This window comes from uncultured Aquabacterium sp., from assembly GCF_947366995.1.
Classification (GTDB): domain Bacteria; phylum Pseudomonadota; class Gammaproteobacteria; order Burkholderiales; family Burkholderiaceae_C; genus Aquabacterium.
In genome coordinates, this window is record NZ_CANBCC010000002.1 from 114,017 (window position 1) to 159,235 (window position 45,219).

Here is a 45,219-nt window from a genome sequence, read left to right on the forward strand (position 1 = left end):
CCTGATCACCGCGCAGCTGGCGCGGCAGCAGGCCCACATCGCCGTCTACCGTTCACTGGGCGGCGGCTGGGAAACCACCGCCAGCCAGCAGGCGGCCGCCACGGCCCGCTGACCACGTCGCACACTCGCCCAAGCAGGGCCGGCCACCGGGATCACCGGGGCCGGCCCTTTATCATGGCGGGGTGAGCACAAGCCCCGTCCTGACGCTGCGCGACCGCTGGTCGCTGTACCTCGATCTCATCCGCTGGAACCGGCCGCAGGGCTGGTTGCTGTGCCTGTGGCCGGTGCTGGCCGCGCTGTGGCTGGCCTCGGGCCGCCTGCCTGCGCTCGACCTGCTGCTGATCTTCACGCTGGGTACCTTTTTGATGCGCAGCGCCGGCTGTGCCGTCAACGACATCGCCGACCGCGAGTTCGACCGGCACGTCAAGCGCACCGCGCAGCGCCCGATCACCAGCGGCCGCCTGTCGGTACAGGAAGCGATCGCCGTGGGCTTGGTGCTGGCGCTGATCTCGTTCGTGCTGGTGCTGTTCACCAACCCGCTCACGATCGGACTGTCCTTTGGTGCGCTGGGCGTGGCCATCCTCTACCCCTTCACCAAACGCTTCTTTGCGATGCCGCAGGCCGTGCTTGGCATCGCGTTCAGCTTTGGCATCCCGATGGCCTATGCGGCTGTGCAGGATCAGGTGCCTGCGCAGGCGTGGTGGCTGGTGGTGGGCAACATTGCCTGGGTGCTGGCCTACGACACCGAGTACGCCATGGTCGACCGCGACGACGACCTGCGCATCGGCATGCGCACCTCGGCCATCACGCTCGGGCGTTTCGATGTGGTCGGCATCGCGGTGTTCTACGCGCTGTGCCTGGCCTGCTGGTGGTGGGTCGGGCAGCAGGCGGGGCGCGGACTGTTCTACCAGCTTGGCCTGCTTGCTGCAGCGGCCCAGGCAGTGTGGCACTTGGTGCTCATTCGCCACCGGGACCGTGACGGCTGTTTCCGTGCCTTCCGCGCCAACCACTGGCTCGGCATGAGCGTGTGGCTGGGCGTGGTGCTCGACGTCGCCTTGCAGGGCTGACGCGTCAGCGGCCGAACTCGTCTCCCAGTTCGCCGGCGCGGTGCTGCGCCGCACGCATGGCCGCCACGAAGGCCGCCTTCACCCCCGCGGTTTCGAGGTGCGTCAGGGCCGCATAGGTGGTGCCGCCCTTGGACGTGACCCGCTCGCGCAGCACGGCCGGGCTGTCCGGCGACTGGCTGGCCAGGGCGGTGGCGCCAGCAAACGTGGCCTGGGCCAGCAGACGACCCTGCTCGGCGGTCAGGCCCATGTCCTGCGCGGCCTGCATCATCGCTTCGATGAAATAAAACACATACGCCGGGCCCGAGCCCGACAGTGCCGTCACGGCGTCCAGGTCGGCCTCGCGGTCCACCCACAGGTGCTGGCCGGTCGGCTCGACCATGGCCTGCACGGCAGCGCGTTCCTCGGCGCTGACCTCGGGGCGGGCGAACAGGCCCGTCATGCCCTGGCCGACCAGGGCCGGCGTGTTCGGCATGGCCCGCACGATGCGCGGCGTACCCAGCAAGCGCGCCATGTCGTCCGTGCGCAGCCCGGCCATCACGCTGTAGTGCAGTGCGCCGTGCGTCAGGGCGGCGTAGACGCTGGCAGCGTCCTTGAACTGCTGCGGCTTGACCGCCCACACCACCGTGGTTGCCTGGCTCAGGGTGATGTCCGCGGTGGCGGCCGTCTGCACGCCGAGGGCGTCCTGCAGTCGCTGGCGCTGCTCGGCGACGGGGTCGATCACGAGGATGCGCTGCGCGTCGCGGCCCTGACGCAGCAGGCCGCCGATGATGGCGGTGGCCATGTTGCCGCCGCCGATGAAGGCAATGTCGATGGTGGAGGTGCTCATGGGCGAGATCATGCCGCATCCGGCCGCTCGGGCGCGCCGGTGGCCTCGGCCAGCAGGCGCACCAGGCGGTCGGCCTGCAGCGGCTTGTGCAGCAGGTGTACGTGCGCGGCGCGTGCCGCGTCGGCCAGCCCGGGCGTGGCTTCCCCGGTGAGCAGAAAGGCCGGCAGGGCCTCGCCGAACTTGTAGCGCAGCTGGGCAATGGCCTGCAGGCCGTTGATCGACAGGCCCAGGCGATGGTCACTCACCACCGCCGACGGCATGCCGCCTTCGGGCATGCGCCCTTCGGTCTGCAGGGCCACCAGCGCCGCGATGGCGCCGTCCGGTGTCGAGCCGGCCGCGGTGCGCCAGCCGTGTTGGTGCAGCAGCATGGCCGTGCCTTCGCGCACATCGGGGTCGTCCTCGATCAGCAGGATCACGCCGGGTGGGGTAAGCGGTGACGCATTCGGGGCAGCGGGCTTGCCGCCGCGTGTGCCTGGCCGGCGGGCCACACGGGCCTGGGCCTCTGGCTGCAGGGCCGCGGGCACCAGCCGCGGCAGGCGCACACTGAAGCACGAGCCCTGGCCGGGGCGCGAGCGCAGGCTGACCGGCGTGGGCCCGAGCAGGCTCAGGCGGCGCACCACGGCCAGGCCCAGGCCCAGGCCTTCGCTGCTGCGCCGGCCATCGTTGTGCGCCTGAAAATAGTCCTCGAAGATGCGGTGCCGGTGCTCCCGGGCGATGCCGGTGCCGGTGTCCCACACCTGACAGACAATCCACGGCCCGCGCGCCCGGGCCCGCAGGCGCACGGTGCCCCGTTCGGTGTAGCGCACCGCGTTGTTCAACAGGTTGCGCAGGATGCGCTCCAGCACGTGCGGGTCGGCCTGCACCCAGGCCTCGGTGGGGTCGAGTTGCCACTGCAGACCCTGATGGGCGCACACCACCGCAAACTCGCTGTCCAGCCGTCGCCACAGGGCGGGCAGGGCGCAGGCCTGTGCGCGGTAGTCGATGCGCTGCGCATCGATGCGGGCCACGTCGAACATGCGCTCGAACATCGTGCTCAGCGAGCCCAGCGCCGTCTGCATTCGGTCGAGCAGGCCATGCCCTTCGGCCGCGGGCACGTGGGGACGCAGCGCGCTGCTCAGCAGCATCAGCACGTGCAGCGGCTGGCGCAGGTCGTGGCTGGCCGAGGCAAAGAACTCGCCCTTCTGCCGGTCGGCAATCTCGGCGCGGGCCTTCTCCCGGGTCACGTTGTTGACCTCCTCGCGCAGTTGCAGCACCAGGTCGGCGTTCTCGTTGCGCAGCAGCGTGCCCTCGCGCAGCCGGCGGCTGATCTGCCGCGTCACGGCCAGGCTGGTCACCATCGAGACGCCCATCACCAGCGCGAGGAACGACGAACTGGGCTGGCCGTCCACCATCAGCCGCATTCCGGCCAGCGTCAGCAGGGGGGTGCTGCCCGCCACGGCCACACCCCAGTCGTGCACGCTCACCAGCATTACCGTGTAGGCGTACACCAGCGAGGCGGCCACGAGCGCGAGCTGCCAGTCGTTGTCGGCCACCCCCAGCAGCGCCACCGCGAACAGCCCCCACAGCGTGCCCTGTGACAGATGCCATCCGAGCAGGCTGCGGCGCCAGCGTTGGTAGCCCGAGGCCGGGATGCCGAAGCGGCGGAAATGCCGCGTCATCGCGATGACGATGCCCCACACGCCCAGTAGTCCGAGCGTGGGCAGCACCCATTGCCACGCCGGCAGCGGCCAGCCGCGGATCAGCCACAGCAGCGCCATCAGCGACAGCGCCTGGCCGAGGATGGTGTGCGGGGTGGTGCGCCACGCGTCCTGCAGCATCTGCAGGTCGACGCGGGTCTGCATGGGGCTGATGCCGCGCATGCCGCGGTCTGCGGGGTTCACGCCAGGCTTTCCCGGCGTCCTTCCTGGCTCGCTTCTTCTGGCGATCGCGGCGCCCAGGCCGCGGGGGCCTGCCGCGAGCACAGCAACACGAGTTGCGTGCGGCTGTGCACCCCATAGGCCCGGAAGATGGCGCTCACGTGCAGCTTCACGGTTTCGGCGCTGATGCCCAGTGCATCGGCAATGGCCTGGTTGGTGCAGCCCTTGAGGATCCAGGTCAGCACGTCCTTCTGGCGCGGGGTCAGGCGAACGCTCTGGGCTGGGGTCGCCTCATCCGTGGCGTCGGGCTGGTCGGCAGGCGACAACAGCTCCGATGGGAAGTGCAGGCGCCCCTCGACCAGCGCCCGCAGGGCCATGGTGAAGCCGTCGATCTCGGCCAGCTTGGGAATGAAGCACGACGCGCCGTGGTGGATGCACTCCAGCGCCACCTGCACGTCGTTCTGTCCGGTGATGATGCCGATGCGCTGCGTCGGCGCCGCCTGGCGCACGGCCTGCAAGGTGGCGGTGCCGCGGCTGTCAGGCAGGCCCAGGTCGAGCAACACGACGTCGATCGGGTCGGCGTCGGGCCCATGGGCCAGCCGCTCGAGCGTGGCCTGCAGCGAGTTGGCCTGAGAGAAGCGCGCTTTCGGTTCGAGGGCGCGGATGGCCTGCATCATCCCTTCTCGGATCAGGCTGTGGTCATCGACCAGCAGGTAGTGGGGCGGACGCAGAACTTCCATACCGTTTACGTAAGCGATCCCGCATGGTAGCGGGCGCTCAGCGTCGGCCGAATAGGGCTGTGCCCACCCTGACCAGGGTCGAGCCCTCGGCGATGGCGGCCGCCAGGTCGCCGCTCATTCCCATCGACAGCGTGTCCACGGGAAGACCCTGAGCCTTCAGGTGCTCGAACACGCTACGCACGCGGGCCAGTTCCGCGTGCTGCACGGCCGGGTCCTCGCTGGGGGCGGGCAGCGCCATCACGCCCCGCAGCGTCAGGCGGGGCAGGGCGGCCACCGCGCGGGCCAGGCTTTCAGCTTCTTCGGGCGCGATGCCGCTCTTGCTCGCCTCGCCACTGGTGTTGACCTGCACGCACACCTGCAGCGGCGGCAGCCCTTCAGGACGTTGCTCCGACAGGCGCTGCGCGACCTTCAGTCGGTCCACGGTGTGCACCCAGTCGAACGACTCGGCCACCACGCGGGTCTTGTTGCTCTGCAGCGGCCCGATCATGTGCCACTCGATCTGACTGCGCAGGTCTGCCAGTTCCGCGATCTTCGCCACGGCCTCCTGCACGTAGTTTTCGCCAAACCGACGCTGTCCTGCGTCAAATGCTTCTCGCACCGTTACAGATGGAAACGTCTTGCTGACAGCCAGCAAGGTGACACTCTCGGGTGGGCGCCCAGCGAGAGAACAGGCCTGTTGTATCCGGTCTCTCACGCTTTGCAGGTTGTTTGCGATCGTCGACATAATGGGTCTGTAACCAAAAGCCAGGCCCACATCATCCATGGATATCACCCAGCTCCTTGCGTTCTCCGTCAAGAACAAGGCATCCGATCTTCACCTGTCGGCAGGGCTGCCCCCCATGATCCGGGTCCACGGCGATGTGCGCCGCATCAACGTCGACGCGCTGGACCACAAGCAGGTCCACGACATGGTGTACGACATCATGAACGACGCGCAGCGCAAGACCTATGAAGAAACGCTGGAGTGCGACTTCTCGTTCGAGATCCAGGGCCTGGCGCGTTTCCGCGTCAACGCGTTCAACCAGAACCGAGGTGCCGGCGCCGTGTTCCGGACGATTCCGTCCAAGATCCTGACGCTAGAGCAACTCAACGCGCCCAAGGTGTTTGCCGACCTGGCGCTGCGGCCGCGCGGGCTGGTGCTGGTGACCGGCCCGACGGGTTCGGGCAAGTCGACCACGCTGGCGGCCATGATCAACCACCTCAACGAGACCGAGTACGGCCACATCCTGACGGTCGAAGACCCGATCGAATTCGTGCACGACTCCAAGAAGTGCCTGATCAACCAGCGCGAGGTGGGCCCGCACACGATGAGCTTTGCCAACGCGCTGCGCTCCGCGCTGCGTGAAGACCCGGACGCCATCCTCGTGGGCGAAATGCGCGACCTGGAGACCATCCGCCTGGCGTTGACCGCCGCGGAAACCGGGCACCTGGTGTTCGGCACGCTGCACACCTCGTCGGCCGCCAAGACCATCGACCGCGTGGTCGACGTCTTCCCCGCGGCCGAGAAGGAAATGGTGCGCGCCATGCTGTCCGAGTCGCTGCAGGCCGTGATCTCGCAGACGCTGTGCAAGACCAAGGACGGCTCGGGCCGGGTGGCCGCGCACGAAATCATGATCGGCACCCCTGCGATCCGGAACCTGATCCGCGAGAACAAGATCGCCCAGATGTACTCGTCGATCCAGACCGGCAACAGCATGGGCATGCAGACGCTGGATCAGAACCTGACCGAGTTGGTGCGACGCAACGTCATCTCGCCTGCCGAGGCCCGCGCAAAGGCCAAGATTCCTGAAAACTTCCCCGGCTGAGGCAGTTCATGAAACGCCTGCTGGACCGTTTTGTCAGTGGCGCAACCGGGGGCGCACGCACCAGCTCCGCCGATGCGGCCGAGGCCGATGACGAGGGATTCTTCGCCACCCAGTTCATGGAACGGCCCGAGTCCGTGCGAGGCAGTTCGGCCTGGTCGGCGCGCGCGCTGGCCGTGGGCGCGCAGCCGCTGGACCCGGAAGTCGGACTGGCGCTGCTGATGCGGGCCTGGGGCCAGGACGCCCTGATGGCCGCGCTCGGCGAGGACGTGCAGCGCAAGCTGTTGCCCCATCTTCAGTTCGTGAAGGTGCCCGCGGGCCGGGAACTCATCGTGCAGGGAGAGCGGGGCGACTACGCGCTCGTCGTGCTCGACGGCGTGGTTGCCGTGGACCGCGTGCCGCCAGCGGGTGGCCGCGTGCGCCTGGCTGAAGCCCGCGAAGGCGAAGTGATCGGCGAGATGTCGCTGCTCGACGCCAGTGCCCGCTTTGCCTCCTGCCTCACGCTCAGCGCCTGTGCGCTGGCCGTGCTCACCAGCGAGGCACTGGATGAACTGGCCATCGAGGAGCCCCGCCTCGGCATGGCCCTGATGACCTGCACGGCGCGTCGCTTGTCGCTGCGCATGCGGCAGCTCGGCGCCCGGCTGGGCGCGCTGCTGGACGCCAGCCGCGCCGGCCCCCACCCCGTTTGAAGACCCCGACAGGACCGCACCATGGAACGCGACCAGGCCTCCAAATTCATCAACGACCTGCTAAAGCTCATGGTCGCCCGCGGGGGCTCCGACCTGTTCCTGACGTCGGACTTCCCGCCCGCCATCAAAGTCGACGGCAAGGTCACCAAGGTCTCGCCACAGGCGCTCACCTCGCAGCACACCGTGTCGCTGGCGCGCGCCATCATGAACGACAAGCAGGCGGCCGAGTTCGAGCGCACCAAGGAGTGCAACTTCGCGATCTCGCCCGGCGGCATCGGCCGCTTTCGCGTCAATGCGTTCATCCAGCAGGGCAATGTCGGCCTGGTGTTGCGGACCATCCCGCAGAACCTTCCCACGGTCGACGGCATGGGTTTGCCCCAGATCCTCAAGGAGGTCGTGCTGACCAAGCGTGGCCTGGTGATCCTGGTGGGAGGCACCGGCTCCGGCAAATCGACCACGCTGGCGGCCATGGTCGACCACCGCAACGAGAACACGCACGGCCACATCATCACGCTGGAAGACCCGGTCGAGTTCGTGCACCCGCACAAGAACTGCATCATCACCCAGCGTGAGATCGGCATCGACACCGACGGCTGGGAGATGGCGCTGAAGAACACCCTGCGCCAGGCGCCCGATGTGATCCTGATGGGCGAAATCCGCGACCGCGAGACCATGGAGCACGCCGTGCAGTTCGCCGAGACCGGCCACCTCTGCATGGCCACGCTGCACGCCAACAGCGCCAACCAGGCGCTGGATCGCATCATCAACTTCTTCCCCGAAGAGCGCCGGCCGCAGCTGCTGATGGACCTGTCGCTCAACCTGAAGGCGCTGGTCTCGCAACGCCTGCTGCCGCGCCAGGAAGGCAAGGGCCGCGTGGCCGCCGTCGAGATCCTGCTCAACACGCCGCTGATCGGCGACCTCATCTTCAAGGGCGAGGTGGGCGAGATCAAGGAGATCATGAAGAAGTCGCGGGAGCTGGGCATGCAGACCTTCGACCAGGCGCTGTACGACCTCTACGAGAGCAACTACGTGACCTACGAAGACGCGCTGCGCAACGCCGATTCGGTCAACGACCTGCGTCTGCAGATCAAGCTGAACAGCACCCGCGCACGCACCAGCGACCTGGCCGCGGGCACCGAACACCTGAAGATCGTCTGAACCCCGTCACTCCATGACCGCTGCTGCCCCCAAGAACTACGACCCCACCCCGAGCCGCCGCGTGGCCTTTCTGGGCCTGGGCACCATGGGGGCGCCCATGGCCGCCCATCTGGCTGCTGCCGGCCACTCGGTGACGGTCTACAACCGCACCGCCGCCAAGGCCGAGGCCTGGGTGGCCGAACATGGCGGCCGCGCGGCCGCCGTGCCGCGTGAAGCCGCCCAGGGTGCCGACATCGTATTCAGCTGTGTCGGCAACGACGACGACCTGCGTCAGGTCACCGTGGGGCCCGATGGGGCCTTCCACGGCATGGCATCTGGCGCCCTGTTCGTCGATCACACCACCACCTCGGCCGAGGTCGCACGCGAGCTGGCTGCGGCGGCATCCGCCCGCGAACTCGCCTTCATCGATGCGCCGGTGTCGGGCGGCAACCTGGGGGCCATCGACGGGGTACTGACCGTCATGTGTGGCGGCACGCCGGAAGCCTTCGCCCGTGCCGAGCCCATCATCCGGGCCTTCGCCCGTGCCGTCACCCTGATGGGCGACAGCGGCGCGGGCCAGCTGACCAAGATGGTCAACCAGATCTGCATCGGCGGGCTGCTGCAGGGGCTGTCGGAGGCGTTGGCCTTCGGCCAGAAAGCCGGGCTCGACATGGGCCAGGTCATCGGCGTGATCTCGCAAGGCGCAGCCGGCAGCTGGCAGCTCGCCAACCGCGGGCCCACCATGGTGCAGGACCAGTTCGATTTCGGCTTTGCCGTCGACTGGATGCGCAAGGATTTCGGCCTGGTGCTCGACGAGGCACGCCGGTTGGGAGCCCGCCTGCCCGTCACGGCCCTGGTCGACCAGTTCTATGCCGACCTGCAGGCCCAGGGCGGCGGGCGGCTCGACACGTCCAGCCTCATCCGGCGCCTGCGCTGAGCGGCGTGGCCGGCGCATGAGCCGGCCACGCGCTTCACTGCGGTTGCGCGGCGCCGGCGTTGCTGCCGGGGTTGGTGTTGGCCGCCGGTGAGGGCAGGCGGCGCGCCAGTTCATCTTCACTGATGACCTGGAAGGCCTTCACGACCTTGCGCACGCCGCTGATCGTGGCGGTCAGCTCGGCCGCGCGGTTGGCCTCGCGCTCCGTCACCACCCCCATCAGGTAGACCTCGCCACGTTCGACCACCACCTTGAAGGCATTGGCCATGAGGTCGCGGGCGTCGATCAGCGTGGCCTTCACCTTGCCTTGTATCAGCACGTCGTTCGAGCGTGCCGACAGGCTGCTGTTCGGCGCCACCACCAGCTCGTTCATCACGTTCACCACGTTCTCGACCTGGCTGGCCGCTCGGGCGGCCGATTCGCGCGCTTGGTCGTCCTGCACTTCGCCGGTCAGCAGCACGTGCCGGTTGTACGAGGTGACGTTCACGTGGGCCTGGTTGCCGATCGTGTCGCGGATGCGGTTGGCCGCCTTCAACTCGATCGACTGGTCTTCGAGCAGTGCCCCCGACGTGCGGCGGTCCGCCGCGACAAAGGCGCCGCCCACGGCCGTGCCCACCAGCAGCGGGGCACAGGCGCTCAGCGAGGCCGCGGCCAGCAGGGCGAGCGCGGTCGCGCGCAACGAGCGGGTGATGGGGGGGCGGTTCATGGGTTTTCCTCTCCAAGCAGGTGGTTGTCGACCGCGGCACACAGGCCGCTCAGGGCCAGCCAGGCGGTCGCGAACATGGTGTCGGCGCGCGTGCCGGGCAGCGGCACCCACACATCGGTGTCGCGCAGCATCGGTCCCAGCGTGCGGGCGGTTTCGCCCGTGAAGGCCACCAGCGTCATGTCCAGCTCGCGGGCGGCGTCGGTGGCGGCCAGCAGGTCGGGCTCGTCGCGCTCCAGCGAGAAGGCCAGCCACACGTCACCCGGGTGACCCAGCGCGCGCACCTGCTGGGCCAGCGTCGGCTGCTGCGGCGAGCCCGACGGCGTCAGCGCCACCGCGGCCAGCGGCGGGCGTTCGCGGCCCTGGCCCTGCACCAGCAGGGTGGCAGCGCGGCGGGCCAGATGGGCCCCTTCGTCTTCACCTGCACACAGCACCGTGCCGCCCGAGGTGAGCGTGTGCATCAGGGCCTGCGCGGCGTAGTTCAGTTGTTGAGCCAGTCGTTCGGAAGACTGGTACAGCCAGTCGGCGGTCTCCAGCAGCGGCTGCTGCAGATAGGCGGGCTGAAAATGGGAATCCGGCATGGCGCGGATCATAAGTCAGGGGCATTCCCCCTTGTGTCAAGGCGTCAGGATGCGTCGAAGGCCGCCGGGATCCACGTCAGTTCATCGCCGTCGATGGCCACCACATCGAAGCGGCAGGGCGGCCAGTCCCGCAGGGCCATCAGGTAGGTCTGCGCGCCGCGGATGCAGCGCCGCTGCTTGCCCCGGCCGATCGAAGCGGCCGCTCCGCCATGGTCGCGCCCGGTGCGCTGCCGCACCTCCACGAACACGAGCGTGCCGTCGCGGTCCCGCAGAATCAGGTCCACCTCGGCGCCGGGCGCGCCCGGTCCGCGCGCCACCCGATAATTGCGCTCCACCAGCGTCAGCCCCTGCGCCAGCAGATGCTGCAGCGCGCGCTCCTCCGCCTCGTCTCCCCGGGATTTCGTCGTGACCTTCGATGCCAACATGCTGCTCCAGGCAGCCCGCCACGTGGCCGCCGGCCAGCAGTATCCCAAAGGCGCGCTCTACCTGGTGCCCACGCCCATCGGCAACCTGGCCGACATCAGTCTGCGTGCCGTGCACGTGCTCGATCTGGTCGACGCCGTGGCCTGCGAAGACACCCGCGTCTCGGGTCAGTTGCTGCGCCACCTGGGTCTCGACAAGCCGCTGATGGCAGTGCACCAGCACAACGAGGTCGGCGCGGCCCAGCGCGTGGTGGCCCTGCTGCAGGAGGGCCAGCGGGTGGCCTACGTCAGCGACGCCGGCACGCCCGCCGTTTCCGACCCCGGAGCGCACCTCGTGGCCGCCGTGCAGGCCGCCGGGCTGCCGGTCGTGCCACTGGCCGGGCCCAGCGCCGTCACCACGGCACTCAGTGCCTCGGGCGATGTCCATGCCCAGGGCTTCCGCTTCCTCGGCTTCCTGCCTGCCAAAGGCGCGGCCCGCCAGACCGCGCTGCGCGAGGCGCTCTCGTCACAAGCCAGCCTCGTGCTGTTCGAGGCACCGCACCGCATCGCCGACCTGGCCACAGACCTTGCTGCCGTGTGCCCGGCGGGCACCATCACGCTGTGCCGCGAACTGAGCAAGCAGTTCGAAGAGATCGCGACCCTGCCCGTCGGGGGGCTGGCCGCCTGGCTGGATGCCGGCCCGCACCGACAGCGTGGCGAGTTCGTGCTGGTCGTCCACGCCTCGGTTGCGGCGCCCGACGAGGCAGAACTGTCCCTGGCGGCGCGGGCGCTGCTGGCCGAACTGGTCTGCCACATGCCGGTAAAGAAGGCCGCCGGCCTGGTGGCCGACGTGACGGGCCTGCCCCGCAAGGCGCTGTACGACGCGGCCCAGCGTTGCCGGGACGAGGCCGACGCGCAGCCCGACTGAGGGCGATTGTGCCCACCCGCGCGGGTTAGAACACGGCCCGTTTGACGGCTTATAGCTTGTCTGCGGGGGCGGGCAAACCCGGGTTCTGCGGAGTTACCCTCAAACGACCGTTTTATTGCCCTTCAACAATGGGTTCCAACGGCAGCACTCGCTGCGCCACCAAGGAGACCCAGATGATCCAGGCACTCACCCGCCGCCCCCTGTTGACCGCCTGCGCCCTGGCCGCGGCCGTCATGGCCATCGCCCCGGCAGCCCATGCCACCACCACCGCCTCGAAGACGAAGCACCCCATCGTGCTGGTGCACGGCTTCATCGGGTTCGACAACATCCTGGGCATCCAGTACTTCTACGACATCCCCAAGCAGCTGCGCGCCGATGGCGCCACGGTCTACATTGCGTCCGTCAACCCGTCGCAGACCACCGAATTCCGAGGTGAAGAGCTGATCCAGCAGATGAAGCAATGGGCGGCCAAGGACGGGGTCACCAAGTTCAACCTGATCGGCCACAGCCACGGCGGCCCGACCGTGCGGTACGCTGCCGGCACCGTGCCCACCATGGTCGCCAGCGTCACCACCATCGCAGCCACCCACTTCGGCAGCAAGGTGGCCGACGACATCCTGGCCAACACCACGCCGGAAGGCGGCTTCGACAAGCTGGCCACAGCCGGCCTGCAACTGATCGGCTGGCTGAGCGGCAACAGCACTGCCAAGCAGGCCGACCTGCTCACGGCCCTCAACGCCCTTTCCTCGGAAGGCTCGGCCGCTTTCAACGCCAAGTTCCCGGTGGGCGCGCCCACCACGCCGTGCGGCAACGGCCCCGAGGTGGCGAGCGTCGCGGGCAACCCGATCCGCTGGTACTCCGTTTCCGGCACCGCCGTGAAGACGAATGGCTGGGATATCTCCGACGCCATCCTCGGCGCCACGGCCAAGTACTTCGGCGACGAGCCGAACGATGGGCTGGTCTCGAAGTGTTCCAGCCACTGGGGCAAGGTCCTCAAGGACGACTACGCCTGGAACCACCTCGACGAGGTCAACCAGGTCCTGGGCATCGTGGGGCGCACCGCCCCCGATCCCGTCGCCTTCTACAAGGCACAGGCGAGCCGCCTGAAGCTGGCCGGCCTCTGATCCCCCAAGCCCCTGGCAACAGGGGCTTTGCCGCGGCGTCGGTTCGCCGCACCCCCCCGGCCTCAACCGTGTTGCAGGCCGAGGTCTCTCACGCCTGCATCTATAACGACATTCATTTAACGAATCCATCAATCCTGAAGGAGCTCACATGATCCGCTCAACCGTCTGGCGCGCCGTTTCCCTGGCCGCCGCCGTGGCCGTGACCACCCTGGCCGCCGTTCCCGCCGCCCACGCCGGCACCTATGCCAAGACCAAACACCCGATCGTGCTCGTGCATGGCTTCATCGGGTTCGACAACATCCTGGGCATTCAGTACTTCTACGACATCCCCAATAAGCTGCGCGACGAGGGCGCGACCGTCTACATCGCCTCCGTCAACCCTTCTCAGACCACCGAGTTCCGCGGTGAAGAGCTCGTCCAGCAGATGAAACAATGGGCGGCCAAGGACGGGGTCACCAAGTTCAACCTGATCGGCCACAGCCACGGCGGACCGACCGTGCGTTACGCCGCCGGCACCGTCCCCGCCATGGTGGCCAGTGTGTCGACGGTCGCCGGCACCCACTTCGGCAGCAAGGTGGCCGACGACATCCTGGCCGGCACCACCCCGGGCGGCGGCTTCGACCAGACGGCCACGGCCGGACTGAAGCTCATTGCCTGGCTCAGTGGCAACAAGACGACCAGCGATGCCGACCTGCTGACCGCACTCAAGGCCCTCAGCACCCCGGGCGCTGCCGCATTCAATGCCAAGTTCCCGGTCGGTGCGCCCACCACGACGTGCGGCACCGGCCCCGAGAGGGCCAGCATCAATGGCAACAGCATGCGCTGGTATTCGTTCTCCGGCACCTCGGTCAAGACCAACGGCTGGGACATCTCCGATGCCATCCTCGCCGAGACCGCCAAGTACTTCGGCACCGAGCCCAACGACGGGCTGGTCTCCAGGTGCTCGAGCCACTGGGGCCGCGTCGTGAAGGACAACTACACCTGGAACCACCTCGACGAGATCAACCAGGTGCTCGGCACCATCGGCACGAACTCGCCCGACCCGGTGTCCTTCTACAAGCAGCACGCCAACCGCCTGAAGTGGGCGGGCCTCTGATGAGGGTCTGACCGGAGGCGCCGCGCGGCGTCTTCCGGTCAGCATGCCGAACTCAACCTCTGGACAGGAGCGCGCGGATGGACATGCGCCTCAAACTCACCGCTGGCGTGGTCGCTGTGGCCGCGCTGGCTGCGGCGGCTTTCTCCCTGCGCCCTGCGGCACTGGGTGCGGGCCCCGACGGGCGCCCCGCGTCGTCATCAGACGGCTGGGCCATGATCAAGCCCGGGGCCGAGGAGGGCGCTCGGCCCGCCCCGGCTGCCGCCGTGATGACCCCCGAGCAGGTGCGCCAGCGCCTCTTCAGACACGGCTCGTTCGCCGGCACCGAGCCTTCGGGCGACTGGTGCGTGGCCCAGGGCAAGCTCGGCGCCTGTGCGGCACTGCGGCACCGCTTCGAGTACTACATCCTGGGCCTCGGTGAGGTCACCGTCGACGACCTGCGGGTGCTCGTGCTCGACGAGGCCAACCGCGCGCACGGCCACGCCCTGGCGCAACAGATCATCGCCGTGTGGGACAAGTACTGGCAGCTGCGTGGCCACGCCTGGCGCAACCGATTCGACCAGAGTGACCGCCGCACCTGGCTCCCCGTCTTTGAAGAGCAGCGCATGGTGCGCCGCCAGATCCTCGGTGCCGACTGGGCCCAGGCCTTCTACGCCGACGACGAAGCCAGGTTCCAGGCGCACTACGCCCAGCTGGAATCCGGCCTGCCGCCGCCACCCGACCCCGGCGAGCCCGTGCCCCAGATGGCGCCCGGCAAGGATCCGGCCGCCGTTCACGCCGAGCGCGTCGCCCGCTACGGCGAGGCTGCGGCCACCCGCCTGGCCAAGGCCGACGACGAATGGGCCGACTGGCAGCGTCGACTCGCTGCGGCCCGCCAGGAATGGCAGCGCCTTCAGGGCGCTACCAACCTGTCGGACAGGCAACGCCGGCAGGACATGGCCGACTACGTCAGCGCGCATTTCAAGCCAGACGAACACCTTCGCGTCCAGGCCTTGCTCAGGCTCTGACACGCGCATCGGGACATACGCCCATCCCCGCGCGGCGTCATCCTGCCGTGCCTACAATGGCCCCATGATCGCTGTCGACGCCACCATTGCCCGCCTCCAGACCGCCCGCGAGTTGCTGCTCGCTCCCTTCGGGCTGGACGAATCCACGCTGCTCAAGGCCCTGAAGGTCATCACCGAGCACCGGGTCGACGACGCGGACCTCTACTTCCAGTACACCCGCAGCGAAGGCTGGAGCCTGGAAGAGGGCATCGTCAAATCGGGCAGCTTCGGCATCGACCAGGGCGTCGGCGTGCGTGCCATCGCCGGCGAGAAGACCGCCTTTGCCTACTCCGACGACATCTCCGAAGCCGCGCTGCTCGACGCCGCCCGCACCGTGCGCACCATCGCCTCGGCCGGCCAGAGCCGCCGCGTCAAGGTCGGCGGCCACACCATCGCGCCCAGCCGCACGCTCTACGGCGGCTTCGACCCCATTGCCTCGCTCGACAGCGCCGCCAAGGTGGCCCTGCTCGAAGACGTCGAACAGCGCGCCCGCGCCAAGGACCCGCGCGTGGTGCAGGTCATGGCCGGCCTGGGCTGCGAGTACGACGTGGTCCTGATCGCCCGTGCCGACGGCACCCTGGCCGCCGACGTCCGCCCGCTGATTCGCCTCTCGCTGACCGTGATCGCCGAGCAGGCCGGTCGCCGCGAGGTCGGCTCCTCGGGCGGCGGCGGTCGCTACGATCTCAGCTACTTCACGCCGGCCGTCACGCAAACCTACGTCGACCAGGCCGTGCACGCGGCGCTGGTCAACCTGGAAGCCCGCCCGGCGCCCGCCGGCGAGATGACCGTCGTCCTCGGCAACGGCTGGCCCGGCATCCTGCTGCACGAAGCCGTGGGCCATGGTCTCGAGGGCGATTTCAACCGCAAGGGCTCCAGCGTCTTTTCCGGTCGCGTCGGCCAGCGGGTGGCCGCCAAAGGCGTCACCGTGCTCGATGACGGCACACTGCCCGACCGCCGTGGCTCGCTCAACATCGACGACGAGGGCCAGCCCACGCAGCGCACAGTCCTCATCGAAGACGGCATCCTGCGCGGCTACATGCAGGACGCCACCAACGCCCGACTCATGAAGACGGCCCCCACGGGCAACGGCCGCCGTGAAAGCTACGCCCACCTGCCCATGCCGCGCATGACGAACACCTACATGCTGGCCGGTGACAAGGACCCGAAGGAAATCGTCGCCTCCATCGACCGTGGCCTGTACGCCGTCAACTTCGGCGGTGGTCAGGTCGACATCACCTCCGGCAAGTTCGTGTTCTCGGCCTCGGAGGCCTACTGGGTCGAGAAGGGCCAGATCCAGTACCCCGTCAAGGGCGCCACGCTGATCGGCAACGGCCCGGACGCCATGACGCGCGTCAGCATGATCGGCAACGACCTGGCGCTGGATTCCGGCGTCGGCACCTGCGGCAAGGAAGGGCAGTCCGTGCCCGTGGGCGTCGGCCAGCCGACCCTGCGCATCGACGGCCTTACTGTGGGCGGCACCGCCTGACGCCCTCGCCACCCAATCACTTGCAAACAGCGCTTGACCGCGTTTCGCGTTCTCGTGCATAATGCAAGGCTTCGCTGAACAAGCGGCAATGGCTTTGGCCTGGCATCCCTCGCGGGTGCTTCGAGTTCCCGGAACGAATTCGAAGCACACGTGCTGCGGCAGGTGATCTACGAAGTCTGTTGCTTGTTCAGATCCGCCCGTTCTACGGGCCCAAGACTGACCGTCCGTCGTTGCGCAAGTGGTTTGCGCAGCCGGCCGGGCCAAGTTGGGGTACACCATGATCCAAATGCAATCGCGACTGGACGTCGCTGACAACACGGGTGCTAAGAGCGTCATGTGCATCAAGGTGCTCGGTGGCTCTAAGCGTCGTTACGCCGGTATCGGCGACATCATCAAGGTGAGCATCAAGGAAGCTGCACCGCGTGGCCGCGTCAAGAAGGGCGAGGTTTACAGCGCTGTGGTCGTGCGCACCGCCAAGGGCGTTCGTCGTCAGGACGGCTCCCTGGTCAAGTTCGATGGCAACGCCGCTGTGCTGCTCAACGCCAAGCTGGAGCCGATCGGCACCCGCATCTTCGGCCCGGTCACGCGTGAACTGCGTACCGAGCGCTTCATGAAGATCGTGTCGCTCGCCCCCGAGGTTCTGTAATCCCTCGGTGCAACGCAAAGGACCGCTCACATGAACAAGATTCGCAAAGGCGACCAGGTCATCGTTCTGACCGGTCGTGACAAAGGCAAGCGTGGCACCGTGGCCGCCCGCGTCGACGCCGACCACCTGTTGGTCGACGGCGTGAACGTGGCCAAGAAGCACGTCAAGCCGAACCCCCTGAAGGGCACCACCGGCGGCATCGTCGACAAGACCATGCCCATCCACCAGTCCAACGTGGCGATCTTCAACCCTGCCTCTGGCAAGGCTGACCGCGTCGGCATCAAGCTCCTGGAAGACGGCAAGAAAGTGCGCGTCTACAAGTCCAGCGGCGAAGAAATCAAGGCTTGACGAGGTTCCACATGGCTCAACAACAAGCTCGCCTGCAGAAGCTGTATCGCGAAAAGATCGTCCCCGAACTGATGACCAAGTTCGGCTACAAGTCGATCATGGAAGTGCCGCGCCTGACCAAGATCACCCTGAACATGGGTGTCTCGGAAGCCGTGTCGGACAAGAAGGTCATGGAACACGCCGTTGGCGATCTGACCAAGATCGCTGGCCAGAAGCCGGTCGTCACGATGTCGCGCAAGCCCATCGCCGGTTTCAAGATCCGCGAGAACATGCCCATCGGTTGCATGGTCACGCTGCGTGGCGCCACGATGTTCGAATTCCTGGACCGCTTCGTCACCATCTCGCTGCCCCGCGTGCGTGACTTCCGTGGTATCTCGGGTCGTTCGTTCGACGGTCGCGGCAACTACAACGTCGGCGTCAAGGAACAGATCATCTTCCCGGAAATCGAGTACGACAAGATCGATGCCATCCGTGGTCTGAACATCAGCATCACGACGACGGCCAAGACCGACGACGAAGCCAAGGCGCTGCTGCAGGCTTTCAAGTTCCCGTTCAAGAACTGAGGTTCACCGTGGCAAAAGTTTCCCTGAAGCAACGCGAAGAAAAGCGCGAAAAGCTGGTTGCCAAGTACGCGCAGAAGTACGCCGAACTGAAGGCCATCATCGATGACGCCAAGAAGTCGGAAGAAGAGCGCTACGCCGCCCGTCTTGAACTGCAAAAGCTGCCCCGCAACGCGAACCCGACCCGTCTGCGCGCTCGCTGCAATCTGACCGGTCGCCCCCGTGGCACGTTCCGTCAGTTCGGTCTGGGTCGTACCAAGATCCGTGAATTGGCATTCGCTGGCGACATCCCCGGTGTCACCAAGGCGAGCTGGTAATCCCAGCAGGGCACGAACAGGAGTTATCCCATGAGCATGAGTGATCCCATCGCCGACATGCTGACCCGTATCCGTAACGCACAAATGGTCGACAAGACCAGCGTTTCGGTGCCGTCGTCGAAGCTGAAAGTCGCGATCGCCCAGGTCCTGAAGGACGAAGGCTACATTGACGGGTTTGCCGTCACCGGTGAGGCTGCCAAGCCTGTGCTGGAAATTGCATTGAAGTACTACGCAGGTCGCCCGGTCATCGAGCGCATCGAGCGTGTGTCCCGCCCCGGTCTCCGCATCTACAAGGGCCGCCACAGCATTCCTCAGGTCATGAACGGCCTGGGCGTTGCCATCGTGACGACCCCGCAAGGTGTGATGACCGACCGCAAGGCTCGCGCTGCCGGCATCGGCGGCGAAGTGCTCTGCTACGTCGCCTGATACTTGAGGAGCAATCGCAATGTCCCGCGTTGGAAAAATGCCGATCGCCGTCCCTCAAGGTGTGGACGTGAAGATCACAGCCGAAGGCGTCACCATCAAAGGTGGCCTCGGTACCCTGACCCTGCCGGCCAATGGCCTGGTCACCGTGTCGCAAGACGGTGCCACGCTGAAGGTCGCGCCGGCCAATGATTCCGCTGAAGCCAATGCCATGTCCGGCACCTTCCGCGCTCTGCTCAACAACACCGTCAACGGTGTGAGCAAGGGCTTCGAGAAGAAGCTGACCCTGGTTGGCGTGGGCTTCCGCGCCCAGGCTCAAGGCCAGAAGCTGAACCTGCAGATCGGGTTCTCTCACCCCGTGGTGAAGGACATGCCGGCTGGCATCAAGGTCGAGACCCCGTCTCAGACCGAGATCGTGATCAAGGGCGCCGACCGCCAGGTCGTCGGCCAGATCGCAGCCGAAGTGCGTGCGTTCCGTCCGCCCGAGCCCTACAAGGGCAAGGGCATCCGCTATGCGGAAGAGCGCGTGGTCCTGAAAGAGACGAAGAAGAAGTAAGGAGCTGATTCATCATGGCAATGAGCAAGAAGGAACAGCGCCTGCGTCGTGCACGTCAAACCCGTGCCCGTATCGCTCTCCAAGGCGCCGTGCGTCTGACGGTCACCCGTTCGAACCTGCACATCTACGCTTCCGTGATTTCTGGCGACGGCACCAAGGTCATCGCGACCGCGTCCACCGCCGAAAAGGAAGTGCGCGAGCAGGTCAAGAACGGTGGCAACACTGTCGCTGCAGCCCTGATCGGCAAGCGCATCGCCGAGAAGGCGAAGGCCGCTGGCGTCGAGAAGGTCGCATTCGACCGCGCTGGCTTCCAATACCACGGTCGCATCAAGGCCCTGGCTGAAGCCGCGCGTGAAGCCGGCCTGCAGTTCTAAGCCGCGTCGGCAACCGGAAGGAATTTCAAATGGCTAAGTTTCAACCCAAGGTGGCAGACGAAGGTCGCGACGACGGTCTGCGCGAAAAGATGATCCAGGTGAACCGCGTGACCAAAGTGGTCAAGGGCGGTCGGATCATGGGTTTCGCAGCCCTGACCGTGGTCGGTGATGGCGATGGCCGCATCGGCATGGGCAAGGGCAAGGCGCGTGAAGTGCCGCTGGCCGTGCAGAAGGCGATGGACCAAGCCCGTCGCAACATGCTGAAGGTCTCGCTGAAGAACGGCACCGTTCACCACAACGTGACCGGCGAACACGGCGCAGCCAAGGTGCTGCTGGCTCCGGCTCCCGCCGGTACCGGCATCATCGCTGGTGGCCCGATGCGCGCTGTCTTCGAAGTGATGGGCATCACCGACATCGTCGCCAAGAGCCTGGGTTCTTCGAACCCCTACAACATGGTTCGCGCCACGTTCGACGCTCTGGCCAAGGCCACGACCCCGTCGGAAGTCGCTGCCAAGCGCGGTCTGACCGTTGAACAAGTGTTCAACTGATCGCTGGAGAGCTGACATGAGCGAAAAGAAAACCGTCACCGTCAAGCTGGTGCGCAGCGTGATCGGCACCAAGGCCGACCACCGCGCCACCGTGAAGGGCCTGGGTCTGCGTCGGATGAACAGCACCGCTGTCCTGGAAGACACGCCCGCCGTGCGCGGCATGATCAACAAGGTCCGCTACATGGTCGTGGTGCTCTAAGCACCTGACCTTTCGGGGAATACCATGGAACTCAATAGCATCAAGCCCGCCTCGGGTGCCAAGCATGCCAAGCGCCGTGTCGGCCGCGGCATCGGCTCCGGCCTGGGCAAGACCGCAGGTCGCGGTCACAAGGGTCAGAAGTCGCGTTCGGGTGGCTACCACAAGGTCGGTTTCGAAGGCGGTCAGATGCCGCTGCAGCGCCGCCTGCCGAAGCGCGGTTTCAAGTCGCACCTGCTGAAGTACAACGCCGAAGTCACCCTGGGTGAACTGCAGGCTCTGGGCGCCGCCGAAGTCGATGTCCTGGTGCTGAAGCAAGCCGGCCTGATCCCTCAACTGGCCAAGGTGGTCAAGGTGATCAAGTCGGGCGAACTGACCAGCAAGGTCGTGCTCAAGGGCATCGGTGCCACCGCTGGCGCCAAGGCCGTGATCGAAGCAGCCGGCGGTTCGCTGGCTGAATAAGCCGACACCGATCGGCATTGCGCAAGCATTGAACGTCAAAGCCTGAACAGGACTCAGCGTGGCAACCTCTCCCACTCAACTGGCACAAAGCGGCAAGTTCGGCGACCTGCAGCGTCGTCTGGTCTTTCTGCTGCTGGCGCTGGTCGTCTACCGCATCGGCGCGCACATTCCCGTGCCCGGTATCGACCCGAACCAGCTGCAACAGTTGTTCAAGGGGCAGCAGGGCGGCATCCTGAGCCTGTTCAACATGTTCTCGGGCGGGGCGCTGTCGCGCTTCACCGTGTTTGCGCTGGGCATCATGCCCTACATTTCCGCGTCCATCATCATGCAGATGATGGGCTACGTGGTGCCCACCCTCGAGTCCTTGAAGAAGGAAGGCGAGGCAGGGCGTCGCAAGATCACGCAGTACACCCGTTACGCGACCTTGGGCCTGGCACTGTTTCAGTCCTTCGGCATCGCGGTGGCCCTCGAAGGCACGGCGGGGCTGGTGGTCAACCCGGGTTTCGGCTTCCGCATGACCACGATGGTCAGCCTGACCGCCGGCACCATGTTCCTGATGTGGCTGGGTGAGCAGATCACCGAGCGCGGTCTGGGCAACGGCATCTCGATCCTCATCTTCGGCGGCATCGCTGCGGGTCTGCCTGGTGCGCTGGCAGGTCTGTTCGAGCTGATTCGCACGGGTTCGATGAGCATCCCGGCCGCCATCTTCATCGTGGCCCTGGTGTTCGCCGTGACCTATCTGGTCGTGTTCGTCGAGCGGGGTCAGCGCAAGATTCTGGTGAACTACGCCAAGCGTCAGGTCGGCAACCGTGTGTACGGTGGTCAGTCGTCGCACCTGCCGCTGAAGATCAACATGGCCGGTGTGATCCCGCCGATCTTTGCGTCTTCGATCATCCTGCTGCCGACCACGGCTGTGGGCTGGTTTGCCACGGGTGACAGCATGCGCTGGCTCAAGGACATCGCCTCGATGCTCTCGCCCGGCCAGCCGATCTACGTGATTCTGTATTCGGTTGCCATCGTCTTCTTCTGCTTCTTCTACACCGCGCTGGTGTTCAACAGCCGCGAGACGTCGGACAACCTCAAGAAGAGCGGCGCGTTCATTCCGGGCATCCGTCCCGGTGACCAGACCGCACGCTACATCGACAAGATCCTGGCCCGCCTGACTCTGGTCGGCGCGGTCTACATCACGGCCGTGTGCCTGCTGCCCGAGTTTCTCGTGCTCAAGTACAACGTGCCTTTCTATTTCGGCGGTACCTCGCTGCTGATCATCGTGGTCGTCACGATGGACTTCTGGGCGCAGGTGCAGTCTTACGTCATGTCTCAGCAGTACGACTCGCTGCTGAAGAAGGCGAACTTCAAGGCGAATTGAGGCGGCTTCGGCCCCTCGACTTGCCAAGAGCCCCTTCACAGACGGGCTGGTTTTGCGGCACAATGCTAGGTTTCGCATTCGCCGCGGCCAGGTTGTCGTGTCAGGCGTCCTGATCGAGCGGTGATGAACCGGTCGGCCGGGCCGCCAGGCGGGGCTGTACAAGCGTCGTGCTCGCCTCGTGTTCCGGGCGAAGTGAGCTGGAGTTTGGTGACCCCGGAAACGTGGGCGAATTTCCGCTGAGCATTCAGCGGTTCAGGAGAAGACCATGAAAGTCTCGGCATCCGTCAAGAAGATGTGCCGTAATTGCAAAATCATCCGCCGCAAGGGCGTGGTTCGTGTGATCTGCACCGACCCGCGTCACAAGCAGCGTCAAGGCTGATCGCCTGACCGGGCGACACACGCGTTCAGAGGACAGTTATGGCACGTATTGCTGGCATCAACATTCCGCCGCACAAGCACACCGAAATCGGTCTGACTTCGATCTACGGCATTGGTCGCACCACCGCGCAGAAAATCTGCTCGGCTGCAGGCATTCCCTTCGACAAGAAGATCAAGGAACTGACCGACGGCGACCTCGAGAAGATTCGTGAAGAAGTGGGCAAGCTCACCATTGAAGGTGACCTGCGCCGCGAGCTCTCGATGAACATCAAGCGCCTGATGGACCTGGGTTGCTACCGTGGCTTCCGCCATCGTCGTGGCCTGCCCTGCCGTGGCCAGCGCACTCGCACCAATGCCCGCACCCGCAAGGGTCCGCGCAAGGCGATCGCCGGTAAGAAGTAATCGGGCTTCGATTTCGAAAGAAAGTATCTATGGCTAAAGCACCTGCGAACAGCGCTGCCCGTCGTGTGAGCAAGAAGGTCCGCAAGAACATTGCGGACGGCATCGCCCACGTGCACGCTTCGTTCAACAACACCATCATCACCATCACCGACCGTCAGGGCAACGCGCTGTCCTGGGCTTCGTCGGGTGGTCAGGGTTTCAAGGGCTCCCGCAAGTCCACGCCGTTCGCTGCCCAGGTGGCCGCTGAAGTGGCTGGCCGCGCTGCTCAAGAACAAGGCATCAAGAACCTGGACGTCGAGATCAAGGGCCCCGGCCCGGGTCGCGAGTCGTCGGTGCGCGCCCTGGCTTCGCTGGGCATCCGCATCAACTCGATCTCTGACGTGACGCCCGTGCCGCACAACGGCTGCCGTCCGCAGAAGCGTCGCCGCATCTGATCCGGTTCTGACTGGCTCGGGCTTCTCCGCCGAGCCGAGTTCGCCCACCTCGCTCGGCCTGCTCGCAGGCTGCGCGAGGTTTATGCGTTGCGCGATGCTGACAAAGTCTATCGACTGTGTCGGTCGTGCGTAGCGCTGCTTGCTATAATGGCAAGTTCTCTGCAGCGGTGGTTGGCCATGTGCCGGCTGCCTCTGATCTGAAGCCCACCGTCTTCTGGCCATGATCGCCGGGAGACTCGCGCCGGTCAACGCCCTCGCTGCAGCAGGGGCGAGGCTGGCGTCAGATACATCACAAGGACACGACAAGTGGCACGTTACCTCGGACCCAAGGCCAAGCTGGCCCGCCGCGAAGGCACCGACCTTTTCCTCAAGAGCGCCCGCCGCCCCATCAGCGACAAGGCCAAGTTTGACACCAAGCCCGGTCAGCACGGCCGCACCTCCGGCTCGCGCACCTCGGACTTCGGTCTGCAGCTCCGCGAGAAGCAGAAGGTCAAGCGCATGTACGGCGTGCTGGAAAAGCAATTCCGCCGCTACTTCGCTGAAGCCGAGCGCCGCAAGGGCAACACCGGCGGCAACCTGCTGTCGCTGCTGGAATCGCGCCTGGACAACGTCGTCTACCGCATGGGCTTTGCCTCGACGCGCGCCGAAGCCCGTCAGCTGGTGGGTCACAAGGGCGTGGTCGTGAACGGCCAGGTCGTGAACATCCCGTCGTACATGGTGAAGGCCGGTGACGTGGTCGCCGTTCGCGAAAAGGCCAAGAAGCAGGTCCGCGTGCAGGAAGCCTTCAAGCTGGCCGAGTCGATCGGCATGCCGGGCTGGGTCCAGGTGGACGGCGCCAAGCTGGAAGGCGTGTTCAAGAAGACCCCGGATCGCGACGAGTTCGGCTCCGACATCAACGAATCGCTGATCGTCGAACTGTACTCGCGTTGATGCGTCGCAGGGCTGCGCCGCACGGTCGTCCGATCGTGTCGCGTGGCCTTGTGCATTTGTATTTCAGGGCCGGGGCATGTGCTCCGGTTGGTCCAGCAGCCTTATCGGTGTAACGAGCCGAGGGTATTGACAGGAAGACCTCATGCAAACGAATTTGCTGAAACCCAAAGCCATCCAGGTGGAACCGCTCGGCGGTCACCGTGCCAAGGTCACGCTCGAACCGTTCGAGCGCGGCTATGGCCACACCCTCGGCAACGCGCTGCGTCGCGTGCTGCTGTCGTCGATGGTCGGTTTCGCACCCACGGAAGTCACGATCGCTGGCGTGCTCCACGAGTACTCGGCCATCGATGGCGTGCAGGAAGACGTGGTCCACATCATGCTGAACCTCAAGGGCGTGGTGTTCCGTCTGCACAACCGTGACGAAGTCACCCTGGTGCTGCGCAAGGACGGCGAGGGCCCCGTGACGGCGGCCGACATTCAGACCCCGCATGATGTCGAGATCGTCAACCCGGGTCATGTGATCGCCCATCTGTCGGCTGGCGGCAAGCTGGACATGCAGATCAAGGTGGAGAAGGGCCGCGGCTACGTGCCGGGCAACGTCCGCCGCTATGGCGAAGAGTCGAGCAAGGCCATCGGCCGTATCGTGCTGGACGCTTCGTTCTCGCCGGTTCGCCGCGTGAGCTACACGGTCGAAAGCGCCCGTGTGGAGCAGCGCACCGACCTGGACAAGCTGGTGATGGAGATCGAGACCAACGGCGCCATTTCGCCGGAAGACGCGATCCGTGCCTCGGCCAAGATCCTGGTGGAGCAGCTGGCGGTCTTCGCCCAGTTGGAAGGCCCGGATGCCGCCGGCATTTTCGAAGCCCCGGGCAAGCCTGGCGCGACGTTCGACCCGATCCTGCTGCGTCCGGTCGACGAGCTGGAGCTGACCGTGCGTTCGGCCAACTGCCTGAAGGCCGAAAACATCTACTACATCGGCGACCTGATCCAGCGCACCGAGACCGAGCTGCTCAAGACCCCGAACCTGGGTCGCAAGTCGCTCAACGAGATCAAGGAAGTGCTGGCTTCCCGTGGTCTGGCCCTGGGCTCGCGCCTGGAAGCCTGGCCGCCCCAAGGTCTGGACAAGCGTTGATTTTTGAAAGTGGGCGGCTCTGAAGGGCCGCCCGGTGCACCCGGCGGTACCTTGAAACGGCCGTCGGTTTTGATAAGGAAAGGAAAGCACCATGCGTCACGGAAATGGACTCCGTAAACTGAACCGCACTTCGTCGCACCGCGCTGCGATGCTGCGCAACATGGCCAACTCGCTGATCGAGCACGAAGCCATCAAGACCACCGTGCCGAAGGCCAAGGAACTGCGCCGCGTTGTCGAGCCGCTGATCACCCTGGCCAAGGAGCCCACGCTGGCCAACAAGCGCCTGGCGTTCGACCGCCTGCGCAACCGCGACAACGTGGTCAAGCTGTTCAACGTGCTGGGTCCGCGTTTCGCCAAGCGCCCCGGCGGCTACACCCGCATCCTGAAGATGGGCTTCCGCGTGGGCGACAACGCCCCGATGGCCTACATGGAGCTGGTTGAGCGCACTGAAGAAGCGGCTGCTCCGGAAGCTGCGGCCGAGTAAAACGGCGCTTCAGAGCCTGTTCTGGGCTCTGGACAAAGCAAAAACCCGCGTGGTTCGCTCCCCGCGGGTTTTTTATTGGGCCGATGCGGCCCACACATGAAAAACAGCGCGAGGCTTGCAGCGCCGGATGTTTTCATGTCATAATCACTTTCTCAGTCGCGGGGTGGAGCAGTCTGGTAGCTCGTTGGGCTCATAACCCAAAGGTCGTTGGTTCAAATCCAGCCCCCGCAACCACATTCAGGGCTCAAGCCCTCGCATCAAAGCCACCCTCGGGTGGCTTTTTTGTTGGTCCCTTTGCTTCGGGGCTTGGCAATCAGAGCAATGCGCGCAGTTCGCGCTGAGCCTGCCGTAGCAGCGGGAGGCCACGGGCGACGAGGTCGTCCAGGGAGCGCCGGGCGGCGCTGGCGCCGAGGTTGACGGCCGCCACGAGCTGCCCACGGTTGTTGTGCAGCGGCACGGCGAGGGTGCGGAGGTCGATGTCGAGTTCCTGGTCCACCAGCGCGTAGCCTTGCTGGCGTGTGCGCTCCAGTTCACGGAGCAGCTGACCTGGGTCCGTGATGGTTTGGCTGGTTCGCGGAAGCAGCCGCTGCCGCTCGATCCACTGGCCCCACTCGGATTCCGGCCTGAACGCCATCAGCACCCGGCCGTTGGCGCTGCAGTACGCGGGCACCCTCGTCGCAGGCTGCAATCGCGCAGAGGGCGGCAAACCGCCGCCGCAGGCGGCAATCGACAGGACATCGTCGCCGTCGAGGACGCCGGCGGCGCTGGCATCCCCCGTGTGCGCGACGATCTGGTTCAACCGGGGCTGGATCATGCGGGGCAGGCGTGCGGAGTGCAGGTAGCTCTGGCCGAGGCGCAGCACCCGGGGCGTGAGCGAGAAGCAGCGGCCATCGTGGTGCGCGTAGCCGATCTGTGTCAGGGTCAGGAGGTAGCGGCGGGCGGCCGCGCGACTCAGGCCGGCCCGGTTCGCCACTTCGGTGATGGTCAGTCTGGGCTTGTCGAGGTCGAAGGCGGAGATGACCGCGAGGCCCTTCTCGAGGCCGCCGACCAGGTCGCGGGGGTTGAATACCGCTGGCATGCGGGCGGGGGCGACGAGGAGGGAGGACGGGAGTGACATGTCGAGGAGCACCGGTGAGCGAAATGGCGTGGCCACTTGCGTTGTTTGCATATCGAACAAGCGTACGTAGTGCGTACGGCGTGATTGTGACGCGTGAACGGCGGCGCGGTATAGGAATAGCCCGAATACTGGTGAACCTCTGTGCGCACAATTTCCTTTCATCCCGGTAGACGTGCTACAATTGCATTCTTCAGTCGCGGGGTGGAGCAGTCTGGTAGCTCGTTGGGCTCATAACCCAAAGGTCGTTGGTTCAAATCCGGCCCCCGCAACCAAATCAAAAAAGGCCTTCACGTTCGTGAAGGCCTTTTGCGTTGGGGAATCGCTTTTCAGCTGCGGTGATCCGGTTCACCCCGGCGGGCTGCGCGGGGTGAATGCAGGCAGGATCAAGCGTCGGGAACCGGCGCGTGCCGGAGCGGTTGCGGAGGGGCAGGGGGCATCGGGCGGTAGCCGCTCATCCCATACCAGCCGATGTACAGGTAGCACACCAGCGGCACGGTAAACGACAGCAGGAGGCCGATGCCATCGGCCAGCACGGCCTGGAGCAGGGGCACGATGGCGCCACCGACGATGGCCATGCACAGCAGCCCGGAGCCCCGACTCGTGAGTTCACCGAGTCCTTCAAGGGCCAGCGAAAAGATCGTCGGGAACATGATGGAATTGAACACCCCGACGGCGAGCAGCAGCCACATTGCGGCCGGGCCGCCCAGCGCCATTGCGGAGCCGATCAGGATGACGTTGGCCAGCCCGGCCGTCATCAGCACCCGGCTGGCGCGAACCCGCTGCATCAGGGCGCTGCCGGCCAGACGGCCCACCATGGCCGCGCCCCAGTAGAGCGCAAGGTACTGGCCGGCGGTTTCGTGGCTGAGCCCGGCGATCTCCGGCTCGCTCATGAGGCTGACCAGCAGGCTGCCGATGCCCACCTCGGCACCTACGTAGGCAAAGATGCCGACGGCCCCGAGTACGAGGTGCCGATGTGCCCACAAGCCGTTGCGGCCCGCATGAACGTGCGTGTCGCGGCGGTGGCCGCTGCGCTCGATGACCCGGGCGTCGGGGAGCCGGAAGCAAGCCACGATGCCGGCCAGGATGAACAGGGCGGTCGCCAGCAGCAGATAGGGTCCCTGCACGGTCTCGGCCTGGCCTTGCGCTGCGACATGGTCTGCCGAGGCGAGGATGGTGGCGGCCCCGACCAGCGGCCCGAGTGTGGCGCCCAGCGAGTTGAAGGCCTGTGTCAGGTTCAGTCGCGAAGAAGCCGTCTGGGGCGCGCCCAGCAAGGTCACATAGGGATTGGCGGCGACCTGAAGCAGGGTGATGCCGCTGGCGAGAACAAACAGCGCACCCAGAAAGAGCGGATAGGCATGCAGCTCGGCTGCGGGGTAGAACAACAGGCAGCCAATGCCGACCGTGCACAGGCCGACGATAAGGCCGCGCTGGTAGCCGATGCGCTGCAGCAGGCGGCCGGCGGGCAACGACACGATGAAGTACGCGACGAAGAAGCAGAACTGCACCAGCATCGCCTGCACGTAGTTGAGCGAGAACAGGGCCTTGAGGTGGGGGATGAGGATGTCGTTCAGCGAGGTGATGAGGCCCCACATGAAGAACAGCGAGGTGAGCACCGCAAGCGGGCCCGTATGGCGGGTGTTCATGGCAGACGAGGCGGGCCCGGCCCGCAAGACAAAACGCCGAGTTTAACGATTCGTTAATTAAAGGGCGAGGGCGGCACTTAACCCCTGCTGGGTGTGCGTCTGGCGTGCCGCGGCATGATGGGCGCATGTCTTCTTTGTCTGTTCTGGATCTTTCGCCCATCACGCAAGGCAGCGATGCGGCCACCTCGTTTGCGCGCTCGCTCGACTTGGCCCGGCACGCCGAGCAACTGGGTTACCAGCGCTACTGGCTGGCCGAACACCACGGCATGCCGGGCATTGCCAGTGCGGCCACGGCCGTGCTGATCGGGCACATTGCGGGCGGCACGCGCCACATCCGGGTGGGGGCCGGCGGCATCATGCTGCCCAACCATGCGCCGCTGCAGGTGGCCGAGCAGTTCGGGACGCTGGCGGCGTTGCATCCGGGGCGCATCGACCTGGGCCTCGGGCGTGCGCCCGGCTCCGACCCCGCGACAGCCCGCGCGCTGAGGCGGCATCTGCAGACGGACCCAGACGCCTTCGACCGCGACGTGCTGGAGCTGCAGGCCTACTTTGCGGGGCGGCGCCCGTTTGGCGTGCGGGCAGTGCCGGGCGAGGGGGCCGACGTGCCGCTCTGGATTCTCGGCTCGAGCCTGTATGGCGCGCAGATGGCGGCGCGCTTCGGCCTGCCCTACGCGTTCGCGTCGCACTTCGCGCCCGCGCAGATGCTCGATGCCATCGCACTGTATCGGCGGTTGTTCCAGCCGTCTGCGGTGCTCGACAAGCCGCGTGTGATGCTGGGCGTGAATGCGTTCGTGGCGGACACGGAGGCCGAGGCGCGTCTGCTGATGACGTCGCTGGAACAGGCCTTTGTGGCCTTGCGATCCGGGCAGCCCATGCCGTTGCCGCCGCCTCAGGCCGGCTTCACGGACAGCCTTCCTCCATCCGCGCGAGCCACGCTGGAGGGTGTGCTCGCCTGCAGTGTGGTCGGCACGCCGGATCAGGCCGCAAGCCAGTTGCGCGCGCTGGCCGAGCGCACTGGGGCCGACGAGTTCATGGTCACCGCGCAGATCTTCGACCACGAAGCGCGATGCCGCTCGTTCGCGCTGCTGATGGAGGCGTGGACGGCCTGACGGAGACTTTCCCCGAGGCAAAAGACCCTGCTGAATACGGCACAATAGATCGCCCGGTTTGTGCGGGTGCCATTCATCAAACGTCACAATGAACAAGACCGATCTGATCCAACGTCTGGCCGACCAGCACGAGCTGTCGAAGGCTGAAGCCGGCCGCATCCTGGAGACCCTGCTCGACACCGTGGTCGGTGCCGTCAAGAAGGGTGAAGCTGTCACGATCCCGGGTTTCGGTTCGTTCAAGCAGCATGCCCGCCCGGCCCGCAACGGCGTGAACCCCAGCACCGGCGCCAAGATCAAGATCGCTGCCGCCAAGCTGCCGAAGTTCACCCCGGGTGCCTCGTTCAAGGCCGCCGTGGATCCGAAGGCCGCCGCCCGCAAGGCTGGCGCCAAGGCCGAAGCCAAGCCGGCTGCCAAGAAGGCCGTTGCCAAGAAGGCTGCGGCCAAGCCTGCTGCCAAGAAGGCCGCCAAGAAGTAAGAGGCCTTGCGCCTGAATGGCAAAACGGCTCCCCGCGGGGAGCCGTTTTGCTTGGGAGCCGCTGTTGTGGATCAGAAGCGGTGGAGGATGCCGAGCTGCATGGCCTTCAGGCGCTGGCCATTGACGTCGGCGGCTTCGAAGTTTGGCAGCACGGCGGCCGAGCCGGACAGCACGAAGCCGCCGTTGCGGTCGTTGCTCAGCACCTCGCCCATCGCGTACAGCGTGGTCCGCTTCGACAGGTCATAGAACGCGCCGAGCGACGCGCCGGTGGCGCCTTCCTTGGCGTTTGAGGTGTCGTAGATGCGGCCGACCATGCCGCCGACACGCAGGGCGGTCGAGACGCGGTAATCGGCCGACAACTGCACGACGTTGTGGAAGCGGTTTGCGTCGGTTGCCGTGCCTGCGGCGCCGGACACCAGCGTGCCCGTGGCGCCTAGCAGCAGTCCGGCGTTGTTGCCCTGGAGCGGGCCGCTGGCCGAGTCCGTGGTGGCGTTGCTACGGATTACCGATGCGTACACCTTGCCTTGCCCGTAGTCGTAGTTCGCGTACAGGTTGTCGAACACGATGGTGCGGCCCACAGCCGAGTTGGCGGCCGGTCGGGCGCGCACGCCGGTGAAGCCCGCACGAACCGGGCCGTTGGCGTAGTCGACGGCGAACTGCCACACGGCCTTGCTGGAGGGGCTGCCGCTGCCTTGTTCACCGGGCGCGAAGTGCGCCTCGATCACGAAGCCGGCCACGCGGGGGGAGATGTACGCCAGGTCGTTGTCGTAACGCGCGGTGAGGGCATACCAGTTGGCCAGCGAGCCGAGCGTGCGGGCGCTGTAGTCGATGTCGGCGCTGCGGACGAAGGCGACGGAGTTCTGGCGGCCGGCGCGGAACTCGCCGTAGGGCGTAGCCAGGCCCACCCAGGCCTGGCGGTCAAAAAAGCGCGTGCTGTCGTTCTGCTTGCCGGAGTCGGCATACAGACCGTGCTCGAGGTTGAACTTCACGGCCAGGCCACCGCCGAGGTCTTCGGTGCCACGAAAGCCCAGGCGGCTGCGCATCAGGGCGCCGTCGTTCAGCGAGGTCAGGCTTTTGCCCGAGCTGCTCTTCATGTAATTCAGATACTGGTCCAGCGTGCCGTACAGCGTCACGTTGCTGGTCTGCGCATGGGTGGCTGCGGCGCTCAGGGCCAGGGCCGCGGGCAAGACGGCGCGAGAGAAGGGCTTGTTCATGGGGTGTCTCCTGGTGTCGGGCGCAGGCGCGCCCTGCCGGGTGCAGCGGGTGACCCGGATCGGTGTGGTGAGGGAAAGGGGCAGCCCTCTTGGGATTGCCCGGGCACCGGGGGAGCGCCACGGCTCCCCCACGGCGCAGGCCGATCAGGCGGCCGAGGTGACGAGCTTGGGCTGGCCGGTGCGACGAGCCTGCTGGCGCAGGGCGAAGACGATCATCGCGACGGTGGCCACGGCACCGGGGATGGCGAAGGCCAGGAAGTTGGCCTGCAGCGGCAGTTCGGCGGCCAGCAGGGCACCACCCAGGATCGGGCCCACGATGGCGCCGTTGCGGCCGATGCCGGAGGCCCAGCCGAGGCCTGTGGAGCGGATGCTCATCTCGTAGAACTGGGCGCCCAGTGCGTACAGCAGGATCTGCGTGCCGATGGTCGTGGCGCCGGCGATGGCGATCAGGATGTACAGCACTTCGGTGGAGCTCTTGTAGCCCAGCAGGCTGATGGAGGTGGCGGCGATGGCGAAGAACACCGCCAGCACGCGCGGCATGTTCATCTTGTCGCTCAGCCAGCCGCCGCCGACGGCGCCGAAGATCGCGCCGAGGTTGAGCACCAGCAGGAAGCTCAGCGAAGAGCCCAGGCCGTATCCGGCCTTGGTCATCAGCTTGGGCAGCCAGGAGGCCAGCGCGTAGACCATCAGCAGGCAGCAGAAGAAGGCGACCCACAGCATCAGTGTCTGCAGGGCGCGGCCGTCACCGAAGAGCTGGAGCACGTTGCCGCCCTTGGCCTTGCCGGCCGGAGCGGCCAGCTGGTCGCCGGCCTTCATCTTGAAGGTGGGCTCGACGCGGGACAGCACCGCGGCGGCTTCCTCCGTGCGGCCTTCCTTGACCATGAAGCCGACCGACTCGGGCAGGAACTTCATGATGAGGGGCAGCAGCAGCAGGGGGATGCCGGCGATGTAGAAGACCGATTGCCAGCCATAGCTGGGCAGCAGCACCATGCCGAGGCCGGCCGACAGCATGCCGCCGACGGAGTAGCCGCTGAACATGATGGCCACCAGCGTGCTGCGGATTTTCTGGGGGGCGTACTCGCTCATCATCGCGACCACGTTGGGCATGACGCCGCCGATGCCGAGTCCGGCGATGAAGCGACAGATGCCGAACTCGGTGGGGTTGGTCGTGAAGCCGTTCAAGACGGTGAAGCCACTGAACAGGATCACGCAGATCGTGATGGCCTTCTTGCGGCCGATGCGGTCGGACAGCGGGCCGAAGATGAGGGCGCCGGCCATCATGCCGAACAGGGCATAGCTGCCGAGCGCACCGGCCTGCAGCGGGGTGAGGTTCCATTCCTTCATCAGCACGGGCAGGGCCACGCCATAGATGACGAGGTCATAGCCGTCGAAGATGATGATGAGGGCGCACCAGAAGAGCACCGTCCAGTGAAAGCGGTTGAACCGCGCCTGGTCGATGACCTTGGATACATCGATGTTGTTCATTTTGTCTCCACCATGAGGGGTAGGGGTTGCTCGAGAGCGCCCGGCGCGGGAGGGCCACGCGGGCGGAGGGGAAAGAGCGGGTGGCTCGTGGACCGAGCCTGTGGTTCTTGTGAGAGATGTGGGGCGGTTCAGCCCATGTCGCCACCACCGATCGGCAGCACGACGCCGGTGATGTACGAGGCCTCATCCGAGGCGAGGAAAAGGATGGCGCCGACCTGTTCGTCGATCGTGCCGTAGCGCTTCATCAGGCTCGACGACTTGGTCTGGTCGACGATTTGCTGATACCAGACCTTCTCCTGTTCGGTCTGTTCGGCGGTGTTGCGCGGGATGCGGCGCGGCGGGGCTTCGGTGCCGCCCGGGGCTGTGGCGTTCACACGCACGCCGCGTTCGGCGGTCTCGAAGGCCAGGCAGGCCGTGAGTGCGTTGACGCCGCCCTTGGCTGCGCCATAGGGCACACGGTTGACGCCGCGCGTGGCGATCGACGAGACGTTGACGATGGCGCCCTGGCCCTGCTCGAGCATGATCGGCAGGGCCGCGTGGCAGCACCACAGCGTCGGGAACAACGAGCGGCGCACTTCGGCCTCGATCTCGTGCTCGGCGTAGTGCTCGAAGGGCTTGGCCCAGATCGTGCCGCCGACGTTGTTGACGAGGATGTCGATGCGGCCGAAGTGGCGCACGGCCTCGGCCATCACGCGCTCGCAATCGGCGTTGCGTTCGAGGTCGGCCGTGAGGGTGAGGATGCGGTCGGCCGCGCCGGGCAGCTCGCGCAGCTCGTGCACGATCTCGGCACGGTCGACGGCCACGATGCGGCCACCTTCGGCCAGCATGCGCTCGACGACGCCGCGGCCGATGCCCTGCGCAGAGCCGGTGACGACGGCCACCTTGCCTTGGAAACGGGGTGTCATGGTGGGCTCCCGTTCAGGCGCTGGCTGCGAACTTCTCGTAATAGAAGTTGGCCGGCTGGATGCCGCGTTCGCGGATGAAGTGGCTCACGGCTTCGACCATCGGAGGCGGGCCGCACAGGTAGATGTCGACCTCGCCTTCGTTGAGGTGCTTGGGCTCGATGTGCTGAGTCACGTAGCCCTTGTGGGGATACGGGCTGTCGGCGTTCGCCACGCACGCGGTGAACGTGAAGTTGGGGATGCGGGCAGCAAACGCTTCGAGCTTGTCCATCTCGACCAGGTCGGCGTCGTTGGTGACGCCGTAGATCAGGTGCAGCGGGTGGGCGCTGCCTTCCTCTGCGATCTTCTCGAGCATCGCGGTGAAGGGCGCCAGGCCGGTGCCGCCGGCCAGCAGCAGCAGCGGGCGCTTGATCTCGCGCAGGTAGAAGCTGCCCAGCGGGCCGGCCAGGGACATGGCGTCGCCCTGCTTGGCCAGGCTGGTGAGGAAGGAGCTCATCAGCCCGCCCGGCACGTTGCGGATCAGGAAGGAGACCTCGCCGTTGCGCGGCATCGAGCTGAAGGAGTAGGCGCGGGTCTGGTCGCTGCCGGGCACTTTCAGGTTCACGTACTGACCAGGCAGGAAGGCAAGCTTGTTGAGCGCATCACCCTGCAGGCTCAGCGAGATGGTGCTGGGCGAGAGCTGGCGCACTTCCTTGATGGCGGCGTCGAACTCGGCCTGCTGGGTGCGGCACACGGCCGACGAGGCGGGCACGCGCACCACGCAGTCGCTCTGCGCGCGCATCTGGCAGGTCAGCACGTAGCCCTGTTTGGCTTCGTCGTCGCTGAGGGCGTCGTCGATGTACTCGCCCATCGTGTACTGGCCCGATTCGGCAAAGCACTTGCAGGTGCCGCAGGCGCCGTCACGGCAATCGAGGGGGATGTTCACGCCCTGGCGGTAGGCCGCATCGGCGACCGTCTCGGTGGCGTTGGCTTCGATGAAACGGGTGAGACCGTCTTCGAACTGGAGGGCAATCTGGTGAGGCATGAGGGGGACCTCCGTGATGAGTGAGGCCCCTGGCGCGCGGTGCACGGCAGGGGCAGCAGACTCAGATGTGGTAGACGTCGACGACGTGGCGGATGTAGTCGTTCTTCAGCACGACCACCTTGCGCTTGATCAGCGGCTGGCCGCTGGTCAGGTCGATCGTGTAGTGCGAGGTGCCGAAGTAGCTGTCCGTGGTGTGGTAGCGGTAGCTCAGGGTGTGCCAGTTGAAGCGCACCTCGAGTTGCTCGCCCTGGTGGGACACGATCTCCACGTTGTGGATGTTGTGGCCGGTGCGGGGCTCGGGCGTGCTGGCCGCGGAGCGCTCGGTCTTGATGCGGAAGACACGGTCTTCCAGGCCGCCGCGGTTCGCGTAGTAGATCAGCGAGATCTCGGACTGCGGGTCGCGTGTCAGCTCGCCGTCGTCGTCCCACGAGGGCATCCAGAACTCGGCGGCCGGGTGGTAGCAGGTCAGCCACTCGTCCCACTGCTTGTCGTCCAGCAGACGGGCTTCGCGGTACAGAAAGGCCTGGACTTGTTCGATGGTCATGCTCATGGTGGGCCTCACGCTTTCTTGGCTTGTTCGGCTTCCGCCGCGATGGCACGCTGCATGGTCTCCATCCAGTGGCGGTGCTGCTCGGTGTAGAGGCCTTCGTCTTCTGTCTTCACGCCGCTGAGCAGCGGCTTCAGGTCGATCTGCTGGGCTGCGGCATCGGGGCCGTGAACCCAGTGCGTGGCGCCGCGGCACATGTCGTTCCACTCCAGCGCGATGCCGGCGTAGCCCTGCTGGCACGCGCGGAACTCTTCCAGGTCGTCCGGCGTGGCCATGCCGGTGGCGTTGAAGAAGTCTTCGTACTGGCGGATGCGGCGGGCGCGGGCCTCGGGGGCTTCACCCTTGGGCGCAATGCAGTAGATGGTGACTTCCGTCTTGTCGACCGAGATGGGACGCAGCACGCGGATCTGCGAGCTGAACTGGTCCATCAGATAGACGTTGGGATACAGGCACAGGTTGCGCGAGTGGTTGATCATCCAGTCCGCGCGGGCTTCGCCGCAGCGCTGCACCAGCTCGTCACGCGCCTTGAAGTTGGGGCGGTCTTCGGGGTTGGCCCACTTCGTCCACAGCAGCATGTGGCCGTTTTCGAACGAGTAGAAGCCGCCGCCGTTCTTGGCCCAGCTGCCTGCGTCCATCGCCTTGATGGTGTCGCCGGCTTCGGACTGCTTGCGGTGGTTGGTGGTGGCCGCATAGTTCCAGTGCACCGAGGTGACGTGGTAGCCGTCGGCGCCGTTCTCGGCCTGGATCTTCCAGTTGGCATCGAAGGTGTAGGTCGACGAGCCGCGCAGCACTTCCAGTCCTTCGGGCGACTGGTCCACGATCATGTCGATGATCTTGGTCGACTCGCCGAGGAACTCGGTCAGCGGGGCCACCTCCGGGTTCAGGCTGCCGAACAGGAAGCCGCGGTAGCTCTCGAAGCGCGCCACCTTCTTCAGGTCGTGGCTGCAGTCCTTGTTGAAGGACTCTGGGTAGCCGGCGTCGGTGCCGTCCTTGACCTTCAGCAGCTTGCCGCTGTTGTTGAACGTCCAGCCGTGGAAGGTACAGGTGAAATTGGCCTTGTTGCCCTTCTTCAGGCGGGCCAGCGTGGCGCCACGGTGCGAACAGGCATTGATGATGGCGTTGAGCTCACCGGCCTTGTTGCGCGTGATCATGATCGGCTGGCGGCCGATGTAGGTCGTGAGGTAGTCGTTCGGGTTCGGGATCTGGCTTTCGTGGGCGAGGTAGATCCAGTTGCCCTCGAAGATGTGCTTCATCTCGAGGTCGAACAGCTCCTGGTCGGTGAACGCACTGCGGTGCAGTTTGTAGATGTGCTGGTCCTTGTCCTCGACCAGCATGCCGTCGAGGCGCTCGCGAACCGCGTCCAGCGGGGTGGGGTTGCTCATGGTGGGCTCCGGTCGAAGGGGTCAGGCGGCAGCGCGGGGACGAGCGAAGTCGGTGGCCGGCACGGCGGCGGCTTCGGCGTGCACGGTGAAGTCGAAGTCGATCTGCAGGAAGGGGCCGGTCAGGTCGTACTGGGCGGCCGCAGCGGCGTCGTCCACCTTCTTGACTGCGGGCACCAGGCCTTCACGCGTGCCGAAGGCAAAGTCGTCCCACAGGTGCGGATCGTTCTCGATGTTGATCTGCGTGGTCAGCTTGCGGCAGCCCGGGGCGGTCACGAAGAAGTGGATGTGGGCCGGGCGATGGCCGTGGCGGCCCAGGGCCTGCAGCAGGCGGTCGGTCGAGCCACCGGGGGGGCAGCTGTAGCCCACGGGCAGGATGCTGCGGAAGGCGTAGCGGCCTTCGGCGTCGGTGATGATGGTGCGGCGCAGGTTGAAGGCGCTCTGCGTCTTGTCGAAATACGAGTAGTTGCCCAGGTGGTTGGCGTGCCAGACCTCGACCTTGGCGCCGGCCACGGGCTTGCCGTCGGCGGTGCGCACCACGCCCTGCATGATCACGGTTTCGCCGGGGGTGGCGCCGTCATCCAGGCGGGCAAAGCCCTGGGCCACCGGGGCGCCGGCCACGTACAGCGGGCCTTCGATGGTGCGGGGGGTTCCGCCGACCAGACCGGCCTTGGCTTCGGCCTCGTCCATGCGCAGGTCCAGGAAGTGTTCGATGCCGATGCCCGGGGCGATCAGGCCCAGTTCGCCGTTGCGACCGGCCTCGCTCAGGAAGTTCAGGCCTGCCCAGAACTCTTCGGGCTGGATGTCCAGTTCGTCGATCTGGATCATCAGGTCACGGATCATGCGCGTCACGATGGTCTTGACGCGGGCGTTGCCGGGGCCGGTGACGCCGGTGGTGCTGATGCGTTCGATGAGGGCGTCGATGGTCTTCTTGTCCATGATGGTCTCCTGAAGGACGGCGTGGGGGAGGCAGTCAGTCCGGATTTCCGATGTGAAACCGACTGCAAGTGGCGCGATCTTAGGAAGAGACCTTGTCGGGTGTCCAAGATGGTTTTAGACTCGTTCCATATCCGAAAGGTATGGAATGGAATTGCGCCATCTTCGGTACTTTGTGGCCGTCGCCGATGAGCAAAACTTCACGCGGGCGGCTGAAAAGCTTCACATCTCGCAGCCGCCGTTGAGCCGGCAGATTCAGGATCTGGAAGACGAGTTGGGGTTGCCGCTGTTCGAGCGGGGCTCACGGCCGCTGAAGCTGACCGAGGCCGGGCGGTTTTTCTACACCCATGCCACCCGGATGCTGGAGCAGGCGCGCGAGGCCGTCCAGACGACGCGGCGCGTGGCGCACGCAGACAAGCGGCTGGTGATTGGCTTCGTGTCGTCGACGATTTACGGTGCCCTGCCGCGGCTGGTGCGGCTGTTCCGGGCCGAGCGGCCAGGCACCGAGGTGTCGCTGGTGGAAATGTCGACGGTGGACCAGATCGAGGCGCTGAAGGCCGGTCGGATCGATGTCGGCTATGGGCGTATCCGGCTGGAGGATCCCGCCATCAAGCGCGAGGTGCTGCGCGAGGAACAGCTGGTTCTTGCCATACCTTGCGAGCATGAGTTGGCCGAAATCGGACAACCGGTCAGTCTTGCACAGGCGGCCCGTTTCCCCAATCTGGTTTACCCTAGGAAGCCTCGCCCCAGTTTCGCGGACCACGTTTTGTCGATGTTTCGCGACCGCGGTGTGGAGCCAGTCGCGGTGCACGAGGTGCAGGAAATCCAGACCGCCCTGGGCCTGGTTGCTTCGGGCATGGGGCTGTGCGTGGTGCCCACCGGCGTGCAGCGCCTGCGGCCGGACGAGGTGGTCTACCGACCGTTTTCCGAGCCGGGCATGGTGTCCCCCATCATCATGAACACCCGGTTGCATGACCAGTCCGACGACATCCTGCTGCTGCGCAGGCTGATCGATGACATCTACCGGGCGCAGGCCGAGGAGCGGCGCCGCGCGGAGGAACTGGCCACGCAGGCGCGCCTCGGCATCGAGGGTGACCCGGCTGCGTTGATTTGAGCGTCGGAACGGGCCGCGTCAGCCGGGTGTTTGCCGGGTGCGCGGGTGGTTCACGAGGCAGGTGAGCGAGCCGAGGGCGACCCCCCAGAAGGCTGAGCCCAGCCCGAGGAAGCTCACCCCGGAGGCCGTGGCGAGGAAGGTGAGGATGGCCGCCTCGCGGTGGGGTTCGTCCGTCACGGCGCCCAGCACATTGCTGGTGATGGCGCCCGTCAGGGCCAGCCCTGCCAGCACCGCCACAAAGGGCCCGGGCAGCACGGCGAACAGCCAGACGATGAGGCCGCCGAAGGTGCCGCCGATGAGGTAGAACAGCCCGTTGGCGAGGCCGGCCACGTAGCGGCGACGCGGATCCTCGTGCGCATCGCGCCCGGTGCACAGCGCCGCCGTGATGGCCGCCAGCACGGTCGTGATGCCGCCGAAGAACGCGGTGAAGACCGACACGGCACTGGTGGCGGCAATGATGGGGCGGGCCTCGAGCCGGTAGCCCGCCGCGTGCAGGATGGCCATGCCGGGCATGAACTGACCGGACAGGCTCACCAGCACGAGCGGGATCGCCAGACTGAAGGTGGCCGACCATGACCACGCGGGCGCCGTGAACACCGGCAACGTGGGGCGCAGATCGAGCGCAGGCCACGGCGCGTGCGGCTGCAGCACCGTGAGGACCAGGCCCAGCGCGAGCACCAGCACCATGTGATAGCGCGGCCAGCGGCGCTTGAACAGGAGGTAGCCGACCACCATGGCCGCCGTCAGCAGGGGCAGCGCCTCCATGGATTTGAAGGCGCGCAGTCCGAACTGGAAGAGGATGCCGGCCATCATGCCGTAGGCGACGCCCCTGGGAATCAGACGCATCAGCCGGTCGAACATGCCTGTGATGCCGATCAGGCCGATGAGCACTGCGGCGACAAGGTAGGCGCCCACCACTTCGTCCAGCGGCATGGCGGGAAAAAGCGTGACCAGCAGCGCCGTGCCGGGCGCCGACCAGGCCGTGATGACCGGCGCCTTGAACCACCAGCTCAACGCAATGCCCGAAACCGCTGCACCGATGGAGATCGCCCACACCCAGGAGGCGACGATATCGGGCGGCACCATGCCCACCTGGGCCGCCTGAAAGAGGATGAGCAGCGGGCCGGCATAGGACACGAGCACGGCGAGGAAGCCTGCAGCGAGGGCAGAAAAGGACCAGTCTTGGCGAAGCATCGGGCGTGTCATGAGTGATCGCGCGATTCTCCGGTTCACACCTGCTTGATCAAGCCGTCCGGTGTGAGCACACTGTTCGGCCACCGCAAACAATCCCAAAAAGGCATGGACCGATTTCAGGCAATGCACCTGTTCGTGCGCATCGTGAACCTGGGCAGTTTCACGAAGGCGGCGACCGAGCTGGACATCCCCCGCGCGACGGCCACGCAGACCATCAAGCAGCTGGAGGCCCGACTGGGGGTGCGACTGCTGACCCGCACGACCCGGCATGTGGCCCCGACCGAAGAGGGCCTGGCCTATCACCAGCGCTGCACGGCCATCCTGTCCGACCTCGAACGCACCGAGCAGGCCTTCACCGAGTCTGCGCTCAGGCCGCAGGGAAGGCTGCGGATCGACCTGTCGGGCACGCTCTGGCGGCACGTGCTGGCGCCGATGCTGCCCGAGTTTTGCGAGCGGCATCCCCGCATCACGGTCGATGTCAGCGTGCAGGACCGCCGGGCTGACCTCGTGAAGGAGGGCGTGGACTGCGCCTTGCGCATCGGCGCGCTGCAGGACTCAGCGCTGGTGGGCCGACGGCTGACCGACCTCCTGCAACTGACCTGCGCCAGCGCGGGGTATGTGGCGAGGCATGGCCGCCCGGGCTCACCCGATGAGCTGGCGGCGCATCGCATGGTGGGGTATGTCTCGGCCAGTTCCGGCAAGGCGCTTCCGCTCGAGTTCCAGGTGGAGGGGCGGCTGGCCGCAGTCACCTTGCCCGCGACCGTGTCGGTGCACAACGGTGATGCTTATGTGGCGGCCGGGGAGGCCGGGTTCGGGCTGATTCAGGTGCCCTATTACCACGTGCAGCGGCAACTGGAGTCGGGCGCTTTGGTCGAGCTGCTGCCGCGACACCGGCCGCCCAGCCTGCCGCTGTCGGTGCTGTACCCGGCGCAGCGCCATTTGCCGCTGCGCGTGCGGGTGTTTGTCGACTGGTTGTCGGGGCGCCTGGCCGCAACGCCGCCGGTGGAGCCGATTTTCGGGTGACCGATATGCCCGGATGTGTCGGCCCTGAAATAGGGCGGGAGAGTGGCTGGAATATCCCGGCATATCCGGCTTGCCGGGTGGTGGGGGCGGTGGTGAAATGGTGTTCTGCAGTCTTGAGAAACCCGTTTTGCCATGCCGATCACCGTGCCCCGATTTTCCTTTGTCACCCCAAAAAGGGCGGCGCGCCACGGTATTCGGGCGGCGGGCTGCGGCGCCCTGCTGGCACTGTCGGGTTGCAGCCTGCTGAGCATCAGTCCGACGGTCGAGGTGGTCAAGGCGGCCGGACTGGCGGCCAGCAACGTGCTGCACACGGCGCCGACCTCGGCGCGCGATGTCGTCTGGCACCCGCACCCGGCTTACGACAACCTGTGCATCGAGCTCAACCGGGTGGCGCACCCACATGACGTGGTGCCGTCCATCCAGGCGGAGCTGGCCGCGTTGGGCGTGCAGAGCCGGGTGTACGAGGCCAGCGGTGTGCCGTTCACCTGCCGGGTGGTTCTGAGCTACACCGCCTTCATCCAGTGGGAGGTGCCGACTTTCGGGACCGACGCGGAGCCCTATCTGGCAATGGCCTCGCTGACCGTGCGCGAGCAGGGGCGCGTGCTGGCCAACGCCAGCTTCGCGCTGGATGCAATGGGATTCGGCAAGTGGGCGGCCACCCGCAGCAAGCTGGCGCCGCTGGTGCGGGCCGTGGTGCGAGGCCCCGATGGCGGGGCGGTGGCGAAGGTCGCCGGCGGCTGATTCAAGGGCGATGGCGCCACAGGGCGCCCCGTGTCACCAGACGCTGAGCGCGTTGGTCAGCACCCGCTGGATCCAGGTGCGCGACGAAGCCTCGGCCACATCACCGCGCCCGAGTTGCTCGAGCCGGGCGTCGACCACATCGCGCGACGACACGATGCCGCCGAGCTGGATGTCCTTCGGGTTGACGATGCCCGAAAAGCGCAGGGTGCTGGCGCCGCCGTTGAACACCATGTTCTTTTCGCCGGCCACCACGAGGTGACCGTTGGGCAGCACGTTGATGACCTGCGCTGCCAGCCTGCCGGTGAAGGCGCTGCTGTGCTCGGTCTTGCCGTCTCCGGCAAAGCTGTCGCTGCCCGAGGCGGACGCATCTGCATTGAGCAGGCTCTTCACGAAGCCGTTCTGGCCGCCGCCGCCCGGCCCCTTGACCGCCACGCTGTTGGCGCGCTTCGCCTCGGTGTTGACCTTGCTGCGTGCGCTCAGCTGCTCGGCGATGTCAATCTTGATGGTGTCTCCGATGTTGGACGGGCGCTTCTCGTCCTGAAACAGCCAGCTGCTCGCGCCCGCCTGGTAAAGGGAGCCGGTCGGCACGCGCTCGACGTAGGTCGGCGGCGTCATGGGGCGGACTGCAGTGGGGCTCTGCACCAGGGGGCTGCTGCACCCACCCAGCGCGGTCGCGGCCACCAGAGCCAGTCTGCAGGCAGCGCCCGGGGGAAGGCGACGGACCTGCCGCGGGTGGCCCGGGTTGCACGGCTGGGAGGCGGGCTGAGACGGCACAGAGTGCTCCTGGAAAATGGCGATGGGAAAAGTATAGAAATCGGCCCTGTGTCGGTGTCGACAGAAATGTGAATCTGCGTGAAGAAACGGTTTCAAGCGGGGTGAAAATGGCTGAATAATTTCCTGATGACCGGATAAGCGTCGCGTGGGTGGGGCAATATCGGGGCGTGTCGAAATATGTCCTTGTGTGTCAGCTTCATTTCTCCAGGTAAATCGCGCGGATATTCGCATTCATACCCGTGGATCACGCGATGGGGCGCGTCGATAAGCTTTGAACGTCGGTCCGATGTGACCTCATCGAAGAAAGCCACCATGAATGCAACGCACACCCGGATCGGGTCAATGTCCACGCCCCCGCTTCACGCACCCACCAGCCCCCGCGCGGCTCAGGCCGAGTCGGGTGCAAGCCTCGGCCCGGTGCTGGACACCACCGCCTCCACGGTCGACCTCATCAGCGATGCTGCCCGACTGGCGTACGACAGGAGCCTGAAGGATGCGGCGTCCGTCGGCGAAGCCCTGGGCGCGGCCCTGCATGCCGTGGAAGACACCTACGCGTCGGCGGTGCGCACGGCCCACGGGGCGTGTGATGCGCTTGTCCACTCGGTCGAGGGCGCCTACGACACGGTGGCCACAGGCCTTGAGGATGCCGCGGACGCCGTCGGCGATGGCCTGGCGGCAGTCGCCGACACCGTCGACAACGCGGTCGGCACCGTGGCCGGCTACGCCGTGGGCGGCCTGAAGATGGCTGGGGCGGTTCTCAATCTGCAGGCATGAAGCCCCCCTGCGGACAGGGGCACTGACGCCGCGCAATCTGGCTGACGTGCGCCCGTCATCGGGGCTGGCTATGCTTGCGACATGAACGCCTTCACCAGCCAGACCTTCGACCAGATCGCCATTGGCGCCAGCCTGACCCAGCGGCACACCGTCACACGCGATGAGGTGTCGCTGCTGGCGCTGGTGTCCGGCGAGGTCAACGCCTTCGGCCCCCAGCGCGACGAGGCCAACGCCACCGCACCCGTGTGCGAGGGCGTCAGCGCCGAGGCCCTGGTGCACGCGCTCCTGAAGCGGCGTCTGCCCGGCCCCGGGACCGTCATCATCTCGCATGACCTGCATTTCGATGGGCATGTCGAGGTGGGCGATGAGCTCGAGGCGCAGCTGTCCGTCGTGGACAAGCGGTCGCCCGACGAACTGGTGATCGCCTGTGCCGTGCGGCGGGGGGGCGACACGGTGCTGGAAGGCAGCATGACCGTGCGGGCGCCCGCCCAGGCCATCACGGTGGACCAGCGCGACACCCCCTCGGTCATCCTGCGTCGCAACGATGTCTTCGCCCGCCTGATCCAGGCCTGCGCCGGCCTGCCCCCGGCCCGCTGTGCCGTGGTGCACCCGTGCGATGCGGGCTCGCTGGGCGGCGCCATCGAATCGGCCCGGCTGGGCCTGATCGAACCCGTGCTCGTCGGCCCGCGTGCGCGCATTGAAGCGGTGGCCCAGGCCGAGAACCTCGACATCACACCTTACCGGGTCATCGACGTGGCGCACAGCCATGCCGCCGCCGACACGGCCGTGGCGCTGGCTCGCGACGGCGAAGTCCAGTCGCTGATGAAGGGCAGCCTGCACACCGACGAGCTCATGGGCGCCGTGGTGGCCGGCCTGCGCACCGAGCGCCGCATCAGCCACGTCTTCGTGCTGGATGTGCCGGCCTATCCGCGCATGCTGCTGGTGACGGATGCGGCCATCAACATCGCCCCCACCATCCAGGAAAAGGTCCACATCGTGCAGAGCGCCATCGACCTGGCGCAGGTGCTGGGCGTGCCCACGCCCAAGGTGGCGATCCTGGCGGCGGTCGAGACCGTCAACCCCGCCATGCCCGCCACCGTGGATGCCGCCATGCTGTGCAAGATGGCCGACCGCGGTCAGATCACCGGCGGGCTGGTGGACGGCCCGCTGGCCTTCGATAACGCCGTGAGCGTGGAAGCCGCGCGCACCAAGGGCATTGTTTCGCCGGTGGCGGGGCAGGCCGACATCCTGGTCGTGCCCAACCTCGAAGCCGGCAACATGGTGGCCAAGCAGCTGCAATACCTGGCGGGCGCCGACAGCGCCGGCATTGTGCTGGGTGCGCGCGTGCCCATCGTGCTGACCAGCCGGGCCGATTCGGTGCGCACGCGCCTGGCCTCGGCCGCGGTGATGCAGTTGCTGGCGCAGGCGCAGGCCCGTGCGCGGAGCGTCAGCGGCAAGGCCCCGGCTGCCTGAGTCCGTTCAATCGTCCGACCCCGAGGAGCGCCACACGATGTCCAATGCGATTGCCGTCTTCAACGCCGGTTCGTCCAGCCTGAAGTTCTCGGTGTTCGAGGCCCGCGGCCTGCAGCCCCTGTTGCACGGCCAGATCGAGGGGCTGGGCAGCGCACCGCACCTGGTGCTCAAGGCGCCCGACGGCGCTGTGCTCGAAGAACAGCGCTGGGGCGGTGATGCGGCGGCCGCGCACGACGCCGATCGCGAGCATGAGCAGGCGCTGACGGGGCTGCTGGAGCGGATGCCCGCCCACCTGCAAGGCCACGCCCTGTGCGCGGCTGGAC

The 45,219-nt window shown here is 66.4% G+C and carries 53 protein-coding genes, 2 tRNA genes and 1 pseudogene (1 of these 56 running past the window's edge); 38 read left to right on the top strand and 18 right to left on the bottom strand.

Annotated elements, in window-relative coordinates:
- A protein-coding gene (locus Q0Z44_RS01450; RefSeq protein ID WP_298009142.1) for an efflux transporter outer membrane subunit crosses the window boundary here: on the top strand, positions 1-112 show its end. It extends 1,409 nt beyond the left edge of the window; 112 of the gene's 1,521 nt are visible here — the last part of the coding sequence; its start codon lies beyond the left edge, outside the window; its stop codon occupies positions 110-112.
- Positions 113-182: 70 nt separating this feature from the next.
- Entirely contained in the window at positions 183-1,067 is an 885-nt protein-coding gene (ubiA, locus tag Q0Z44_RS01455; protein WP_298009145.1) for a 4-hydroxybenzoate octaprenyltransferase, read from the top strand.
- Between the two features lie 4 nt (positions 1,068-1,071).
- On the opposite strand, the gene proC is transcribed toward ubiA, so the two are convergent.
- Genes proC through Q0Z44_RS01475 form a run of 4 tightly spaced genes read right to left on the bottom strand, consistent with a single transcriptional unit; the run spans position 1,072 to position 5,213 of the window.
- A complete protein-coding gene (gene proC, locus Q0Z44_RS01460) occupies positions 1,072-1,893 on the bottom strand; it encodes a pyrroline-5-carboxylate reductase (protein WP_298009148.1) in 822 nt (273 codons plus the stop codon).
- An 8-nt stretch (positions 1,894-1,901) separates the two neighbouring features.
- Complete coding sequence (locus Q0Z44_RS01465) at positions 1,902-3,773, bottom strand: ATP-binding protein (protein ID WP_298009151.1); 1,872 nt, start codon at positions 3,771-3,773, stop codon at positions 1,902-1,904.
- The gene (locus Q0Z44_RS01470) at positions 3,770-4,489 is read right to left on the bottom strand and encodes a response regulator transcription factor (RefSeq protein ID WP_298009154.1); all 720 of its coding nucleotides are present in this window, start codon (positions 4,487-4,489) and stop codon (positions 3,770-3,772) included. Before Q0Z44_RS01470 ends, Q0Z44_RS01465 begins: the two co-directional genes overlap by 4 nt.
- A gap of 37 nt (positions 4,490-4,526) precedes the next feature.
- Complete coding sequence (locus Q0Z44_RS01475) at positions 4,527-5,213, bottom strand: YggS family pyridoxal phosphate-dependent enzyme (protein WP_298009157.1); 687 nt, start codon at positions 5,211-5,213, stop codon at positions 4,527-4,529.
- 37 nt (positions 5,214-5,250) lie between these two features.
- Here Q0Z44_RS01475 and Q0Z44_RS01480 point away from each other — a divergent pair, with 37 nt between their 5' ends.
- From Q0Z44_RS01480 to Q0Z44_RS01495, 4 genes are read left to right on the top strand one after another with little or no spacing between them, the layout of a single operon-like run.
- Complete coding sequence (locus Q0Z44_RS01480; RefSeq protein ID WP_298009159.1) at positions 5,251-6,294, top strand: type IV pilus twitching motility protein PilT; 1,044 nt, start codon at positions 5,251-5,253, stop codon at positions 6,292-6,294.
- Positions 6,295-6,302: 8 nt separating this feature from the next.
- On the top strand, positions 6,303-6,980 hold the full coding sequence (locus tag Q0Z44_RS01485; RefSeq protein WP_298009161.1) for a Crp/Fnr family transcriptional regulator: 678 nt from the start codon (positions 6,303-6,305) through the stop codon (positions 6,978-6,980).
- A gap of 21 nt (positions 6,981-7,001) precedes the next feature.
- Positions 7,002-8,138: a PilT/PilU family type 4a pilus ATPase gene (locus Q0Z44_RS01490; protein WP_109037618.1), complete on the top strand. Its 1,137-nt coding sequence runs from the start codon at positions 7,002-7,004 to the stop codon at positions 8,136-8,138.
- Positions 8,139-8,151: 13 nt separating this feature from the next.
- A complete protein-coding gene (locus Q0Z44_RS01495; RefSeq protein ID WP_298009166.1) occupies positions 8,152-9,054 on the top strand; it encodes an NAD(P)-dependent oxidoreductase in 903 nt (300 codons plus the stop codon).
- Positions 9,055-9,088: 34 nt separating this feature from the next.
- Here Q0Z44_RS01495 and Q0Z44_RS01500 read toward each other — a convergent pair whose 3' ends face one another.
- Genes Q0Z44_RS01500 through Q0Z44_RS01510 form a run of 3 tightly spaced genes read right to left on the bottom strand, consistent with a single transcriptional unit; the run spans position 9,089 to position 10,760 of the window.
- A complete protein-coding gene (locus Q0Z44_RS01500) occupies positions 9,089-9,757 on the bottom strand; it encodes a BON domain-containing protein (protein WP_298009171.1) in 669 nt (222 codons plus the stop codon).
- Entirely contained in the window at positions 9,754-10,335 is a 582-nt protein-coding gene (locus Q0Z44_RS01505) for an SIS domain-containing protein (RefSeq protein WP_298009175.1), read from the bottom strand. Before Q0Z44_RS01505 ends, Q0Z44_RS01500 begins: the two co-directional genes overlap by 4 nt.
- A 44-nt stretch (positions 10,336-10,379) precedes the next feature.
- The gene (locus Q0Z44_RS01510; RefSeq protein WP_298009178.1) at positions 10,380-10,760 is read right to left on the bottom strand and encodes a YraN family protein; all 381 of its coding nucleotides are present in this window, start codon (positions 10,758-10,760) and stop codon (positions 10,380-10,382) included.
- Here Q0Z44_RS01510 and rsmI point away from each other — a divergent pair.
- The 23 genes from rsmI (at position 10,759) to Q0Z44_RS01625 (ending at position 26,206) form a co-directional block, all read left to right on the top strand.
- Positions 10,759-11,664 (top strand): 16S rRNA (cytidine(1402)-2'-O)-methyltransferase, encoded by a 906-nt coding sequence (rsmI, locus tag Q0Z44_RS01515; RefSeq protein WP_298009182.1) that lies wholly within the window; start codon positions 10,759-10,761, stop codon positions 11,662-11,664. The genes Q0Z44_RS01510 and rsmI overlap by 2 nt on opposite strands.
- Positions 11,665-11,837: 173 nt before the next feature.
- Entirely contained in the window at positions 11,838-12,788 is a 951-nt protein-coding gene (locus Q0Z44_RS01520) for a triacylglycerol lipase (RefSeq protein ID WP_298009185.1), read from the top strand.
- 148 nt (positions 12,789-12,936) lie between these two features.
- Positions 12,937-13,884: a triacylglycerol lipase gene (locus Q0Z44_RS01525; RefSeq protein ID WP_298009189.1), complete on the top strand. Its 948-nt coding sequence runs from the start codon at positions 12,937-12,939 to the stop codon at positions 13,882-13,884.
- 77 nt (positions 13,885-13,961) lie between these two features.
- The gene (locus Q0Z44_RS01530; RefSeq protein ID WP_298009194.1) at positions 13,962-14,888 is read left to right on the top strand and encodes a lipase secretion chaperone; all 927 of its coding nucleotides are present in this window, start codon (positions 13,962-13,964) and stop codon (positions 14,886-14,888) included.
- A 64-nt stretch (positions 14,889-14,952) separates the two neighbouring features.
- Positions 14,953-16,413: a metalloprotease TldD gene (tldD, locus tag Q0Z44_RS01535; protein ID WP_298009196.1), complete on the top strand. Its 1,461-nt coding sequence runs from the start codon at positions 14,953-14,955 to the stop codon at positions 16,411-16,413.
- A gap of 277 nt (positions 16,414-16,690) precedes the next feature.
- On the top strand, positions 16,691-17,059 hold the full coding sequence (rplN, locus tag Q0Z44_RS01540; protein ID WP_088286487.1) for a 50S ribosomal protein L14: 369 nt from the start codon (positions 16,691-16,693) through the stop codon (positions 17,057-17,059).
- 30 nt (positions 17,060-17,089) lie between these two features.
- Complete coding sequence (gene rplX / locus Q0Z44_RS01545; RefSeq protein ID WP_109037609.1) at positions 17,090-17,407, top strand: 50S ribosomal protein L24; 318 nt, start codon at positions 17,090-17,092, stop codon at positions 17,405-17,407.
- Between the two features lie 11 nt (positions 17,408-17,418).
- Entirely contained in the window at positions 17,419-17,970 is a 552-nt protein-coding gene (gene rplE, locus Q0Z44_RS01550; protein ID WP_298009203.1) for a 50S ribosomal protein L5, read from the top strand.
- A gap of 8 nt (positions 17,971-17,978) precedes the next feature.
- Positions 17,979-18,284, top strand: coding sequence for a 30S ribosomal protein S14 (rpsN, locus tag Q0Z44_RS01555; protein WP_109037607.1), 306 nt, complete (start codon positions 17,979-17,981; stop codon positions 18,282-18,284).
- A 30-nt stretch (positions 18,285-18,314) separates the two neighbouring features.
- The gene (gene rpsH, locus Q0Z44_RS01560; RefSeq protein ID WP_109037606.1) at positions 18,315-18,710 is read left to right on the top strand and encodes a 30S ribosomal protein S8; all 396 of its coding nucleotides are present in this window, start codon (positions 18,315-18,317) and stop codon (positions 18,708-18,710) included.
- A 19-nt stretch (positions 18,711-18,729) separates the two neighbouring features.
- Positions 18,730-19,263 (top strand): 50S ribosomal protein L6, encoded by a 534-nt coding sequence (rplF, locus tag Q0Z44_RS01565; RefSeq protein ID WP_298009211.1) that lies wholly within the window; start codon positions 18,730-18,732, stop codon positions 19,261-19,263.
- A 14-nt stretch (positions 19,264-19,277) separates the two neighbouring features.
- Complete coding sequence (gene rplR, locus Q0Z44_RS01570) at positions 19,278-19,637, top strand: 50S ribosomal protein L18 (RefSeq protein WP_298009214.1); 360 nt, start codon at positions 19,278-19,280, stop codon at positions 19,635-19,637.
- A gap of 29 nt (positions 19,638-19,666) precedes the next feature.
- Positions 19,667-20,185, top strand: coding sequence for a 30S ribosomal protein S5 (gene rpsE / locus Q0Z44_RS01575; RefSeq protein WP_109037603.1), 519 nt, complete (start codon positions 19,667-19,669; stop codon positions 20,183-20,185).
- Between the two features lie 16 nt (positions 20,186-20,201).
- Entirely contained in the window at positions 20,202-20,384 is a 183-nt protein-coding gene (gene rpmD / locus Q0Z44_RS01580; protein WP_109037602.1) for a 50S ribosomal protein L30, read from the top strand.
- A 24-nt stretch (positions 20,385-20,408) separates the two neighbouring features.
- Complete coding sequence (gene rplO / locus Q0Z44_RS01585) at positions 20,409-20,843, top strand: 50S ribosomal protein L15 (protein WP_298009218.1); 435 nt, start codon at positions 20,409-20,411, stop codon at positions 20,841-20,843.
- 58 nt (positions 20,844-20,901) lie between these two features.
- Positions 20,902-22,212 (top strand): preprotein translocase subunit SecY, encoded by a 1,311-nt coding sequence (gene secY / locus Q0Z44_RS01590; RefSeq protein WP_109037600.1) that lies wholly within the window; start codon positions 20,902-20,904, stop codon positions 22,210-22,212.
- A 265-nt stretch (positions 22,213-22,477) separates the two neighbouring features.
- Positions 22,478-22,591, top strand: coding sequence for a 50S ribosomal protein L36 (gene rpmJ, locus Q0Z44_RS01595; RefSeq protein ID WP_035036301.1), 114 nt, complete (start codon positions 22,478-22,480; stop codon positions 22,589-22,591).
- A 38-nt stretch (positions 22,592-22,629) separates the two neighbouring features.
- Entirely contained in the window at positions 22,630-22,992 is a 363-nt protein-coding gene (rpsM, locus tag Q0Z44_RS01600; protein ID WP_109037599.1) for a 30S ribosomal protein S13, read from the top strand.
- Between the two features lie 29 nt (positions 22,993-23,021).
- Positions 23,022-23,426: a 30S ribosomal protein S11 gene (rpsK, locus tag Q0Z44_RS01605; protein WP_035036296.1), complete on the top strand. Its 405-nt coding sequence runs from the start codon at positions 23,022-23,024 to the stop codon at positions 23,424-23,426.
- A gap of 306 nt (positions 23,427-23,732) precedes the next feature.
- Complete coding sequence (gene rpsD, locus Q0Z44_RS01610; RefSeq protein WP_109037598.1) at positions 23,733-24,356, top strand: 30S ribosomal protein S4; 624 nt, start codon at positions 23,733-23,735, stop codon at positions 24,354-24,356.
- Positions 24,357-24,498: 142 nt separating this feature from the next.
- Entirely contained in the window at positions 24,499-25,488 is a 990-nt protein-coding gene (rpoA, locus tag Q0Z44_RS01615; protein ID WP_298009230.1) for a DNA-directed RNA polymerase subunit alpha, read from the top strand.
- A 91-nt stretch (positions 25,489-25,579) separates the two neighbouring features.
- The gene (rplQ, locus tag Q0Z44_RS01620; protein ID WP_298009232.1) at positions 25,580-25,972 is read left to right on the top strand and encodes a 50S ribosomal protein L17; all 393 of its coding nucleotides are present in this window, start codon (positions 25,580-25,582) and stop codon (positions 25,970-25,972) included.
- A gap of 157 nt (positions 25,973-26,129) precedes the next feature.
- Positions 26,130-26,206: transfer RNA gene (locus Q0Z44_RS01625), tRNA-Met, on the top strand.
- Between the two features lie 79 nt (positions 26,207-26,285).
- Here the strand turns inward: Q0Z44_RS01625 and Q0Z44_RS01630 are convergent.
- Positions 26,286-27,140, bottom strand: a complete 855-nt coding sequence (locus Q0Z44_RS01630; protein ID WP_366517559.1) for an IclR family transcriptional regulator C-terminal domain-containing protein — start codon at positions 27,138-27,140, stop codon at positions 26,286-26,288.
- A gap of 144 nt (positions 27,141-27,284) precedes the next feature.
- Here Q0Z44_RS01630 and Q0Z44_RS01635 point away from each other — a divergent pair.
- A tRNA-Met gene (locus tag Q0Z44_RS01635) sits at positions 27,285-27,361 on the top strand.
- A 111-nt stretch (positions 27,362-27,472) separates the two neighbouring features.
- Here the strand turns inward: Q0Z44_RS01635 and Q0Z44_RS01640 are convergent.
- Positions 27,473-28,732, bottom strand: a complete 1,260-nt coding sequence (locus Q0Z44_RS01640; protein WP_298009235.1) for a sugar MFS transporter — start codon at positions 28,730-28,732, stop codon at positions 27,473-27,475.
- Between the two features lie 125 nt (positions 28,733-28,857).
- On the opposite strand from Q0Z44_RS01640, the gene Q0Z44_RS01645 reads away from it, so the two are divergent.
- Positions 28,858-29,841 carry an LLM class flavin-dependent oxidoreductase gene (locus Q0Z44_RS01645; RefSeq protein ID WP_298009237.1) on the top strand — a complete coding sequence of 328 codons (984 nt, stop codon included), beginning with the start codon at positions 28,858-28,860 and terminating at the stop codon, positions 29,839-29,841.
- Positions 29,842-29,929: 88 nt separating this feature from the next.
- On the top strand, positions 29,930-30,316 hold the full coding sequence (locus Q0Z44_RS01650; RefSeq protein ID WP_109037593.1) for an HU family DNA-binding protein: 387 nt from the start codon (positions 29,930-29,932) through the stop codon (positions 30,314-30,316).
- 71 nt (positions 30,317-30,387) lie between these two features.
- Here Q0Z44_RS01650 and Q0Z44_RS01655 read toward each other — a convergent pair whose 3' ends face one another.
- From Q0Z44_RS01655 to catA, 7 genes are all read right to left on the bottom strand, one after another.
- Positions 30,388-31,530 carry a porin gene (locus tag Q0Z44_RS01655; RefSeq protein ID WP_298009242.1) on the bottom strand — a complete coding sequence of 381 codons (1,143 nt, stop codon included), beginning with the start codon at positions 31,528-31,530 and terminating at the stop codon, positions 30,388-30,390.
- A 144-nt stretch (positions 31,531-31,674) separates the two neighbouring features.
- Entirely contained in the window at positions 31,675-33,015 is a 1,341-nt protein-coding gene (locus Q0Z44_RS01660) for an aromatic acid/H+ symport family MFS transporter (protein ID WP_298009245.1), read from the bottom strand.
- 128 nt (positions 33,016-33,143) lie between these two features.
- Positions 33,144-33,920: a 1,6-dihydroxycyclohexa-2,4-diene-1-carboxylate dehydrogenase gene (locus tag Q0Z44_RS01665; protein WP_294635545.1), complete on the bottom strand. Its 777-nt coding sequence runs from the start codon at positions 33,918-33,920 to the stop codon at positions 33,144-33,146.
- Positions 33,921-33,933: 13 nt separating this feature from the next.
- A complete protein-coding gene (gene benC, locus Q0Z44_RS01670) occupies positions 33,934-34,941 on the bottom strand; it encodes a benzoate 1,2-dioxygenase electron transfer component BenC (protein ID WP_298009250.1) in 1,008 nt (335 codons plus the stop codon).
- Positions 34,942-35,002: 61 nt separating this feature from the next.
- A complete protein-coding gene (gene benB / locus Q0Z44_RS01675) occupies positions 35,003-35,491 on the bottom strand; it encodes a benzoate 1,2-dioxygenase small subunit (protein ID WP_298009253.1) in 489 nt (162 codons plus the stop codon).
- Between the two features lie 8 nt (positions 35,492-35,499).
- Positions 35,500-36,870, bottom strand: a complete 1,371-nt coding sequence (gene benA, locus Q0Z44_RS01680; RefSeq protein ID WP_298009258.1) for a benzoate 1,2-dioxygenase large subunit — start codon at positions 36,868-36,870, stop codon at positions 35,500-35,502.
- A 21-nt stretch (positions 36,871-36,891) separates the two neighbouring features.
- Positions 36,892-37,806, bottom strand: coding sequence for a catechol 1,2-dioxygenase (catA, locus tag Q0Z44_RS01685; protein WP_298009261.1), 915 nt, complete (start codon positions 37,804-37,806; stop codon positions 36,892-36,894).
- A gap of 145 nt (positions 37,807-37,951) precedes the next feature.
- Between catA and Q0Z44_RS01690 the strand changes: the two genes are divergently transcribed.
- The gene (locus tag Q0Z44_RS01690; RefSeq protein WP_298009264.1) at positions 37,952-38,917 is read left to right on the top strand and encodes a LysR family transcriptional regulator; all 966 of its coding nucleotides are present in this window, start codon (positions 37,952-37,954) and stop codon (positions 38,915-38,917) included.
- 18 nt (positions 38,918-38,935) lie between these two features.
- Here the strand turns inward: Q0Z44_RS01690 and Q0Z44_RS01695 are convergent, their stop codons facing one another.
- Positions 38,936-40,111 (bottom strand): benzoate/H(+) symporter BenE family transporter, encoded by a 1,176-nt coding sequence (locus tag Q0Z44_RS01695; RefSeq protein WP_298009267.1) that lies wholly within the window; start codon positions 40,109-40,111, stop codon positions 38,936-38,938.
- A 105-nt stretch (positions 40,112-40,216) separates the two neighbouring features.
- On the opposite strand from Q0Z44_RS01695, the gene Q0Z44_RS01700 reads away from it, so the two are divergent.
- Both Q0Z44_RS01700 and Q0Z44_RS01705 read left to right on the top strand, forming a co-directional pair.
- Positions 40,217-41,134, top strand: coding sequence for a LysR family transcriptional regulator (locus tag Q0Z44_RS01700; RefSeq protein ID WP_298009269.1), 918 nt, complete (start codon positions 40,217-40,219; stop codon positions 41,132-41,134).
- Between the two features lie 132 nt (positions 41,135-41,266).
- On the top strand, positions 41,267-41,875 hold the full coding sequence (locus tag Q0Z44_RS01705; RefSeq protein WP_298009271.1) for a cell division protein FtsI: 609 nt from the start codon (positions 41,267-41,269) through the stop codon (positions 41,873-41,875).
- Positions 41,876-41,908: 33 nt separating this feature from the next.
- Here Q0Z44_RS01705 and Q0Z44_RS01710 read toward each other — a convergent pair whose 3' ends face one another.
- Positions 41,909-42,490, bottom strand: a complete 582-nt coding sequence (locus Q0Z44_RS01710) for a flagellar basal body L-ring protein FlgH (protein WP_298009274.1) — start codon at positions 42,488-42,490, stop codon at positions 41,909-41,911.
- A gap of 501 nt (positions 42,491-42,991) precedes the next feature.
- On the opposite strand from Q0Z44_RS01710, the gene Q0Z44_RS01715 reads away from it, so the two are divergent.
- The 3 genes and pseudogenes from Q0Z44_RS01715 to Q0Z44_RS01725 all read left to right on the top strand — a co-directional run.
- Positions 42,992-43,423, top strand: a complete 432-nt coding sequence (locus Q0Z44_RS01715) for a hypothetical protein (RefSeq protein WP_298009277.1) — start codon at positions 42,992-42,994, stop codon at positions 43,421-43,423.
- 81 nt (positions 43,424-43,504) lie between these two features.
- Entirely contained in the window at positions 43,505-44,896 is a 1,392-nt protein-coding gene (locus Q0Z44_RS01720; protein WP_298009280.1) for a bifunctional enoyl-CoA hydratase/phosphate acetyltransferase, read from the top strand.
- Between the two features lie 37 nt (positions 44,897-44,933).
- Positions 44,934-45,219 (top strand): annotated as a pseudogene (locus Q0Z44_RS01725) (acetate kinase); the annotation flags it as partial.

Coding starts and splice junctions, on each gene's coding strand:
- benC (WP_298009250.1), bottom strand. CDS start 34,941: ATGCCTCACCAGATTGCCCTCCAGTTCGAAGACGGTCTCACCCGTTTC.
- Q0Z44_RS01700 (WP_298009269.1), top strand. CDS start 40,217: ATGGACCGATTTCAGGCAATGCACCTGTTCGTGCGCATCGTGAACCTG.
- rpsE (WP_109037603.1), top strand. CDS start 19,667: ATGGCTAAGTTTCAACCCAAGGTGGCAGACGAAGGTCGCGACGACGGT.
- rplN (WP_088286487.1), top strand. CDS start 16,691: ATGATCCAAATGCAATCGCGACTGGACGTCGCTGACAACACGGGTGCT.
- Q0Z44_RS01655 (WP_298009242.1), bottom strand. CDS start 31,530: ATGAACAAGCCCTTCTCTCGCGCCGTCTTGCCCGCGGCCCTGGCCCTG.
- rplX (WP_109037609.1), top strand. CDS start 17,090: ATGAACAAGATTCGCAAAGGCGACCAGGTCATCGTTCTGACCGGTCGT.
- Q0Z44_RS01690 (WP_298009264.1), top strand. CDS start 37,952: ATGGAATTGCGCCATCTTCGGTACTTTGTGGCCGTCGCCGATGAGCAA.
- proC (WP_298009148.1), bottom strand. CDS start 1,893: ATGAGCACCTCCACCATCGACATTGCCTTCATCGGCGGCGGCAACATG.
- Q0Z44_RS01710 (WP_298009274.1), bottom strand. CDS start 42,490: ATGACGCCGCCGACCTACGTCGAGCGCGTGCCGACCGGCTCCCTTTAC.
- Q0Z44_RS01640 (WP_298009235.1), bottom strand. CDS start 28,732: ATGAACACCCGCCATACGGGCCCGCTTGCGGTGCTCACCTCGCTGTTC.
- Q0Z44_RS01660 (WP_298009245.1), bottom strand. CDS start 33,015: ATGAACAACATCGATGTATCCAAGGTCATCGACCAGGCGCGGTTCAAC.
- Q0Z44_RS01715 (WP_298009277.1), top strand. CDS start 42,992: ATGTCCACGCCCCCGCTTCACGCACCCACCAGCCCCCGCGCGGCTCAG.
- Q0Z44_RS01650 (WP_109037593.1), top strand. CDS start 29,930: ATGAACAAGACCGATCTGATCCAACGTCTGGCCGACCAGCACGAGCTG.
- Q0Z44_RS01720 (WP_298009280.1), top strand. CDS start 43,505: ATGAACGCCTTCACCAGCCAGACCTTCGACCAGATCGCCATTGGCGCC.
- Q0Z44_RS01480 (WP_298009159.1), top strand. CDS start 5,251: ATGGATATCACCCAGCTCCTTGCGTTCTCCGTCAAGAACAAGGCATCC.
- rplF (WP_298009211.1), top strand. CDS start 18,730: ATGTCCCGCGTTGGAAAAATGCCGATCGCCGTCCCTCAAGGTGTGGAC.
- Q0Z44_RS01470 (WP_298009154.1), bottom strand. CDS start 4,489: ATGGAAGTTCTGCGTCCGCCCCACTACCTGCTGGTCGATGACCACAGC.
- Q0Z44_RS01475 (WP_298009157.1), bottom strand. CDS start 5,213: ATGTCGACGATCGCAAACAACCTGCAAAGCGTGAGAGACCGGATACAA.
- Q0Z44_RS01530 (WP_298009194.1), top strand. CDS start 13,962: ATGGACATGCGCCTCAAACTCACCGCTGGCGTGGTCGCTGTGGCCGCG.
- rpoA (WP_298009230.1), top strand. CDS start 24,499: ATGCAAACGAATTTGCTGAAACCCAAAGCCATCCAGGTGGAACCGCTC.
- rpsK (WP_035036296.1), top strand. CDS start 23,022: ATGGCTAAAGCACCTGCGAACAGCGCTGCCCGTCGTGTGAGCAAGAAG.
- rsmI (WP_298009182.1), top strand. CDS start 10,759: ATGCTGCTCCAGGCAGCCCGCCACGTGGCCGCCGGCCAGCAGTATCCC.
- Q0Z44_RS01485 (WP_298009161.1), top strand. CDS start 6,303: ATGAAACGCCTGCTGGACCGTTTTGTCAGTGGCGCAACCGGGGGCGCA.
- rplQ (WP_298009232.1), top strand. CDS start 25,580: ATGCGTCACGGAAATGGACTCCGTAAACTGAACCGCACTTCGTCGCAC.
- Q0Z44_RS01500 (WP_298009171.1), bottom strand. CDS start 9,757: ATGAACCGCCCCCCCATCACCCGCTCGTTGCGCGCGACCGCGCTCGCC.
- Q0Z44_RS01495 (WP_298009166.1), top strand. CDS start 8,152: ATGACCGCTGCTGCCCCCAAGAACTACGACCCCACCCCGAGCCGCCGC.
- rpmD (WP_109037602.1), top strand. CDS start 20,202: ATGAGCGAAAAGAAAACCGTCACCGTCAAGCTGGTGCGCAGCGTGATC.
- catA (WP_298009261.1), bottom strand. CDS start 37,806: ATGGACAAGAAGACCATCGACGCCCTCATCGAACGCATCAGCACCACC.
- rpsM (WP_109037599.1), top strand. CDS start 22,630: ATGGCACGTATTGCTGGCATCAACATTCCGCCGCACAAGCACACCGAA.
- Q0Z44_RS01665 (WP_294635545.1), bottom strand. CDS start 33,920: ATGACACCCCGTTTCCAAGGCAAGGTGGCCGTCGTCACCGGCTCTGCG.
- Q0Z44_RS01510 (WP_298009178.1), bottom strand. CDS start 10,760: ATGTTGGCATCGAAGGTCACGACGAAATCCCGGGGAGACGAGGCGGAG.
- Q0Z44_RS01705 (WP_298009271.1), top strand. CDS start 41,267: ATGCCGATCACCGTGCCCCGATTTTCCTTTGTCACCCCAAAAAGGGCG.
- benA (WP_298009258.1), bottom strand. CDS start 36,870: ATGAGCAACCCCACCCCGCTGGACGCGGTTCGCGAGCGCCTCGACGGC.
- rplE (WP_298009203.1), top strand. CDS start 17,419: ATGGCTCAACAACAAGCTCGCCTGCAGAAGCTGTATCGCGAAAAGATC.
- rpmJ (WP_035036301.1), top strand. CDS start 22,478: ATGAAAGTCTCGGCATCCGTCAAGAAGATGTGCCGTAATTGCAAAATC.
- Q0Z44_RS01490 (WP_109037618.1), top strand. CDS start 7,002: ATGGAACGCGACCAGGCCTCCAAATTCATCAACGACCTGCTAAAGCTC.
- benB (WP_298009253.1), bottom strand. CDS start 35,491: ATGAGCATGACCATCGAACAAGTCCAGGCCTTTCTGTACCGCGAAGCC.
- tldD (WP_298009196.1), top strand. CDS start 14,953: ATGATCGCTGTCGACGCCACCATTGCCCGCCTCCAGACCGCCCGCGAG.
- rpsH (WP_109037606.1), top strand. CDS start 18,315: ATGAGCATGAGTGATCCCATCGCCGACATGCTGACCCGTATCCGTAAC.
- Q0Z44_RS01520 (WP_298009185.1), top strand. CDS start 11,838: ATGATCCAGGCACTCACCCGCCGCCCCCTGTTGACCGCCTGCGCCCTG.
- Q0Z44_RS01645 (WP_298009237.1), top strand. CDS start 28,858: ATGTCTTCTTTGTCTGTTCTGGATCTTTCGCCCATCACGCAAGGCAGC.
- Q0Z44_RS01695 (WP_298009267.1), bottom strand. CDS start 40,111: ATGCTTCGCCAAGACTGGTCCTTTTCTGCCCTCGCTGCAGGCTTCCTC.
- Q0Z44_RS01630 (WP_366517559.1), bottom strand. CDS start 27,140: ATGCAAACAACGCAAGTGGCCACGCCATTTCGCTCACCGGTGCTCCTC.
- rplR (WP_298009214.1), top strand. CDS start 19,278: ATGGCAATGAGCAAGAAGGAACAGCGCCTGCGTCGTGCACGTCAAACC.
- Q0Z44_RS01505 (WP_298009175.1), bottom strand. CDS start 10,335: ATGCCGGATTCCCATTTTCAGCCCGCCTATCTGCAGCAGCCGCTGCTG.
- rplO (WP_298009218.1), top strand. CDS start 20,409: ATGGAACTCAATAGCATCAAGCCCGCCTCGGGTGCCAAGCATGCCAAG.
- Q0Z44_RS01525 (WP_298009189.1), top strand. CDS start 12,937: ATGATCCGCTCAACCGTCTGGCGCGCCGTTTCCCTGGCCGCCGCCGTG.